The organism is Pedobacter anseongensis (assembly GCF_037482965.1).
In the GTDB taxonomy this organism is placed as follows: domain Bacteria; phylum Bacteroidota; class Bacteroidia; order Sphingobacteriales; family Sphingobacteriaceae; genus Pedobacter; species Pedobacter anseongensis.
This window is the reverse complement of sequence record NZ_JBBHKB010000004.1, coordinates 576,559-634,229: the sequence shown is the minus strand read 5'-3', so window position 1 is coordinate 634,229 and position 57,671 is coordinate 576,559. Positions and strand designations below refer to the sequence as shown.

54 protein-coding genes (2 of these 54 only partly in view) are annotated in these 57,671 nt (G+C 35.9%); 36 read left to right on the top strand and 18 right to left on the bottom strand.

Translation table 11 applies throughout. The annotated features are described in order from the left end of the window. Window positions 1-134: the 5' end (the start) of a S46 family peptidase gene (locus WG904_RS16825; RefSeq protein WP_339580503.1), read on the bottom strand. It extends 2,032 nt beyond the left edge of the window; only the first 134 of its 2,166 coding nucleotides appear in the window; its start codon is at window positions 132-134; its stop codon lies beyond the left edge, outside the window. Between the two features lie 102 nt (window positions 135-236). On the opposite strand from WG904_RS16825, the gene WG904_RS16820 reads away from it, so the two are divergent. The 10 genes from WG904_RS16820 to WG904_RS16775 all read left to right on the top strand — a co-directional run bounded on the left by WG904_RS16820 (window position 237) and on the right by WG904_RS16775 (window position 8,193). Continuing rightward, entirely contained in the window at window positions 237-713 is a 477-nt protein-coding gene (locus WG904_RS16820; RefSeq protein WP_339580502.1) for a GAF domain-containing protein, read from the top strand. Next, on the top strand, window positions 706-1,308 hold the full coding sequence (locus tag WG904_RS16815) for a DNA-3-methyladenine glycosylase (RefSeq protein ID WP_339580501.1): 603 nt from the start codon (window positions 706-708) through the stop codon (window positions 1,306-1,308). Before WG904_RS16820 ends, WG904_RS16815 begins: the two co-directional genes overlap by 8 nt. 23 nt (window positions 1,309-1,331) lie before the next feature. Then, on the top strand, window positions 1,332-2,618 hold the full coding sequence (gene kynU, locus WG904_RS16810; protein ID WP_339580500.1) for a kynureninase: 1,287 nt from the start codon (window positions 1,332-1,334) through the stop codon (window positions 2,616-2,618). Then, a complete protein-coding gene (locus WG904_RS16805) occupies window positions 2,615-3,475 on the top strand; it encodes a bestrophin family protein (protein ID WP_339580499.1) in 861 nt (286 codons plus the stop codon). The genes kynU and WG904_RS16805 overlap by 4 nt, the downstream gene beginning before the upstream one ends. Then, a complete protein-coding gene (locus WG904_RS16800; RefSeq protein WP_339580498.1) occupies window positions 3,469-4,371 on the top strand; it encodes a histone deacetylase family protein in 903 nt (300 codons plus the stop codon). The genes WG904_RS16805 and WG904_RS16800 overlap by 7 nt, the downstream gene beginning before the upstream one ends. Window positions 4,372-4,374: 3 nt before the next feature. Continuing rightward, on the top strand, window positions 4,375-5,058 hold the full coding sequence (locus WG904_RS16795) for a pseudouridine synthase (protein ID WP_339580497.1): 684 nt from the start codon (window positions 4,375-4,377) through the stop codon (window positions 5,056-5,058). Window positions 5,059-5,099: 41 nt separating this feature from the next. Continuing rightward, a complete protein-coding gene (locus tag WG904_RS16790) occupies window positions 5,100-5,831 on the top strand; it encodes an aldo-keto reductase family protein (RefSeq protein WP_339580496.1) in 732 nt (243 codons plus the stop codon). 83 nt (window positions 5,832-5,914) lie between these two features. Further along, a complete protein-coding gene (locus WG904_RS16785) occupies window positions 5,915-6,868 on the top strand; it encodes a hypothetical protein (protein WP_339580495.1) in 954 nt (317 codons plus the stop codon). A 2-nt stretch (window positions 6,869-6,870) separates the two neighbouring features. Further along, window positions 6,871-7,980 (top strand): DNA polymerase IV, encoded by a 1,110-nt coding sequence (gene dinB / locus WG904_RS16780; RefSeq protein WP_339580494.1) that lies wholly within the window; start codon window positions 6,871-6,873, stop codon window positions 7,978-7,980. 54 nt (window positions 7,981-8,034) lie between these two features. Beyond that, entirely contained in the window at window positions 8,035-8,193 is a 159-nt protein-coding gene (locus WG904_RS16775) for a hypothetical protein (RefSeq protein WP_339580493.1), read from the top strand. Here WG904_RS16775 and WG904_RS16770 read toward each other — a convergent pair. The 5 genes from WG904_RS16770 to WG904_RS16750 form a co-directional block, all read right to left on the bottom strand. Beyond that, entirely contained in the window at window positions 8,190-8,546 is a 357-nt protein-coding gene (locus tag WG904_RS16770; protein WP_339580492.1) for a response regulator, read from the bottom strand. The genes WG904_RS16775 and WG904_RS16770 overlap by 4 nt on opposite strands. Window positions 8,547-8,609: 63 nt before the next feature. Next, window positions 8,610-9,743 (bottom strand): cytochrome-c peroxidase, encoded by a 1,134-nt coding sequence (locus WG904_RS16765; protein WP_339580491.1) that lies wholly within the window; start codon window positions 9,741-9,743, stop codon window positions 8,610-8,612. A 4-nt stretch (window positions 9,744-9,747) separates the two neighbouring features. Further along, window positions 9,748-11,109, bottom strand: a complete 1,362-nt coding sequence (locus WG904_RS16760) for an MATE family efflux transporter (protein WP_339580490.1) — start codon at window positions 11,107-11,109, stop codon at window positions 9,748-9,750. Window positions 11,110-11,187: 78 nt separating this feature from the next. Next, window positions 11,188-11,814 carry an AlbA family DNA-binding domain-containing protein gene (locus WG904_RS16755; RefSeq protein ID WP_339580489.1) on the bottom strand — a complete coding sequence of 209 codons (627 nt, stop codon included), beginning with the start codon at window positions 11,812-11,814 and terminating at the stop codon, window positions 11,188-11,190. 33 nt (window positions 11,815-11,847) lie between these two features. Then, window positions 11,848-12,333: a DUF4442 domain-containing protein gene (locus WG904_RS16750; protein WP_339580488.1), complete on the bottom strand. Its 486-nt coding sequence runs from the start codon at window positions 12,331-12,333 to the stop codon at window positions 11,848-11,850. 161 nt (window positions 12,334-12,494) lie between these two features. Between WG904_RS16750 and WG904_RS16745 the strand changes: the two genes are divergently transcribed. The 7 genes from WG904_RS16745 (at window position 12,495) to WG904_RS16715 (ending at window position 20,427) form a co-directional block, all read left to right on the top strand. Next, window positions 12,495-14,834 carry a TonB-dependent receptor gene (locus WG904_RS16745; RefSeq protein ID WP_339580487.1) on the top strand — a complete coding sequence of 780 codons (2,340 nt, stop codon included), beginning with the start codon at window positions 12,495-12,497 and terminating at the stop codon, window positions 14,832-14,834. 2 nt (window positions 14,835-14,836) lie between these two features. Beyond that, entirely contained in the window at window positions 14,837-15,619 is a 783-nt protein-coding gene (locus WG904_RS16740; RefSeq protein ID WP_339580486.1) for a DUF4249 domain-containing protein, read from the top strand. A gap of 106 nt (window positions 15,620-15,725) precedes the next feature. Next, entirely contained in the window at window positions 15,726-16,316 is a 591-nt protein-coding gene (locus WG904_RS16735) for a fasciclin domain-containing protein (RefSeq protein ID WP_339580485.1), read from the top strand. Between the two features lie 160 nt (window positions 16,317-16,476). Then, window positions 16,477-17,697: an MFS transporter gene (locus WG904_RS16730; RefSeq protein WP_339580484.1), complete on the top strand. Its 1,221-nt coding sequence runs from the start codon at window positions 16,477-16,479 to the stop codon at window positions 17,695-17,697. Window positions 17,698-17,824: 127 nt separating this feature from the next. Further along, window positions 17,825-18,718 (top strand): oxygen-dependent coproporphyrinogen oxidase, encoded by an 894-nt coding sequence (gene hemF, locus WG904_RS16725; protein WP_339580483.1) that lies wholly within the window; start codon window positions 17,825-17,827, stop codon window positions 18,716-18,718. Window positions 18,719-18,755: 37 nt separating this feature from the next. After that, a complete protein-coding gene (locus WG904_RS16720) occupies window positions 18,756-19,502 on the top strand; it encodes a 5'-nucleotidase C-terminal domain-containing protein (protein ID WP_339580482.1) in 747 nt (248 codons plus the stop codon). After that, entirely contained in the window at window positions 19,480-20,427 is a 948-nt protein-coding gene (locus tag WG904_RS16715) for a metallophosphoesterase (protein WP_339580481.1), read from the top strand. The genes WG904_RS16720 and WG904_RS16715 overlap by 23 nt, the downstream gene beginning before the upstream one ends. Before the next feature lie 5 nt (window positions 20,428-20,432). Here WG904_RS16715 and mnmA read toward each other — a convergent pair whose 3' ends face one another. Together mnmA and WG904_RS16705 are read right to left on the bottom strand one after the other, a co-directional pair. Beyond that, the gene (gene mnmA, locus WG904_RS16710) at window positions 20,433-21,524 is read right to left on the bottom strand and encodes a tRNA 2-thiouridine(34) synthase MnmA (protein WP_339580480.1); all 1,092 of its coding nucleotides are present in this window, start codon (window positions 21,522-21,524) and stop codon (window positions 20,433-20,435) included. Between the two features lie 176 nt (window positions 21,525-21,700). After that, the gene (locus tag WG904_RS16705; RefSeq protein ID WP_339580479.1) at window positions 21,701-22,732 is read right to left on the bottom strand and encodes a LacI family DNA-binding transcriptional regulator; all 1,032 of its coding nucleotides are present in this window, start codon (window positions 22,730-22,732) and stop codon (window positions 21,701-21,703) included. Between the two features lie 139 nt (window positions 22,733-22,871). Here WG904_RS16705 and WG904_RS16700 point away from each other — a divergent pair, with 139 nt between their 5' ends. Together WG904_RS16700 and WG904_RS16695 are read left to right on the top strand one after the other, a co-directional pair. After that, complete coding sequence (locus tag WG904_RS16700) at window positions 22,872-25,151, top strand: GH92 family glycosyl hydrolase (protein WP_339580478.1); 2,280 nt, start codon at window positions 22,872-22,874, stop codon at window positions 25,149-25,151. 25 nt (window positions 25,152-25,176) lie between these two features. Beyond that, the gene (locus tag WG904_RS16695; RefSeq protein ID WP_339580477.1) at window positions 25,177-26,991 is read left to right on the top strand and encodes a DNA topoisomerase; all 1,815 of its coding nucleotides are present in this window, start codon (window positions 25,177-25,179) and stop codon (window positions 26,989-26,991) included. 1 nt (window position 26,992) lies between these two features. On the opposite strand, the gene WG904_RS16690 is transcribed toward WG904_RS16695, so the two are convergent. The 3 genes from WG904_RS16690 to WG904_RS16680 all read right to left on the bottom strand — a co-directional run bounded on the left by WG904_RS16690 (window position 26,993) and on the right by WG904_RS16680 (window position 29,518). After that, window positions 26,993-27,655 (bottom strand): YdeI/OmpD-associated family protein, encoded by a 663-nt coding sequence (locus tag WG904_RS16690; protein WP_339580476.1) that lies wholly within the window; start codon window positions 27,653-27,655, stop codon window positions 26,993-26,995. A gap of 141 nt (window positions 27,656-27,796) precedes the next feature. After that, window positions 27,797-28,327 (bottom strand): RNA methyltransferase, encoded by a 531-nt coding sequence (locus WG904_RS16685; protein ID WP_339580475.1) that lies wholly within the window; start codon window positions 28,325-28,327, stop codon window positions 27,797-27,799. A gap of 36 nt (window positions 28,328-28,363) precedes the next feature. Continuing rightward, entirely contained in the window at window positions 28,364-29,518 is a 1,155-nt protein-coding gene (locus tag WG904_RS16680) for a galactokinase (protein ID WP_339580474.1), read from the bottom strand. Between the two features lie 67 nt (window positions 29,519-29,585). On the opposite strand from WG904_RS16680, the gene WG904_RS16675 reads away from it, so the two are divergent. After that, a complete protein-coding gene (locus WG904_RS16675) occupies window positions 29,586-30,632 on the top strand; it encodes an aldose epimerase family protein (protein ID WP_339580473.1) in 1,047 nt (348 codons plus the stop codon). Here WG904_RS16675 and WG904_RS16670 read toward each other — a convergent pair whose 3' ends face one another. From WG904_RS16670 to ribD, 4 genes are all read right to left on the bottom strand, one after another. Beyond that, the gene (locus tag WG904_RS16670; RefSeq protein WP_339580472.1) at window positions 30,633-31,496 is read right to left on the bottom strand and encodes a nucleoside phosphorylase; all 864 of its coding nucleotides are present in this window, start codon (window positions 31,494-31,496) and stop codon (window positions 30,633-30,635) included. Between the two features lie 98 nt (window positions 31,497-31,594). Beyond that, the gene (locus tag WG904_RS16665; RefSeq protein WP_339580471.1) at window positions 31,595-32,209 is read right to left on the bottom strand and encodes an IMPACT family protein; all 615 of its coding nucleotides are present in this window, start codon (window positions 32,207-32,209) and stop codon (window positions 31,595-31,597) included. Beyond that, window positions 32,199-33,065: an EamA family transporter gene (locus tag WG904_RS16660; RefSeq protein WP_339580470.1), complete on the bottom strand. Its 867-nt coding sequence runs from the start codon at window positions 33,063-33,065 to the stop codon at window positions 32,199-32,201. Before WG904_RS16660 ends, WG904_RS16665 begins: the two co-directional genes overlap by 11 nt. Beyond that, entirely contained in the window at window positions 33,062-34,114 is a 1,053-nt protein-coding gene (ribD, locus tag WG904_RS16655) for a bifunctional diaminohydroxyphosphoribosylaminopyrimidine deaminase/5-amino-6-(5-phosphoribosylamino)uracil reductase RibD (protein ID WP_339580469.1), read from the bottom strand. The genes WG904_RS16660 and ribD overlap by 4 nt, the downstream gene beginning before the upstream one ends. 56 nt (window positions 34,115-34,170) lie before the next feature. Here ribD and prmC point away from each other — a divergent pair, with 56 nt between their 5' ends. Next, complete coding sequence (gene prmC / locus WG904_RS16650; RefSeq protein WP_339580468.1) at window positions 34,171-35,046, top strand: peptide chain release factor N(5)-glutamine methyltransferase; 876 nt, start codon at window positions 34,171-34,173, stop codon at window positions 35,044-35,046. A 33-nt stretch (window positions 35,047-35,079) separates the two neighbouring features. On the opposite strand, the gene xerD is transcribed toward prmC, so the two are convergent. Continuing rightward, window positions 35,080-35,979 (bottom strand): site-specific tyrosine recombinase XerD, encoded by a 900-nt coding sequence (gene xerD / locus WG904_RS16645; protein ID WP_339580467.1) that lies wholly within the window; start codon window positions 35,977-35,979, stop codon window positions 35,080-35,082. Window positions 35,980-36,065: 86 nt separating this feature from the next. Here xerD and aroQ point away from each other — a divergent pair, with 86 nt between their 5' ends. Further along, entirely contained in the window at window positions 36,066-36,482 is a 417-nt protein-coding gene (aroQ, locus tag WG904_RS16640) for a type II 3-dehydroquinate dehydratase (RefSeq protein ID WP_339580466.1), read from the top strand. Window positions 36,483-36,533: 51 nt separating this feature from the next. Here aroQ and WG904_RS16635 read toward each other — a convergent pair whose 3' ends face one another. Together WG904_RS16635 and WG904_RS16630 are read right to left on the bottom strand one after the other, a co-directional pair. Further along, entirely contained in the window at window positions 36,534-37,550 is a 1,017-nt protein-coding gene (locus tag WG904_RS16635) for a glycosyltransferase family 2 protein (protein WP_339580465.1), read from the bottom strand. Window position 37,551: 1 nt separating this feature from the next. Next, the gene (locus WG904_RS16630; RefSeq protein WP_339580464.1) at window positions 37,552-38,421 is read right to left on the bottom strand and encodes a lysophospholipid acyltransferase family protein; all 870 of its coding nucleotides are present in this window, start codon (window positions 38,419-38,421) and stop codon (window positions 37,552-37,554) included. Between the two features lie 37 nt (window positions 38,422-38,458). Between WG904_RS16630 and WG904_RS16625 the strand changes: the two genes are divergently transcribed. The 14 genes from WG904_RS16625 to WG904_RS16560 form a co-directional block, all read left to right on the top strand. Then, a complete protein-coding gene (locus tag WG904_RS16625) occupies window positions 38,459-39,067 on the top strand; it encodes a WbqC family protein (RefSeq protein ID WP_339580463.1) in 609 nt (202 codons plus the stop codon). Between the two features lies 1 nt (window position 39,068). Further along, window positions 39,069-40,187: a magnesium/cobalt transporter CorA gene (gene corA, locus WG904_RS16620; RefSeq protein ID WP_339580462.1), complete on the top strand. Its 1,119-nt coding sequence runs from the start codon at window positions 39,069-39,071 to the stop codon at window positions 40,185-40,187. 47 nt (window positions 40,188-40,234) lie between these two features. Next, window positions 40,235-40,669, top strand: a complete 435-nt coding sequence (locus WG904_RS16615; protein ID WP_339580461.1) for a DUF6326 family protein — start codon at window positions 40,235-40,237, stop codon at window positions 40,667-40,669. An 11-nt stretch (window positions 40,670-40,680) separates the two neighbouring features. Beyond that, on the top strand, window positions 40,681-41,364 hold the full coding sequence (locus tag WG904_RS16610; RefSeq protein WP_339580460.1) for a DUF4386 domain-containing protein: 684 nt from the start codon (window positions 40,681-40,683) through the stop codon (window positions 41,362-41,364). Window positions 41,365-41,407: 43 nt separating this feature from the next. Then, window positions 41,408-42,757 carry a magnesium transporter gene (gene mgtE / locus WG904_RS16605; protein WP_339580459.1) on the top strand — a complete coding sequence of 450 codons (1,350 nt, stop codon included), beginning with the start codon at window positions 41,408-41,410 and terminating at the stop codon, window positions 42,755-42,757. 27 nt (window positions 42,758-42,784) lie between these two features. Further along, on the top strand, window positions 42,785-43,789 hold the full coding sequence (gene bioB, locus WG904_RS16600) for a biotin synthase BioB (RefSeq protein WP_339580458.1): 1,005 nt from the start codon (window positions 42,785-42,787) through the stop codon (window positions 43,787-43,789). A gap of 53 nt (window positions 43,790-43,842) precedes the next feature. Further along, window positions 43,843-44,859, top strand: a complete 1,017-nt coding sequence (locus WG904_RS16595; protein ID WP_339580457.1) for a LacI family DNA-binding transcriptional regulator — start codon at window positions 43,843-43,845, stop codon at window positions 44,857-44,859. A 443-nt stretch (window positions 44,860-45,302) separates the two neighbouring features. Next, complete coding sequence (locus WG904_RS16590) at window positions 45,303-48,248, top strand: SusC/RagA family TonB-linked outer membrane protein (RefSeq protein ID WP_339580456.1); 2,946 nt, start codon at window positions 45,303-45,305, stop codon at window positions 48,246-48,248. 12 nt (window positions 48,249-48,260) lie between these two features. Then, window positions 48,261-49,844 carry a RagB/SusD family nutrient uptake outer membrane protein gene (locus WG904_RS16585; RefSeq protein WP_339580455.1) on the top strand — a complete coding sequence of 528 codons (1,584 nt, stop codon included), beginning with the start codon at window positions 48,261-48,263 and terminating at the stop codon, window positions 49,842-49,844. Window positions 49,845-49,966: 122 nt separating this feature from the next. Continuing rightward, window positions 49,967-50,983 (top strand): SusE domain-containing protein, encoded by a 1,017-nt coding sequence (locus tag WG904_RS16580; protein WP_339580454.1) that lies wholly within the window; start codon window positions 49,967-49,969, stop codon window positions 50,981-50,983. A gap of 284 nt (window positions 50,984-51,267) precedes the next feature. Then, on the top strand, window positions 51,268-53,100 hold the full coding sequence (locus tag WG904_RS16575; RefSeq protein WP_339580453.1) for a glycoside hydrolase family 13 protein: 1,833 nt from the start codon (window positions 51,268-51,270) through the stop codon (window positions 53,098-53,100). Between the two features lie 14 nt (window positions 53,101-53,114). Continuing rightward, window positions 53,115-53,798, top strand: a complete 684-nt coding sequence (gene pgmB / locus WG904_RS16570; protein WP_339580452.1) for a beta-phosphoglucomutase — start codon at window positions 53,115-53,117, stop codon at window positions 53,796-53,798. Next, window positions 53,799-56,117 carry a glycoside hydrolase family 65 protein gene (locus WG904_RS16565; RefSeq protein WP_339580451.1) on the top strand — a complete coding sequence of 773 codons (2,319 nt, stop codon included), beginning with the start codon at window positions 53,799-53,801 and terminating at the stop codon, window positions 56,115-56,117. It begins immediately after the preceding gene. Window positions 56,118-56,122: 5 nt separating this feature from the next. Then, a protein-coding gene (locus WG904_RS16560) for an alpha-amylase family protein (RefSeq protein ID WP_339580450.1) crosses the window boundary here: on the top strand, window positions 56,123-57,671 show its 5' portion. 227 nt of this gene lie beyond the right edge of the window; 1,549 of the gene's 1,776 nt are visible here — the first part of the coding sequence; its start codon is at window positions 56,123-56,125; its stop codon lies off the right edge, out of view.

The following is a 57,671-nucleotide window of genomic DNA, read 5'->3' as shown; positions in this document are numbered from 1 at the left end:
ATTTTTAGTCCAGCTTTTTTGAGGTCTAATTTGTGGATTTCACTTAAAGGAAACATTCCTTCTTCGGGAATGCGATAGCCGAATTGAGCTCCCGCAAAGCATAGTAAAGTAATTAATAAGATTCTTTTATTCATTGTATTGTGTGCTAGTGATTTTCAAAGCTAATAATTTTGTTGAAGGAAGGGATAGAATGTGGAATAGTTTCCTTTATCTTTGTTCTTATTTTTAAAATACAAATGGCAGAAGATTTAACTATCACCAAAACAGGGACAAAAGAAGAGCAATATTTATCCTTAATTCCTCAAATTGAGGCTTTGCTTCATGGCGAAACAGATCAAATTGCCAACTTAGCGAATGTTTGTGCTGCCTTAAAAGAGCAGTTTAATTGGTTTTGGGTAGGTTTCTATTTGGTAAAGGATGAGGAATTGGTCTTAGGTCCTTTCCAAGGCCCGGTAGCCTGTACCCGCATAAAAAAGGGAAAAGGGGTTTGTGGGGCATCTTGGGCGCAAGAAGAAACCCTAATTGTAGCTGATGTTGACGCTTTTCCAGGGCATATTGCTTGTGCATCGGCATCAAGATCTGAAATCGTATTGCCTTTGTATAAAGGAGAGAATATTATCGGGGTATTAGATGTTGATAGTGAATATCTTGCTCATTTTGATGAAATTGACTCACTTTACCTTAATAAAATTATTAAGTTATTAAATGCCTAAATTACCCTATTCATTTTATCTACAAGAGGGTGTAGTCGATCTTGCTATTGAGCTGTTAGGTAAGAAACTTTTCACTAAGATAGATGGGCACGTAACCGGCGGGATAATAGTTGAAACCGAAGCATACAATGGAATAACCGACAAAGCATCTCATGCTTATGGAGATCGTTTTACTTCCCGTACCTCTACTATGTACGAAAATGGGGGGATAACCTATGTATACCTTTGCTACGGCATTCATCACTTGCTCAATGTGGTTGTGGGTTCAAAAAACAACCCTCTTGCTATATTAATTCGTGGTATTGAGCCTATAGAAGGCATTAAAACTATGCTTGAGCGTAGAAATATGAGCCGTTTGGAGCCGAGAATTACAGCTGGACCAGGTTCTGTTGCAAAAGCATTGGGTGTTAACAAGGATTTAAATGCTAAAGATTTACTGGGCGATGAAATTTGGATTGAAGAAGGTATTAAGGTTATACCAGAACATATTATTTCCTCTCCAAGAGTTGGCGTAGCTTATGCAGAAGATCATGCACTCTTGCCGTGGCGATTTTATATTAAAGGAAATAAGTATGTAAGCAAGCCTAATTCTTAAAGTTTTTGCGCTAATTTTACGCCATGAATTTTGAGAATACATTATCCTTTGCACAACACTTAGATGGTGAAGACCCTTTACGCCAAATGCGTGATGAATATCTATTTCCTTCACTAAATAATAAAAATTTTATCTATCTGTGTGGCAATTCATTAGGATTACAACCTAAAGTAGCGAAAGAGGTATTGAATGTGCAGTTAAACAACTGGCAAAATCTAGCTGTTGAGGGTTGGTTTGAAGGAGATTCGCCGTGGATGTTCTATCATAAGGAACTTAAAAAATTAATGGCGCCGTTAGTAGGTGCAAAACCTGCGGAGGTATGCCCAATGAATACGTTAACGGTAAATCTTCACTTGTTGATGGTGAGCTTTTATCGGCCTAAATCTAATCGTTTTAAAATCATTATGGAGGCTGGCGCATTTCCTTCTGATCAATATGCAATCGAAAGTCAAGTACGTTTTCATGGCTACGACCCTAATGAAGCCATCATTGAGGTGAAACCAAGGGAAGGTGAGTACATCTTAAGTACCGACGACATTCTTAAAGCCATCGAATTAAATGGAAATGAACTTGCTTTAGTATTATTTGGCGGTGTAAATTATTTTACCGGTCAATGCTTCGATATGCCGGCAATTACGAAAGCTGGACATCATGCTGGTGCATTGGTAGGGTTCGATTTAGCTCATGCCGCAGGTAATGTACCTTTATCTTTGCATAAATGGGATGTCGATTTTGCCTGTTGGTGCTCTTATAAATATCAAAATGCTGGCCCTGGGGGAATTAGTGCGATTTTTGTTCACGAAAAGCATTTTACCGATACGAATTTAAATCGTTTCGCTGGTTGGTGGGGATACAACGAAAGTAAACGATTTAAAATGGAGAAAGGTTTCGTTCCAGAGCTTGGTGCAGATGGTTGGCAGGTAAGTTGCACTCAAGTAATGCCCATGGCTTTGTATCATGCATCGCTTCTGCTTTTCGAAAAGGCAGGGTATATTGAACCGCTAAGAACTAAAAGTAAAACTTTAACTAATTATCTATTTTATGTTATAAATGAGGTTAATATAGCTATAGGGTTTGAGCAATTTAAAATAATTACCCCATTAGAAGAAGCCGACAGAGGCGCACAAGTTTCGATCATTGCACAAAGCAAGGGCAAGGAGTTTTTTGATAAATTAGTTGAAAATTATGTGCTGGGCGATTGGCGCGAACCTAATGTAATTAGACTAAGTCCGGTACCTATGTACAACAGTTTCGAAGATGTATACAGAACAGGTGAATTATTGTTAACCCTTAGTAAGTCAATTTTATGATTAATTATAATCCTAAAGAATGGATCAGCTTTATTTTCCATGTTCATAAAGCGGATACTTTTCGAAAGTTGTGGCCCTTAATGGTAAGCGTTTCTATCTTTTCAGGCATGATTGCTTATCTAGAACTTAATCATTTAAAATTAGCCGAAACCACTTACATCAAAAACGTAGGCATGATGCATAGTTTATTAGGCTTTGTTATTTCAATGCTTTTGGTGTTTAGAACAAATACTTCGTACGATAGATGGTGGGATGGAAGAAAGCTTTTGGGTGGATTAACAAATGTGAGTAGAAATTTAGCCATAAAAATTAAGGCGCTGGATTTGGGAGAGGAGGAAATAATATTCTTCAAATACGCTATTCCTAAGTATGCTTTCGCATTAAAAGAACATTTAAGAGAAAAGCAGTATTTTGGTAAGGATAGCTTTCAGATCGAAATTGATGGAGGAAAACACATTCCAAATCAAGTTGCATCCAGTTTGGTGAGTAGGATTTATACTTTGCAAAAAAATAATCTTATCTCACAAGAACAACTTATCATTTTAAGCAACGATGTTGGTCAATTTACCGACATATGTGGAGGATGTGAGCGGATAAAAAATACACCTATACCATACTCATATAGTGCTTTTATCAAGAAATTCATTTTTATTTATGTAATTACTTTACCATTTGGATGGGTATTTAGTTTGGGATATTTTGTAATTCCTATTGTGCCATTTATTTTATATGTATTGGCCAGTTTAGAACTCATTGCCGAGGAAATTGAAAATCCTTTCGGTAAAGACGCTAACGATTTGCCTGTAGACCAGATTTGTAATAATATAGAAAAGCATGTAGGAGAGATCTTGTGCTAAAAATAGCTTATCATCCTTTATATGCGCATCCTTTACCAGAAGGGCATCGTTTTCCTATGCTCAAGTACGAGTTAATACCTGAGCAATTGTTGTACGAGGGAACAATCACTGCAGAGAATTTGTTCTCCCCAACGCTTTTAGACGAACATTACATTATCAATACGCATCGGTTTGATTATTGGGAGCAATTAAAAAATTTAACACTTCCTGCTAAAGAACAACGTAGAATTGGCTTTCCGTTAACTGCACAGTTGGTAGAACGGGAAATTAGAATTGCACAAGGAACCATAGAGGGGGCATTGTTTGCCAGGCAGTTTGGTGTAGCCTTTAATGTAGCTGGTGGGACACATCATGCGGGGAGTAATTGGGGCGAGGGTTTTTGCCTTTTAAACGATCAAGCTATTGCCGCAAACTATTTGATGGATAATAATTTAGCTTCACGCATCTTAATAATCGATTTAGATGTACATCAAGGTAATGGAACGGCTCAGATTTTTAATAATAATCCTAAAGTTTTTACTTTTTCGATGCATGGTGCAGCTAATTTTCCCTTTAGGAAAGAAAAATCTGACTTGGATATTCCCTTAGAAAATGGAACGGAGGACGAATTTTTTTTAACTGAATTGAGTAAGGCATTAAGATTTGTTTTCGAAAAACATCAGCCTGATTTTGTTTTCTATCTATCAGGGGTTGATGTTTTGGCTACAGATAAACTTGGTAAATTAGCTTTATCCAAAGAAGGATGTAAAAGGAGAGATGAAATCGTATTTGAATGTTGCTTCAATTGCCAAGTACCTGTTCAGGTGAGCATGGGCGGAGGCTATTCTTCCGACATTAAAACCATTGTAGATGCGCATTGCAATACGTTTAGAGTAGCTAATCACCTTTATTTTTAAATCATGTTAGAAATTATATACCAAGACGATCATTTAATTGCGATTAACAAACCGCATGGATTATTGGTGCATCGCTCTAAACTAGCAAATGATGCTACAGAATTCGCTTTGCAAATGCTTCGTGATCAAATTGGCAGGCAGGTAAGTCCAGTGCATCGTCTAGATCGAAAAACAAGTGGAATTTTACTTTTTGCATTCGAAAAGGATGTTGAGATAGCCATGCACAAACAATTCCAGGAAACTTTGGTAGACAAAAAGTATTTAGCCATTTTAAGGGGCTATGCACCTGATCAATTGGATATTGATTATCCGTTGGCTAAAGAAAATGGAAATATGCAAGAAGCCTTTACTGCTTTTATAACCTTGCAACGTGCAGAAATTGATGTGCCATTTGGTAAACATCCCACTTCGCGGTATTCTTTTGTTGAAGCGACTCCAAAAACAGGTCGAATGCATCAATTGCGACGACATTTCGCACATATATTTTATCCTATTATTGGCGATCGTAAGCACGGATGCAATAAGCAAAATCGATTTTTTAAGGAGCAATTTGAAATGACAACGATGTTGCTTCATGCTTCTGAACTTACTTTTAAACATCCTGTTACTGGTAGTGATGTAAAGTTAAAAGCCAAGATCCAACCTGAGTTTAATAGAATGATGAAATTATTGAATTTTAAACGTTAGCATACTATTTGCTAGGTAAAAACTGTTATTATCTATAAAATATGAAAATAGTATACCTTTTACTTTTAACAATTTTAACCAGTTGTTCATCTATTTACATTCCGAGTGTACCGAACACACCAATGCTTACTACTCAGGGCGAAATTGCAGCAGGCGCACATATTTCGTTAAAAGGTAATTTCAATTTCAATTCTGCGTACGCAGTTAGCAATCATTTTGCTTTATTGGCAAATGGAGCTTCAATGACCAATGAAAGGGAAAAAAAAGACATAAAACATAAAATGCTTGAGTTTGGAGCAGGTTATTTCGATACATTCGGGCCAAATAAAAACAGGATATTGGAAGTTTATGCTGGTTTTGGGAGTGGGAAGAGTGAGCGGGTATTTCGCGAATTCGATAAGGATGATTTTCTTTTAAGTACCGACTTGCAAAAATCGAAATACGACAAGAAGTTTATCCAAGTAAATTATAGCTCTAAAAAGGTCGATAATCTACGTCTTTTTGGGGTAGATTTTGGTTTAAATTATGGTACTGCATTGCGAATGAGTTTTATAAAGACTAATGATTTTTATAGAAATGGTGTATTACAATCAAATGAAGATAATATTTTCTTAGAACCTGTATTCTTTACCAGAATGGTATTAAGTGATGAAGTGCAGTTACAATATACCAGCGGAAGTAATTTCGGATTAAAGAACCGTAAGTTTCTAAATGCAGGGAATTCTGTATTCAGTGTGGGTGTGGTGGTGAATTTGGGCAGAGAGATGAAATAATCATTGTACGAGGTTATGTGAGTAAGCAGATGGTAAGGAAATTATTGATAAATATTATTCGGTGATTATCGTATATTTATTGAATGAGATGGTATTTATTAACTTTCTTCCTTTTCGCAGTAACCAATCTAAATGCGCAAACAACCTTTGATGCACATTTTAATACCTTAAAAAAGCAAACAATCGATAGTGGCATCACCCTAACATTCGATGAGCCTAAAGATTTAAGTCTGCTAAAACCCACTAAAATTATCATTTTTGCCTTGCCAAATGGCAATACCACTGCACAAACCTTTGGGAAAAGATTAGCACAAGGTGATGATTGGCATTACGATATTCAACATATTGGTGCACAAACTGCTTTTATCAGAAATTCAGATCCAAAAACAAATTACATTATAGTTTATTTCGAAAATGAGCTAAAGAGCTGGCCGACATGGCGACGAAAGTATGCTTCTGGTGATAACCAGATTGGAAAAATGGTTAATCAGTTGTTAAGGAGCTACCAGCATTATCAACCCAAACTCATTTTAACTTGCCATAGTGGTGGTGGCAGTTTTATTTTTGGTTATATTAACTCACAAGCACAAATTCCTGCTGTGGTAGAACGTATTGGTTTTTTAGATGCCACGTATGGCTATGAAACGGGGAAACAACTAGAGAAGCTTAAAAAGTGGCTAAAAATTAAAAATAGTTCTTTACAAGTAATAGCTTATAACGATAGCGTTGTCGTCTATAATGGAAAGCCCTTAGTATCGCCAACTGGCGGAACATGGTATCGAAGTAAATTGATGGCAAATGATTTAGAAATGGACTTCAAATTAAAAGCATATGATTTCACTGATCGCTTAATTTGGGACAATAAAAGACGTTTGGTTTCCTTTAGCTTAATCAAAAATCCCGAAGCAAAAATATTTCATACGGTTTTGGTTGAAAAGAATGGGTTTATTCATCTTGTCTTTAATGGAACAAGTTTTCAATCTAAGAACTATCAATTTTGGGGAGAAAGAGCTTATGAAAATTACATTTTGAATTAAAAATGGAAAATGAAAGCAAGACTGTGGTTCGCAAAATTATCCATATAGATATGGATGCATTTTACGCATCGGTTGAGCAACGAGATTTCCCTGAATATAGAGGCAAGCCTTTAGTAGTTGGCGGATCGCCAGAAGGTAGAGGAGGGGTGGTGGCTACGGCAAGCTACGAAGCTAGAAAATTTGGAATTCGTTCAGCTATGACTTCAAAAAAGGCACAACAACTGTGTCCATATGCAATTTTTGTGCGACCTCGATTTGCAGCATACAAGGAAGTATCTCAAAAAATAAGAGAAATTTTTCGTCGTTATACAGATTTAATAGAGCCCTTATCACTAGATGAAGCCTATCTTGATGTTACGGTAGATAAAATGAACATCGGCTCGGCAATAACCATTGCCGAAGAAATAAAAAAGGCCATTAAAGAGGAGTTACATTTAACGGCTTCGGCTGGAGTTTCAATTAATAAATTTACCGCTAAAATTGCTTCCGATATGAATAAACCAGATGGATTAACCTTTATTGGACCTTCTCGATTAGAAGCATTTATGGAAAATCTTCCTGTCGAAAAATTTTTTGGGGTGGGTAAAGTAACTGCCGAAAAAATGAGGAGGCAAGGATTATTTACAGGGGCCGATTTAAAAGTACTCAGTGAGCATCGCTTAGTTCAACTTTTTGGTAAAACGGGAAAATTTTTTTACAAAATTGTTAGGGGTATTGATGATCGTGAAGTGCAACCCAATCAAGAGATTAAATCAATAAGTGCAGAAGATACTTTTATGGACGATTTAGACCGGGGCGAAGAGCTAGACGATTGGTTAGTGCAAATTACGAAGTCGGCTTTTAAACGATTGCAACAGTATCACATATATGGAAGAACGGTAACTTTAAAAGTGAAATTTGGAGATTTTAAAATCATTACTCGAAGTCAGTCTTCTACTTTCCCGATAGTCGAATTGGAAGAAGTTTTAGTCCTTACGAAATTGCTTTTAGAAAAAGTAGATTTCGAAACAAAGAAGGTTAGACTTTTAGGCGTGTCTTTCTCAAATTTCGGAGAAATAAGGAATCGAGAAATAGATATAAACTATCAACAAAGGCTTTTTCCTGATAATTAATGTTAAATTAACATTATAAAGCTATTTTAGAGAAATAAACTTATAATTTCAATTATGGAAGTCAATAGTACTGTAATCGCCGTCGCAATAATTGCTATTTTGGCATTTGCTTATTTTATCATCAAAAGAAATAGAAAAGACCAAAAAAACTTGGAGAAGGAGTTAAATCAAAGCGAACTAAAGCCAGAGAAACACGATAGCGAAAAAATTTAGTTTAGTTGTTCATTTAAAGCAAATAGCAATCCTTCAATATCAAAGGGTTTCTCTACTATATCATCTGCACAAATTTCTTTTACCTTTTCGATTTGCGGATGGGTTGATAGTACGATTACAGGTATATGTTTTGTGCCTTCTGCATCCTTAATTTGTCGACATAATTCTGTACCTTCTACTGTTGGTTTAATGATATCCAATAAAATAGCATGAGGTTTAAATTCGGTAATATGTTCAAATATTCCTTTTTCATTAAGGTATAGGCTACTTTCATAACCTGCATCTTCGAGCACTATCGAAATCAATTCTAAAATTTCTTTGTTATTTTCTACTACTAATACACGTTTCTTCATCTCTGAGCTAAAAGTCGCTCTAAATATAAAGAAATATCAGCCACACTATAAAAATTTTTTAATTTATTTTGGCTGTTTTGGGATTTCAAAATTAGCCGATTTTGTAGATATGGCATTTAAAAAAGCTACTAGAGCATGGAGTTCCGATTTATTTAAACGTATTCCTCTCAAAAGCCGGTCGTTCTTTGGTAAAAGTGGATCATCCAATTGCGCCAAGGTAACTGCCGGAAATGGCATGCCCATATTATAAAGTAGCATTAAGCTGTCTATAGATTTTACCGACCCATCGTGAAACCATGGTCCGGTAAACATCACGTTTCGTAAACTTGGTGTTTTAAACTTGCCTACATCGTTGGGGTTTTTAGTGGTTTGATATAAGCCAAGATCCTGATTTGTTTGTCCGTAGTTAGACAAACCTAGGTTATGGAAGTCGTTATCGGTAAATAAGGCACCATAATGGCAATTCATGCACCGTGCTTTGGTTCTGAATAGGTGTAGACCTAAAAGTTGCTCGTCGGTTAAGCTATTTTTATCACCGGCTAAAAACCGATCAAAAGCTGAAGGACTGCTCACAATCGTTCGTTGGAAGTCGGCAAGGCTTTTAACGATACGTTCAGAAGTTATCCTGCTATCTCCAAATGCTGCCCTAAAAAGTGGAAGATAACCACTAATTTTTTCTAGTTTTTTAGGGAGTAAACTCATGTTTTGGTGCATTTCTATTTTCGAAGTAAGCGGTATTTGTGCTTGTTCCTCTAAATTTTTGGCCCTTCCATCCCAAAATAATTGCTTATAAAACCACACATTTTCTATCGTTGGCGAATTGCGAGTGTTTAAGGCGTTATTATGCCCAATCGAAACCGGTAATCCATCTGTCCAGTTTAAATGAGGTTGATGACAAGAAGAACATGAAATTTTATCGGATGATGATAAACGTTTATCGAAAAATAGAATTTTTCCAAGTTCAACACGCTTCGGGTCTGTTTTAAAAGCAGAAGCAGGTATGCTCCCTAATTCGTCAAAATTTACTCCTTTATCTATTGTAGGTTTAGGCCATTTTGACGAAGGTTGAGCATATAGTTTGCGAAGCGTATCGGCCGTTAGATAAAGCTGATCATTTAACTCAAAAGATCTAAAGGACAGCAATACTAAAAAACATAAAGCCATTATTAAACCAATTAATACTTTATAGAATTGCATGAACCTATATTTTATGAATTAAAAATTTGGTTCGTTGTTGAAACCTAAAGAACAATAATATAGAGGCTGTTAATAAACCAATTGTTAAGCCATACCAAATCCCATTAACCCCTAACTCGAGATAAATACCTAGAAAATAGCCCAGAGGAATGCCAACAATCCAATACGAAAGAAAAGTAATATAGGTGGGCACATTTACATCCCCAATACCCCTTAAAACCCCAAGTCCAACTACCTGGGTACCATCAAACAACTGAAAGAAACCTGCAATAATTAATAATTGTGCAGCGATTTGAACAACGTTTATATCTTTTGTATAAAAATAGGGCAATAAACTGCTGGCAAACATAAATAATAGTGCAGTACAGGTCATAAATAAAATAACGACATGGTAACTTGCAATGGCCGATCTACGTAAATCGGTAAAACTCTTTTCTCCTAAATAATTACCTGTTTTTATAGTGGCCGATGAGGCAATTCCGCTAGCTACCATATAGGTTAAAGCCGCTAAGCTAATGGCAATTTGATGTGCGGCTTGTTCTGCTGTGCCAATGGTTCCGATAAGTACTGCAGCACCACTAAATGCACTGATTTCAAAAATATACTGCATCGCTACTGGTGCACCAATTCTAATGATTTGCGTACTTCTAATTTTATCGATGAAGCTAAACTTAAACTGTATTAAATACGTTTTAAAATGAACTGAACGAAGTACATATACTCCCATTACCAAAGCCATTAATACTCGATCTATTAAGGTACTTAAACCTACGCCTTTAACTCCCATGGGCTCGATACCAAACATTCCCTTTACAAAAATAATTCCAAGTAAAATATTGATCACATTGCCAATAATAGAGATTCGCATGGCTTGCATGGTAAAACCTAAACCTTCTGCGAATTGTTTGAAGGTTTGAAAAACCATCAAGGGAACTATAGATAAAGCTAAATAGGCTAGATAAGGTTTTGCATGGGCAACTACTTCGGCCGATTGACCTAAATGGTCAATAACACTTAATGTACCAAAATGAATAAGTGCATAAAGAAAAATTCCTGTTATGAGATTTATGATTAAGCTATTTGAAAGCAATTTTCCGCACTCATCTCTATCTTTTCGTCCACTTGCCTGCGCTATTAATGGGGTTAAGCCATAGGATATACCCAAACCGATCACCAAAACCAACATGAATAAACTATTTACCAACGATACCGCAGCAAGTTGGGTTGTGCCAGCAAATTGCCCGACAATTACACTATCAGCTATATGTGTTGCCATGTGCCCAATTTGAGAAACTACAATTGGTGCGGCAAGAATTAGATTTTCCTTGTAATAGGTTTTATACTTGGTTAAGAGTGATGGTAACATACGCTTGCAAAAATGCGTTTTTTTTTTACAGGACTTACTAAGTTTTATCGGCATTGTGCATAGAAACTTCGTAAGTCATCAGCTTGCTGCGGTAAAATATTCTTCTTTTTCTGAGAGATGGGGAATAAGCACGCCCGCTAATATTAGACTCACAATTACTTTTTGCGCTTTTTTATGAGCACTTTTTGTAAGTTTAGTATATTCTTTAAGTGTGATTCGCCCATGCTCTTCTAAATAGACGAGTAGTTTTTTTTCGTAATCTGAATAGGTGATAAGCTGGCCCGTTTCTTTTGTCCCTTCCTTTAAAACGTCGACAATAATTTTGCTGGCTAAAACACTTTTATCTTTTACACGAAAATACACCCACCATTTTTTATCCTCTGTTAGTGCATAATGTGGTTTTACGTCACTTTTTGGAATATCGACCACTAATACCACTTTATCATCAATGTAAATTTCTTCAAATTTGGGTTCGATTGCTGGTTTACAAAATTGATAGGCAGATTTGGTAATCATGTATTTTTCTTCATCTTCAGATTTTACACCTTTTATAGTTCCATCATCGGCCACGCCAATTAGAAGTTTACCGCCACGATTATTGGCGAAAGCAACTAAGGTTTTTGCAATTTTTTCAGCACTACTAATGGTTTTTTTAAAGTCTAGGCTTACATTTTCACCTTCTAGTATTAATCTTTTAATGTTCATATGTAGATGCTAAAGGTTGGTTAATAAGCTTAATTAAATGGCAACTCGCTGTTTTTCGTCAGGAAATTTATAACGTAAATAAATCTCGTTCATTACTGTTGCACACAATTCGCCTTTCAAATTATAAAGTTCCATGGGGTACGACTTCACAAATTTTCCGGTTTCATTTAATGCATTTTCGGCTTCGGTAATCATCTCTTCAGTAATTTTTAGGGTAAAATGTAGACTTGTTAAACCAGGTTTTAGGTATTGGATGGATGCGCTTTTAAGCCATACTCTAACTTTAAATCCTCTACGTTGCATTAACTGATCGAACAAAAGGGCATAGAATGGGTCTGTAGCGGCGTAAATAGAGCCCCCAAAAATAGAACCGTTATAATTACGGTTTAAAAAGCTATTGGTAATTTTTACATCTACACCTAAAAAATTATCATGAAATTTTTTAACCCAAATGCGCTGAAATAAGAATGGCGGGTACAAACATAAGGCCCATTTAAGGGTTTTCTCCGAAACGATCATGATGCTTAAACTTAGATAAATTTATCGATCTCTTCTCTATCTTTGAAATCATATTTTTACAGGGGAAATATCAGAAATAGAATTGAAGTTTTAAAATATTTACCCGCATTAAATATACTTAGCTTACTTTTGTCGTTAATAGATTTAAAATTACCATCATCTTGACAAAATTTTCCTCAATTACAAAAGTACTTTTCCTACTAATTATTTCATTTTTCGTTAATAAAATGCTTTATGCTCAAAAAAATTATAGCGTAAGTGGGATAGTCAAAAATGCATCAACAGGTGAGACCTTGATTGGCGCAAGTGTTAAAATAGTGGGTGTTTCGCCACAAGGCACGTCTACCAATTCATATGGATTTTATTCGCTTAGTTTGCCAGAAGGCAACTATAAATTAGAAGTTTCTTACGTGGGTTATAGTCCTATAGCAAAAGAAATTATAGTGAAATCGAATATAAAAGAAGATTTCAATCTAGAAGAATCAAATAGGCTTAATGAAGTGGTGATTAGTAGTGTTAGAAGGAATGACAACCTCATTAAGGCACAAATGGGAGTCGAAAAATTGAATGTAAAAGACATACAAAATGTACCTGTTTTATTCGGCGAGAAAGATATTTTAAAGACTTTACAACTATTACCTGGAATTAAGTCGGCAGGTGAAGGAAATAGTGGTTTTTACGTACGAGGAGGAGCAACCGATCAGAATTTAATCTTGCTTGATGAAGCACCTGTTTACAATGCATCTCATTTACTGGGTTTTTTCTCAACGTTTAATTCTGACGCCATAAAAGACGCTACTGTGTATAAAGGAGGAATGCCAGCCCAATATGGCGGAAGATTATCTTCGGTACTGGATATTAGAATGAACGATGGAAATAAGAAAGAAATGACCTATGAGGGCGGCATTGGATTAATTTCGTCAAGGTTAAAAATCGAGGGTCCATTTAAAAAAGACAAAAGTTCCTTTATGATTAGTGGTAGGCGAACGTATGCCGATTCGTTTTTGGCATTTGCTCCTGATACTTCCATTCGTGGCAGCGTTTTATATTTTTACGATTTAAATGCAAAGGCCAATTATCAGATTAATGATAAAAACACACTGTATTTATCGGGTTATTTTGGTAGAGATAAATTGGGCTTAAACAACACTTTTGGCTTTAATTGGGGCAATGCTACCGGAACACTTAGGTGGAATCACCTCTTTAGCAATCGTTTATTCTCTAACACCTCATTAATTATGAGTAAATATGATTATACGATTGAGAATTTATTAAGTGGAAGTGAATTTTCAGTAAACTCGAGCATAAAAGATTTGAACCTAAAACAAGATTTCTCATTTGCTTTAAACAATAAGCATGAGCTTAAATTTGGTTTCGATGTTATTCATCATACGATCGCACCTGGTCAAATTACTTCGCCAAGTACATCCAGTGTTAATCCGATAAAAATAGAAACCAGAAAGGGGATAGAATTGGCAGCGTATGTTTCAGACCAATATAATGTAAGCGATAATTTTAAACTGGTATATGGTTTAAGGTTATCGTCTTTTTCTGTATTGGGGGGAGGGGAATTCAAAATTTACAACACGGATGGGATTGCAACGAGTTCTATCTTTTATAAGGCGGGAGCATTTGTTAAGACCTTTGTTAATTTAGAACCACGTATTTCTGCAAGTTTTCAGCTTAGTGCTTCGAAGGCAATTAAAGCAGCATATGCCAGAAATGTTCAAAACCTGCATCTAATGTCTAATTCTACCGCTACATCGCCAACCGATTTGTATATTATGAACAGTTTAAATACGAAACCTGAATTATCAGATCAATATTCTTTAGGATACTTTAATAACTTCAGAAACAATAGTTACGAGTTTTCGGCCGAAGCTTATTATAAGCCCATGCAAAATCAGATCGAGTACAGGAATGGTACAGATTTACGAGGAAATCAGAATGTAGAAGCTGATTTAATTTATGGTAAAGGCCGAGCGTATGGTTTAGAATTGTTCTTTAAAAAGAAATATGGCAAATTTAATGGGTGGATTGGGTATACACTTTCTAAAACCGAAAGGCAATTTGCATTAATCAATAATGGAAGTTGGTTTACGGCTAGACAAGACCGCCCTCATGATGTCTCGGTGGTTGGTATTTATAAGGCTTCAAAAAGGTGGACATTTGCATCTACTTTTGTTTACAGTACGGGTAATGCGGTAACTTTTCCTCTTGCTAAATATACTTTAGATGGTAGAACAATATTTTACTATGGCGAAAGAAATGCAAATAGAACTCCCGATTTTCATCGTTTAGATTTATCAGCAACCCTAGAAGCGAAACCAAATAAAAAATTTAAATCGAGCTGGAATTTTGGGATTTATAATGTTTATAACCGTATGAATCCATTTTCAATCGAATTTAAGAATAACCCAGATAATAGCTCACAAACTCAGGCTGTACAAACTTCATTGTTTGGCATTATACCTTCAGCCACATGGAATTTCAAATTTTAACTATGCGTAAACTCATTATTATTCTCATTGCCGTACTTTGTTCATCTTGTGAAAAGGTAATTGATTTGAAGTTAAATACTACCGAACCTAAAATAGTTATTGAAGCTATTTTTACGGATTTAAATGTTAGACATTCTTTTACGATATCTAGCACTTCAAATTTCGACCAAAGCAACACTAAGATACCTGTTACGGGTGCGAAACTTACATTAACTGAAGAGAATGGACCAACGCTTAGCTTTATCGAACTAACTCCGGGAACTTACACAACAGCTGTACGCTATAAGGGGATTCCAGGTAAAAAATATACACTCAGTGTTATCGCAGATGGAAAAACATACACAGCTACTTCCATAATGCCTGTAGCTGTACCAATTAAAACATTAAACCAAGCTGAGCTAACCTTCTTTAAAAACACCAGAAAAATTGTGCAGATAAACTATACAGATCCTTTAGGTATACCTAATTATTATTACAACCGTGTGTTTGTAAATGGGGTAAAGCGTGAAGATTTTTCTGTAGACTCTGATCGTTTTAACGACGGAAAGGAGGTTAAGAATACCATTTTTATCGGTGAACCTGATTTAGTTAAAGGTGATGTGGTACGGGTTCAATTCCTTACCATTGATGTAAATGTATATCGGTATCTATTTTCCATAACACAAATCACAGGCAATGGTGGTCCACCAACAACTCCTGCAAATCCAAATTCTAACTTTAACAATGGTGCATTAGGTTTTTTTAGTGCATCTTCCTCTACCGAACAAACGATAGTAATCGAATGATTAACCTGCCCATTAGTAGTGGGGTTCAAGTAATTTGTATTCGGGTAAAACCATAAGTTCATTTTAATCGTATATACCAAAAAATTAAAACGACTTAACTTAAATTATGAAAAAGCAATTTTTAAGCCTAGCAATGGGTGTAGCTTTTATGGCTACAATTACCGCATGTGGTTCATCTAAAACAGAATCGACAGATGCCGATACTTCGATGACCGATAGTCCGATGGTAGATACTTCCATGACCACAGAAGCAGGAGTAGAAGTAGGTGGGGCAATGATGGTTCCATCAAAAAATATTGTGGAAAATGCAATAGGCTCTGCTGATCACACTACCCTAGTGGCTGCGGTAAAACAAGCAGGATTAGTAGAAACATTAAGTGGAGCAGGTCCATTTACCGTATTTGCGCCAACTAACGAAGCATTTGCAAAAATTCCTGCAGCAACATTAGATGGTTTGATGAAACCAGAAATGAAGGCAGATTTAACTAAAATTTTAACTTATCATGTAGTTCCAGGAGCATTAAAGGCTGCTGATTTAACTGATGGTCAAGAATTAACTACCGTTCAAGGTCAGAAATTAAAAGTTTCGGTTAAAGACGGTAAAGTGATGATTAATGGTGCAAATGTAACCATTGCTGATGTGATTTCGAGCAATGGCGTTACCCATGTAATCGATGGAGTATTGATGCCAAAATAACTTTCTGTATATAATTAATTAATTTTTAAACCATCATATTCGCTAATTTTAACGGTTAGCAGATGTGATGGTTTTTTTGTAGATTTCTAGCTATAATTGCCAGGAGTATTATTTAAAATTCTCAATATTTTTTGTAGTTTACAGGCTTCAAATTGATGATATGAACGCCTCGACCAAAAAGAATGTTACCCTTATTATTATTGTAGCCGCCTTAGGTTATTTTGTAGATATTTACGATTTAATCTTATTCTCAGTAGTTAGAGTTAAAAGCCTGAGAGATTTGGGTGTTGCAGACGACGACATGTTAAGTGTAGGTGCAAATATCATCAATAGCCAAATGTTTGGAATGTTAGTGGGTGGCATACTATGGGGCATGTTGGGCGATAAAAAAGGGCGATTGAGCGTATTATTTGGCTCGATCATCGTGTATTCATTAGCCAATATTGCCAATGGTTTTGTAAGTTCTGTTGGGGCGTATACCTTAATTCGCTTTATTGCAGGCATAGGTTTAGCAGGAGAATTAGGTGCGGGAATTACCCTTGTAACCGAAACCATGAGTAAAGAAAATAGGGGCTATGGTACGATGATTGTTGCAGGTGTTGGTTTATTTGGTGCGGTAGCAGCGGCGTTGATTAGTGATCATTACACTTGGCAAACCAGCTATTTTATTGGAGGTGGAATGGGTTTATTACTGCTGTTCTTACGTGTTGGGTTGGCCGAGTCGGGTTTGTTTAACGATGTAAAAGAAAGTACAGTTAAGCGAGGTAATATATTAATGTTATTCACTAACGCTAGTCGTTTTAAAAAATATTTATGTTGCATTTTAATTGGCCTACCCCTGTGGTTTGTAGTGGGTGTACTCATTACCTTTTCACCAGAATTTGGTAAGGCATTACATGCAACTGGTATCATTAATGCTGGAAAAGGGGTAATGTACTGCTACATTGGAATTGCAGTGGGCGACGTTGTAGCAGGTTTCTTGTGCCAGCTCCTAAAATCGCGCAAAAAAGTGATGCTTATGTTTTTGATATTAACAGCAATCGCAATTGCGGTTTATCTATCAGCAGAAGGCCTAAGTCCAGAAACCTTTATTTGGTTAAGTTTATTCCTAGGTTTTGCATCGGGATACTGGGCAACCTTCGTAACGATTGCTTCTGAGCAATTTGGGACCAATTTAAGGGCTACTGTAACCACTACCGTACCAAATTTTGTACGGGGTTCGGTGGTTGCGGTTACGATTTCTTTCCAATTTTTGAAAGGTGAAGTGGGTATTTTGCAAAGTGCGATGATAGTGGGTTCCGTGTGTTTAATAATTGCTTTGGTGGCTTTAAGTCAACTGAAAGAAACATTTAGTAAGGATTTAGATTACGTTGAGGTGTAATCGATTTACACATTAGCGAAATGCTAGTTAACGAATTGCAATCTATGTCAAAAAAATGTACTTTCTGTTTATTTTTAAGAATAAGCCTTCTATTACCTTTACCTTTAACCTTTCAAACTACAAAAAAATGTTTAGAGACGAGGTAGCGGCAGCATATCAGCATATTCAAGATCAAATTTGTGAAGGTTTAGCGCAGGCTGATGGGAAATCAAAGTTTGAAGAAGAACTTTGGCAACGGGATGGAGGAGGTGGTGGCCGAACTCGAGTTATCCAGCATGGCCATGTAATTGAAAAGGGTGGAGTTAATTTTTCTGCTGTTCATGGGAAGCTCCCTGAAGCGGTTAAAAAAGCATTTAAAGTAGAAAGCGATAAATTTTTTGCTACCGGTGTTTCTATTGTAATGCATCCAGAGAATCCATTTGTGCCGATTATACACATGAACATTCGGTATTTTGAAATGGATGAACAAACAAGGTGGTTCGGAGGTGGGATAGATCTAACTCCACATTATGTTATTCCAACAGATGCTCGATTTTTTCACTATCGTTTAAAGCAAACGTGTGATGAATTCGATCCTTCTTTTTATCCTAAATTTAAGGCAACAGCCGATGATTATTTTTTTATTAAACACCGAGAAGAAACTCGGGGGGTTGGTGGAATATTTTATGACCGTTTAAAACCTGAAAATACATCGCTCGATTTTAACCAAATCTTAAATTTTTCTTTAGCCGTTGGAAATACGTTTCTTCCTGTTTATACAGAATTAATTGATAGAAATCGTGATCAATCCTTTACAGAACAACAAAAAGAATGGCAATATTTGCGAAGAAGCCGTTATGCAGAGTTCAATTTAGTGTACGATGCCGGAACTAAATTTGGTTTAGAAACCAATGGCAGGATCGAGAGTATTTTAATGAGTTTACCGCCTACTGCGAAATGGAATTATAATCCTCAAATTTTAGTCGATAGCGAAGAAGAACAAACGCAAAACTTCCTAAAAAAAGGGATAGATTGGGTATAATTTATTTATATTCGTGCTAACACAAAACTTTATCCTAATGAAGTATACGCTGTATTCATTCCTCATTGCGGTTACTCTTTTTAGTTCATGTAGCACTACCTATGTGCTTACCAAATCCAATCGTGATGAATATTCGATTAATGATAAGGTTGGAGTTGATAGTAGTATTATTAAAACGTATTTGCCTTATAAAACGGCCCTCGATAGCGAAATGAATCAAGTTATTGGCTATACAGATGTGGCTTTAGTAAAGAGATCAAGCCTCCCAGAGTCGATACTTGGTAATTTTTTTTCAGATGCCGTATTTAATCAGGCAAAAAAGCTTCAACAAAATATTGATTTTGCTTTTCCCTCTACAAATGGTGGATTAAGAAATGATGTGGCAAAAGGACCGATAACTGTTTCTAATATCTTTGAGTTAATGCCTTTCGAAAATGAAACGGTTTTATTTAACTTAAAAGGAAAGGACGTTTTAGAAATTTTAAAATTTATTGCGGCTTCTGGTGGGCAACCTGTTTCGGGCTTAAAAATGAATATCAAGAATAGTTTACCGGAAAATATTTTCATTAACGGCAAAGAATTTAATGAAAATAAGGACTATATGGTGCTCACTTCAGATTATATAGCGAGTGGAGGCGACGATTCAAAAGGTTTTGCTAATCCAATTTCTAAAAAGGTTTTAGGTTTAAAAATTAGGGATGCGCTGTTGAATGAAGTAAAGGATATACAATCTGCCGGAAAAAAAATTAATGTAAAATTGGATGGAAGAATTACAAAAAATTAATCGCCGCAATTTTATTAAGGCGGGTGGGATCGTAAGTGCTGCATTTGCCCTTAACCTTAATTCGTTAGATGCTTTTGCAAGTGGAAGACTACATAAGCTGACTATTTTACATACCAACGACGTACACAGTAGGATAGAGCCATTTCCGATGGATGGGTCAAGAAATCAAGGTTTAGGGGGAACAGCTCGCAGGTCGGCGTTAATTAAAAAAATAAGGGCTGAACAGGAAAATGTATTATTGCTAGATGCAGGTGATATATTTCAAGGCACTCCATATTTTAATAAATATGGGGGTGAACTCGAGATGAAGTTAATGACAGCTATGGGCTATGACGGAACTACCTTAGGAAATCATGATTTCGACAACGGAGTAGAAGGATTTTATAAACAATTGCCTCATGCAAATTTCGATGTGTTAATTGCCAATTACGATCTTAAAAATACGGCGCTGCAAAATGCAACTAAGCCTTTCAATGTCTTCAAGAAAGCTGGGTTAAAAATAGGAGTTTTTGGTCTGGGTATTCAACTTAAAGGCTTAGTAGATCCTAAGAATTATGGAGAAACCCAATATCTCGACCCAATTGTAAAAGCGAATGAGATGGCATCCCTTCTTAAAAACGATTACCATTGTGATTTAGTAATCTGCTTATCGCATTTGGGATATAAGTATAAAGATGCTACCGTTTCTGATCAAGTTTTAGCGGCAAATACCAAAAATATCGATTTAATTATTGGCGGACATACCCATTCGTTTATGGCTGTTCCAGAAGATGTGAAAAATTTAGCCGGGAAAATTACTACGATTAATCAAGTAGGCTTTGCTGGAATTAACCTCGGAAGGATTGATTACTATTTTGAACCGTACAAGGACAAGAAAATTAAAATCGGAACGCCATATCAGATTAATAATAAGTTGGACGCTTAGTTATCTTAAACCAAAAATCCACCCCCTAATAAATCATTCCCCTCATAAAACACAGCCGACTGCCCTGGTGCAATTGCCGAAACATTGTGGTCGAAAACCACACGCATTTTATCCTTTTCTTGAACAATGGTGCTTAACATACCTGCATCTTTGTAGCGGATTTTGGTAATTACATTGTCTAAAGGTTCGTTAATGTTTTCGTATTTAATAAGATTGATGTTTCTTACCATCGCTTCTTTACGCTCCAATTCATCAGCTTTGCCCAAAACAACGGTATTGCTTTCGGGTAAGATTTGCGTAACGAACATGGGTTCGCCAAAGGCAACACCTAAGCCTTTACGCTGACCAATGGTGTAGAAGGGATATCCTTTATGTTGGCCAATTACCATTCCATTGCTATTCACAAAGTTCCCACCGGCTACGCGATCTTCTAAATCTTCAACTTTGTGTTTTAAAAAGGCTCGATAGTCGTTATCAGGTACAAAACAAATCTCGTAGCTCTCACTTTTTTTGGCTAATTCTTCTTGCCCCATATCCATTGCCATTTGGCGGATCTCAGCTTTTGCAAAGCTGCCTAACGGAAACTTGGTTCGTGATAGATTTTCTTGCGAAACCCCCCACAGTACGTAAGATTGATCTTTGTTTTCATCTAAGCCCTTAGAAATTACATGTCGGCCAGAATCGAGTTTACGTATATTGGCGTAGTGTCCGGTGGCGATAAATTCGCAGTCTAACTTATTGGCGCGTTTTAATAAAGCTTCCCATTTGATATGGGTATTGCATAAAACACATGGGTTTGGCGTGCGACCAGCGAGGTATTCATCCACAAAATTGTCGATTACAAAATCGCCAAATTCATCTCTGATATCTAAAATATAATGAGGAAAACCGTAATTTACGGCTAAGGTACGGGCGTCGTTTATGCTATCTAAGCTACAACAGCCTGTTTCTTTACTACTTCCACCCGAGGTGGCGTAATCCCAAGTCTTCATGGTTAGGCCAATTACCTCGTACCCCTGCTCGTGCAACATCACTGCCGCAACCGAACTATCTACCCCGCCACTCATGGCCACCAAAATTCTACCGAGTTTACTCATTATTAAAAATCAGATTGCAAAAATACGGGTTTTTGATTAATTAATTGTAGAGAGTAGTCGGGAGAATGTAAAATATGTTATGGGTTGCGAGTTTCGAGTGGTGAGGTTGGATGTAAAAATGAGTTGCAGGAAGCGGGTTGCGAAGCTAGGTAATGCCCAAGTTTCCAAAGCCACAACTACCCTTTAAACGTAGAATCTCTCTCCTGCAATTCTGTAGCCAACAAAACGGTCTCAAAGGGTTCAGGTTCTTTGCTGTTAATTAAGGATAGCAATTTTTCGGCTGCCAACTTTCCGATTTCAAAAGCAGGTTGGTTTATTGTGCTCATTGGAATATAAAGTGCCTCTGCCAGATCTGTATTGCTAAAGCCTATTAATCCAACATCATTTGGGATGCTGTAATTCAGTTTCTTTAACAGCACCATACATTTGGTGCTAATGGAGTCGGTAGCTGTAAATAGAGCATCTGGTTTTTGGGCCAATGACATTAATTGTTCAATGGCTATTTTTAAATTTTTAGTTAACCCCATCACACTTGTGGTATCGAAAAACTTTATCAACTCGTCGCGAATAGGCAATTGAGCATCGATTAAAGCCTTTTTATAGCCTTCGAACCGCGCAGTTGCCATATTCAATTGCGTATCACTATTTATGTGTGCAATAGATTTGAAACCTCGTTTAATTAGATGTGTTGTAGCCTGATAGGCGCCCATGAAATGATCTGCAGCAACTTTGTGCGTTTCTATTCCATCACTTAAGCGATCGAATAATACAATGGGTAATCCTGCACGTTGTAGCTCATTTAAATGTCCAAAATCTGTGGTTTGATACGATGGTGAGATTAATAAACCATCGATTCCTCCAGCATACAGTAAATCGATACAGGCAAGTTCTTGCTCGTACGATTCCTTACTTTGCATGATGATAATCTGATACCCTTGTGCGGTATAAAAATCGTCAATACCATTTAACATTTGTGCCACAAAACTATTATCAATAGCACAAACCACTACACCAATAGAGCGACTTTTACCCTCTTTAAGTCCACGTGCCATTCGGTTCGGTACATAATGATGCTGTTTGGCATAGTCCAGCACCCTTTTCTTTGTGGCTGCTCCAATTTGATAACTATCTGTTAGTGCCCTCGATACTGTTGAAGCAGAAATGTTAAGTGCTTTTGCAATATCACGAAGAGTAACACTATTATTCATTTGTTGTTGTTGATTGAGGGAATGTAAATATAAGAATATGTAAACAAATTTCGTTTTCAATAATTTAATAAATCGTTTTAGTAAGAGATTTCGACTAAAATTAATACCTTCGATTTTGAAAATACCAATCCTTATTACGATGAAGCAATTACTTTTTTATAGTTTAGTTTTTCTTTCCCTTGTGGCCAATGCCCAGCAAAATCTGGTTAACTATGTAAAACCGCTAATCGGTACCGAAAAGATGGGGCACACATACCCTGGTGCAACTGTTCCTTTTGGAGCTGTACAGTTAAGCCCTGAAACGGATACGATTCCTTATGCAGTAAATGGTAGATATAATGGGGAGGTATATAAATATTGTGCAGGGTATAAATATGAAGATCAAACGATAGTAGGTTTTAGTCACACTCACTTTAGCGGTACAGGGCATTCAGATTTAGGCGATTTTTTGATTATGCCTACACAAGGTAAATTACAATTAAATCCAGGTACAGCTAGTGATCCAAAAAGTGGTTTTAGATCGTCATTTTCTCATGCTAATGAAACTGCTGAAGCTGGTTATTATAAAGTAAAACTAGATGACGACAATATCACGGCAGAGATGACGGCAACTACAAGAGTGGGGATGCACCAATATACATTTCCAAAATCAGATCAAAGCCATATTATCTTAGACTTAATGGCTGGCATTTATAATTACGACGAAAAAACGGTGTGGACGTATGTGCGAGTGGTGAACGATACCTTAATTACGGGTTACCGTCAGACTTACGGTTGGGCAAGAACTCGAACAGTTTACTTTGCTATGAGTTTTTCTAAGAAATTTAAAAGCTATGGCCAGAAAAATTTCGACGCACGACAGGCTTATAGAGGTTTTTGGGGTAAATTCGATCAGTCTAAGAACTTCCCAGAAATTGCCGGTAGAAAAGTTAGAATGTACTTCGATTTCGATACAGAAGAGGGGGAGAAAGTAAAGATTAAATTTGCTTTATCGCCCGTAAGTCAAGAAAATGCTCTCCAAAATATGCGAGCTGAAATTCAGGGATGGGATTTCGAAAAAGTTAAAAATCAGGCACAAGCCACTTGGAATAAAGAATTAAATAAGGTATCTATCCGTGCTACAGAAGATGATAAAATTAATTTTTACACCGCTATGTACCATGCATTTATCAATCCAACCACCTATACCGATGTAAATGGAGAATACAAAGGACTAGACCAGGGCGTGCATAAGGCAGAAGGATTTAACAATTACACTACATTTTCGTTGTGGGATACGTACAGAGCACTTCATCCATTTTTTAACCTTATACAGCCCACTAGAAATAGCGATATGGTAAAGTCGATGATGGCACATTACGAGCAAAATTCGCTACACATGCTGCCCATTTGGTCGCATTATGCAAACGATAATTGGTGTATGAGCGGGTATCATAGTGTTTCTGTTATCGCCGATGCCATTATCAAAGGAGTTTATACGGGTGATGCGAATACCGCATTGGATGCTTGTATAGCTACGGCGAATAAACGTAATTATGAAGGCATTGGCTATTATGCAGATCTTGGATATATCCCAGCCGAAAGGAGTGGAGTTTCGGTTTCGAATACCTTAGAGTATGCGTACGACGATTGGGCCATAGCTCAAATTGCAAAGAAACTAGGTCGTGAAAATGTGTATCAAGAATTCATTAAGCGTTCTGGCAATTGGAAGAATAATTTTGATCCCGTTTCGGGTTTTATGCGTCCTAAAATGGCCGATGGCAGTTTTAAAAAAGAATTCGATCCGCTAAGTACCAATGGACAAGGTTTTATTGAAGGAAATAGCTGGAATTATAGCTTCTTTGTGCCGCATGACCCTGCTTCTCTAATGGCTAAAATGGGTGGTAAAAAGAAATTTGCTGCGCGATTGGATACGTTATTTACCATGCACTTGCCTGATAAATTTTTTGCTGAAACAGAAGATATTACACGTGATGGGATAATTGGAGGCTATGTACATGGAAATGAACCCGCACATCATGTTGCTTATTTTTATAATTGGACTGATCAAGCGTATAAAACACAAGCACAGGTTCGCCATATTCTAAAAATGCAATACAAACCTACACCAGATGGCTTGGGGGGAAACGACGATTGTGGGCAGATGAGCGCATGGTATATGTTCTCTTCATTAGGCTTTTATCCTGTTTCGCCAGGTGGGGATGAATATGCACTTGGCTCCCCATCAATAATCAATGCGAGCTTGAATTTAGAGAATGGAAAAATATTTACCATCGAAGCAATTAACCAAAGCGATAAAAATGTGTATGTGCAGAAAGTGCTTTTAAATGGAAAACAATTACTTACCCCGTTTATTAAACATGGAGACATTATTAGTGGTGGAAAATTAGTTTTTTACATGGGAGGAAAGCCTAGATAAGTAGCTAATTTTGTATCTTGGCGCAATGAAGATTGTTATTGCAGAAAAACCATCGGTAGGTCGTGAATTAGCAAAAGTGTTTGGTGCAACAACGAAAAAGGATGGGTATATAGAAGGCAAGGGCTATTCTTTTACATGGGCATTTGGTCATCTATTACAATTAGCTCCCCCACAAGATTATGGATTTATAGGCTGGCGGAAACAGCATTTACCCATGTTGCCTTCAAAGTTTAAACTTGCCATCCGAAAAATTAAAACAAAAGATGGTTTTGTAGAAGATCCTGGAGTTAGAAAACAATTAGATATTATTAAAAAATTGTTTGATGAGGCGACTGAGATTATCGTAGCAACAGATGCTGGGCGCGAGGGTGAGCTTATTTTTCGATACATTTATTACTTCTTAAAGTGTAAAAAGCCATTTAGGCGACTTTGGATTTCATCGCAAACGGATGAAGCCATAAAAGATGGTTTCAGAAATCTAAAACCTGGAACAGATTACGATAGCTTATTTAATTCTGCACATTGCCGATCAGAATCAGATTGGTTAGTAGGGATGAATGCTACACAAGCGTTGAGCATCTCTGCGGGTTCCAGAAGCGTTTTGTCATTGGGCAGGGTACAAACGCCAACCTTGGCTATGATTTGCGCAAGGTATATCGAAATCAAGAATTTTGTTCCTCAAATCTATTTTCAGATTGCCATCCAACTTGATAAAGAGGGACAGCAGTTTAAAGCGATATCGATTGCTAATTTTAAAACCAAAGAAGAAGCGCAAGCGGCTTTCGAGAAGATCGAACCACTTGGGAAAATGGTTTCTGTTGAAGTTAAACCTCGCAAAGAACCGCCACCTTTATTGCACGATTTAAGTAGTTTGCAGCAAGAAGCCAATAAACGAAATGGATTTACGGCCGATCAAACCTTAAACCTACTTCAAAATTTATATGAAAGTAAATTGGTTTCGTATCCCAGAACAGGGAGTAGATATATTGGTGATGATGTATTTGCAACTGTCCCTAAGTTAATTTCTACATTTGTTGATCATCCAAATTTTGGAAAGCAAGCCACATTTCTTCAAAGTATAAAGCTTAGCAAGCGAAGTGTAAATGCGAAAAAAGTTACGGATCACCATGCGGTTCTACCAACTGGCGAAAAGCCCTATAACTTGGGCAAAGATCATCAAGCCGTTTACGATATGGTAGCTGGCAGAATGTTAGAAGCTTTCCATCAAGAATGCATCAAGGAAATTACTAAAATTACGGTGCTATCAGGCTCCACCTTTATTGCAAATGGCACGGTAATTCAAGCCGCTGGATGGCGAGCAGTGTTTAACGAAACCGAGGATGAAGAAAATCCAGTTTTACCAAAAGTTAAAGAGGACGAAGAATTGCCAATTATAAACAAGACCTTGCTCGAAAAGCAGACCAAGCCAAAGGCAATGTATAATGAGGCTTCTTTACTGAAAGCACTCGAAACTTCGGGTAAAGAAATTGAAGACGAAGAATTGAGGTATGCCATGAAAGATAGTGGTTTAGGAACTCCCGCAACTCGTGCGGCCATCATCGAGACCCTACTAACTCGGGAATATATTATGCGTGAAAAACGAAATCTGGTCCCTACATTAAAAGGTTTAGCTGTTTATGATGTAGTTAAGGATAAGAAAATTGCACAAGCTGAATTAACCGGACAGTGGGAAAAACGGTTAGAAGAAATCCGCTCCGGAGCATCAATTATCGACTTTAAAACCGAAATAGCAGCATATACTAAAACCATTACCCAAGAACTCTTAGCAGCAGGAGCAGGGCTCTCCGCAAAATTGGCTAATGTTAAAGAAACGGCCTAACTTATTTTTCGGATGGGTTTTTCTTTTTACTTAATAATTTTTCGACCATTTTTTGAATACGATCTGTTCTCGTTTTTTCTTGCTTGGCCGTCAAAATCCACAGCACATATTCTTTGCGGTGTGAATAGGCAAGGCTTTTGTAATAGTTAAACGCAGTTTCATTTAAGGTTAGCGCTGCTTTTAAATCTTCAGGAAGCGTTACTATTTTATTAACTGTATCGATATAACTACCGTATTCATTTTGCTTGATTTCGGTATTGCCAACGCCAGATTTCTTTTGTGCCTCTAAAGGTTTAATTCGGATGGAAGTCCAAATGGTATCTATAGCCGCAGATGCACAAGGCGCTAAGTTAAATTGCTTTAGGTCTTCCCAAGATTGCATCAAGTTTAAGTCACTCGCTAGTTTAGTTTTCGCTTTCGGATAAATAATCCATACGATGGTTTGATTATTTATTTTTTGATATTCTTGCTGGAGTGCATCAACTAAATCGCCTTTGGTGATGGCAAAAAGGAGCAAGGCTTGGTAATTAGCCGATGCATCAAATAAAAAGGTGAGATCACTTGGCAAATCTCCAAGTATTGCATTGAAATTTTCTGGAGCATTAACTACCGCAACCTTAAACCCGGGTTTTATTTGTAGTTTCTTTAAAAGTAAGTTTTCCATTTTTAGCTATTTTTTATGTCAGTGCGTCGTTGCGAGGTACGAAGCAATCTACTCACTAAGCTCTGACAGGAGATTATTCATTTACTTATATTGCTTCATAGGTGATGAACTCACAGCGTTCGGTTACGTTCGGAAAATCTTCTAAAGCCTCATTTTCGCAAAAAAATCCCACAGCACAATACCCGCCGAAATTACAATGTTAAACGAGTGCTTGGTTCCAAATTGAGGAATTTCTATACAATTATCAATATTTACCATCACTTCATCGCTTACGCCATTTACTTCATTTCCAAAAATTAGGGCATATTTTTTAGTTAAATCAGGCTTGAACTTGTGAAGCATGATGCTAGATTCGGCCTGTTCAATTGCAATAATTTCATAACCTTGCTCTCTTAAGGTTGCCAACGCAATTAAGGTGTCTTCAAAATGTACCCAATCTACTGCTAACGTAGCTCCTAAAGCTGTTTTTTCGATTTCTCGATGTGGGGGTTGAGCCGTAATCCCACAAAGCACAACTTTTTCAATAGAAAAACCATCTGCAGTTCGAAAAACAGAACCCACATTATGCATACTCCGTACATTATCTAATACCACTACAACAGGGAGTTTTTCTTGTAGTTTAAATTCTTCTACTGCTACGCGGTTAAGTTCATCTAGTTTAAGTTTCTTCATGCTTATAGCTTGGCTAATTTTAACACATAGTCGGTTTTAACTTAATTTCGTAACCCCATTTCCTATCCCATGTATATAAATAGCTGCCGGATAGCCAATTTTTGCAACATAGTAATCTGTTAGGTGTTTTGCAAAATCCTCTTCGTGTCCCCTTTTCAATAAAGCAATTGCACAGCCACCAAAGCCAGCCCCAGTCATACGGGCCCCGATAACATGCTCGTATGTAGAGCAAAAATCGACTACTGCATCCAATTCTTTACCAGAAACTTCATACAACTCTTTTAAGGATTGATGTGAAGCATACATTAAACGTCCGAACTCGTCTAGTTGCCCAGCATTTAGGGCTTTAGCGGCTAAATGAACACGATCGTTTTCTTTTACTACGTGGCTTGCTCTCTTTAGTACGGTTTCGTCTTGGATGAGGTGACTATGTAATGCAAATTTCTCTGCTGTTAGATCACATAAGTTACTAATATTAATTTCTTGCTTTAGGGCGGTTAAGGCGGTTTTACATTCGCCTACGCGCTCGTTGTATTTAGAATCTTCGAGCTTACGCGCCTTATTGGTATTAATGATTGCTAAAACGTAATCTCCCAAATTGCAATCCACAATTTTATATTTAAGACTATCACAATTTAATACAATAGCTTTATCTTTTTCGCCAAAAGCGACAGAAAACTGATCCATAATACCAGAACTCAAGCCAATGAAATCATTTTCAACTCGCTTTGTAAGTTTAACTAGCGCTAATTTATCGTGACCTAAATTAAAATAATCATTTAAAGCATAAGCTGTTAAAATCTCGATTGAAGCCGATGAAGACAGACCGGATGCGATTGGAATATTACCAAAATAAAGAAAATCTAACCCACTGCTTAACCAATCAAACTTTTGTAGCTCATGGAAAACACCCAATGGATAATTAAACCATTCGTTACCTGTTTTTTGATACTCTTTTTGAATTTCGAATACTTTATCCCCTTCGAAATTTATACTGCTGAACCGAATAACCCCATCATTATTTGGAGCTAATACTAGCCATGTTCCTGCAGTAATGGCGCAAGGCATCACTAAGCCACCATTATAATCGATGTGTTCTCCTATTAAATTTACTCTTCCCGGTGCAAAATAGCTTGCGGTTGGTTTTTTATTGTACTTCTCTATAAATCGCTCAATCAGTTGTTGCTCCATAAATCATATTAATTGCCAAAAGATAACGTTTATTCGTAATTTAGCAAACGGACTAAGATACAATTTTATGGAAGTAAAGCAGATACCAACAGGCATTTTTATAGATAAAAAAGAAGTAATTGCAGTAGAGTTACGTAACGATAGAGGCAGCTATGTTAAAATATTTAATTATGGAACAATAATTAATCAGTTTGTAGTTAAAAACGCTAAGGGAGAATCACAGGATATTGTTTTAGGTTTCGATCAGTTTGAAGATTACATTAGCACATCCTATTTAGAAAACTATCCCTATTTAGGTGCTGTTATAGGTAGATATGCCAATCGCATTAAAAACGGAAAATTTAATCTCGATGGTGTAGATGTTCAGCTCGCTTTAAATAATACCGATAATTGCTTACATGGAGGCAATAGTGGTTTCGATAGCAAGCTTTGGGATATTATTGAAATTGGAGATAAGGGGCAGGCAAGAGTTACTTTTCACTATTTTAGCCTCGATGGTGAAGAGAATTTTCCGGGCGATTTAGCTATCCAGCTTACGTTCGAACTCACCAATAATGATGAACTTATTTTAACTTATCAAGCCGATACCGACGAAGCAACGCCAATAAATTTAACGCATCATAGTTATTTTAATTTATCAGCCACAGGCGATAAAATAATGAATCATCTTCACCAAATGAATGCAAGTCATTATTTAGAGCAAGGTCTCGATTCGTCGGTAACGGGAAATACCTTGCCAGTAGAGGGAACCATTCACGATTTTAGGACGCCCAGACTTATTGGTAGCCATTGGAACGAAGAGATGGGATATGATCAAACTTATGTATTGGATAAAGAATATGGCTCGTTAACCCTTGCGAGTAAAACGACCGAAACAAAAAGTGGATTATCACTTCTAGTGTACACTACAGAGCCCGTGGCCCATTTTTATACGGCAAAATACCTAAATGTAAAAAATGCGAAAGGAGGAAGAGATTATCAAGAATTTGATGCTTTTTGTGTTGAAACGCAACATCATCCAAATGCGGTGAATATTCCACATTTTCCCAATACGATTTTAAGGCCTGAAGAAATATATACACAAACGACTATATATAAAATCGTGAAAAATTGATTACAGCCGCTCTAATACCATTTTTATTGCTTTTTCTACTATTTTATTGGGTTCGCTACTAAATTCGAACTTCACACGGCTAGCTAATATGGCATTTATTGATAAAGCTTTATGTCCGAGTGTCTTTGCTAAGGCATAAATTCCTGCAGTTTCCATTTCTAAATTGGTAATTCGGTATTTAGCATGGCTAAAGCTACTTAGTTGACTGATAAAATCTGGAATTGCATTTTTTGCTCGCATCTGTCGGCCTTGTGGTGCATAAAAGCCTGGTGCCGTTACTGTAATTCCCTGTGCCATATCTTTTCCAATGGTTTGCAATAAGGTATTATCAGCGGCGGTTACATACGGATGAATACCTTTTATATGTGAGAAATGAGATTTAATTTCATCTAACAAGCTATGTTCATCGCCAGAAACCTGATGAATGTAATAGTGCATTAAGGCGTCGAAACCTAAACCATAGGTAGAGGCTAAAATGGTTCCCATCTCAATATCTTTTTGGATAGCTCCCGAAGTACCAAGTCGAATAATGTTCAGGGATGTAAGGTCCTTTTTAATTTCTCTAGTCTTAAAATCAATGTTAACTAAAGCATCCAACTCGTTAAACACGATATCTATATTATCGGTTCCAATACCGGTAGAGAGTACCGTAATTCTCTTTTTTCCTAAATAGCCAGTATGGGTGATAAACTCGCGTTTGCCCTTTTTCAGCTCAATAGAATCGAAGTGTTTACTGATTTCTCCAACCCGGTCGAGATCGCCAACCGTTATTACCGTTTCTGCAATATCTTCAGGCAATAAATTAAGGTGGTAAATGCTACCATCTGGATTGATAATTAAATCTGCTTCTGATAATTTTTGCATTTTAGCTAACTTGGTTTAAAGCGAAGTTATAAAAAGTATAACGAAATTCGTCATTGCAAGTTACGAAGCAATCTTTTAACGCAATATGGGGATGGGAATTATACGGTAAATAGGTATTTTGCATTTAACCCTTTAATGTTATCAAATTTAACAAGTACAGCGTTAAGTTGTTTTTTTCTAATTTCAATTTCCATTAAACAAATGGTATCAAATTTTTGCTTCAAAAGAGTTAATTGTTCTTCTTTAATTATACGCATTACATCGTTCATCACTAGGTAATCGAATGTAATTTCATAGCTATCATTAACCTTTTTAATGAGTACTTCATTGGCATTAATGGCTGCTATACTTGCGTTTTTATAGGCATTGATTAAGCCTGGAACGCCTAATAATGTACCTCCAAAGTAACGCACAACAACCATTAAAACGTTAGTAATATCGGCAGATAATAAGGTGTTTAGAATAGGGCGGCCCGCAGTTCCAGAAGGCTCGCCATCATCATTTACTCGAAAAACAGCTCGATCAGGAGTTAAGCGTAATGCCCAACAAAAATGACGGGCTTTAGCGTGTTCACTTCTTAAATGTGCTAAAATAGATTTAACATCTGTTTCATTTTTTATCGGATACGCATAGGCAATAAACTTACTTCCTTTATCACGAAATATGCCCTCAGATATTGTTTTTAAGGTTTTATAGGTATCATCAAACAACATCTAATTGGGATAAGGTGATTAATATAATGGCCAATAACGCAAGTATTAGACCTGCGTAATTAAGTTTGGTTAATTTTTCTTTAAATATCAAAATACCAATCAGACTGCCACAAATAATTACTCCCATGTTCATCGCTGCAAACACAGTTGATGGATTATTTGCAAGCGCACGATGTGCTTTCATATAAAAAAGGATATTTCCGAAATTAAAGAGCCCTAACACACAACCACATATAAAATTAATAAGTTGGAGTTTGGTTCTTTTAATTGCAACTAAATAAAGGATATAACCCAGCGATAGTATAAAAGAAATGCAAAAGATAAGAAATAATGAGGTGGTATAAGGCAAAGCAGTAAATTGGCTAATTAACTTAAAACATACATCAATTACTCCAAAGCCAATACATACCAACAAGGGATAAAACCAATTTTGATAACGTAGTTCGATGGTAGGCTTACGATATAAGGTGAAAATAATCGCCAAAAATCCTACTGCAATACCATAATATTTAAGTGTGGAGTAGTTATCTCTAAATAGAAAATAGGAAGCAATTAGTGATATAAATAGTGATAAACGTTGGGCAATATCAGTTCTAGCTAAACCAGTTTTTTGAACAGATAAGGCTAAGAAAATAAAAATGCTAGGCAATAATATACCTAAAATGAGATGAAGAAGTTTAATGGACTTGAAACTTAGCGTGCCAATACCCGGTCGAAAGATGAAAGCACTTAACCCGATTGCAAATAGATAATTCCAAGTAATCGCTTGCGAAATGCTGATATGATACCGTTTAGCTAGCTTTAAAAGTACGCCAACAGTTACACTACAAATAATACTTAAGACCAGATAAATCATATTTTTGGATTAAATGAAATTGTTAATTGATCTTCACCAACTTTAATTGATTTTTGTATATATCCTTTAATAATAGGCGATAATATACCTTCAGTCCAAGTAATACTTGAGGTAAAAATTCTAGCCTCATCCCACAAGTTAGCCACAATAAATTGACTTAAAATTTGCACACCACCTTCAATTATTACCGATTGAATATCCATTAAATACAATTGAAAAGCTATTTTCTGCGCCAAATAGTATTGCATATCTTCCATTTGCACAAAATGGATATTGCCTTTTACTTCTGTCTTTATTTCATTAAATATAATGGTTTTCGCTTCTTGATCATAAATATGATAGTGTAAAGGAACTTCCAAATTTTTATCGATTACTATTCTGATGGGGTTGTTTCCAATCGTTAAGCGTGTAGTAAGGCTGGGATTATCAATTAGCGCAGTATTTTTTCCAATTAAGATAGCATCTTCCTCGCTACGCCAAGTATGACTGAGTTGTTGAGCTGCAGGTCCACTGATCCACTTTTGGGAAGGGTTTGCTGGTGCAAAAAATCCATTAGCCGTTTGGGCCCATTTTAAAATAATAAATGGCCGTTGTTGCTGAATTCTGGTAAAAAACCGTCGATTGAGATGAGAACATTCTGCTGCTAAAATGCCAACATGTGTGGGTATCCCAGCATCTTTCAGTTTTATAATTCCTTTTCCGCCTACCGCTTCAAAAGGGTCGGTATTGCCTATAACCACTCTCTTTAACTGATGCTTAATGAGTAAATCGGCGCAAGGAGGTGTTTTGCCAAAATGTGCACAAGGTTCTAAGTTAACATATGCAGTTGATTCCTTTAAAAAACCTGGTGCCTTATCGCCAAATTTATGGAACACATTATGAATGGCATTAACTTCGGCATGTGCCTCGCCGTATTTCTGATGATAGCCTTCTCCAATAATTTCATTGTTGTGAACAATTACACAACCAACCATAGGGTTTGGACTAACTTTCCCCATTCCTAAATAGGCGAGGTCGATACATTTTTGCATGTAAAATTCATCGTTCATTGTTACAAAAGTACAAAACCTAAGAGTTTTATAAGTATTTGTTTAGTTTTGCTTCGATGAAACTTAGCGCTATCGTAGCAAAATTTATTGATGAATTAGCTAGCCATTATGATGTTGATGAGGCTAAAGCTATTTTTCTTTTAGTAATCGAACATTATTTAAAGATTGATAAAGCTAACTACATCTTGAAAAAGGAACATGAACTAGCTGATGAGAATGTAAAAATAATCGAATCCATACTTTTTCAACTTAAAGCAGGGAGGCCAATTCAGTATATCTTAGGTGAGACAATGTTCTATGGCTTGCCGTTTAAAGTAAATGAATCTGTACTCATTCCTCGTCCTGAAACGGAAGAATTGGTAGCGTGGGTGATAGAGAAATTAAAAAAAGCTGAACCTGCAACCCTGCTCGACATCGGTACCGGAAGTGGTTGCATCGCCATTTCGCTGAAGAAAAATCTGCCTCAGCTCGCCGTTACTGCCTTAGATATATCAAGTGAAGCTTTAGGTATAGCGAAAGAAAATGCTTTATTAAATGATATAGAGCTATCTTTTGTTGAACACAACATCCTCACCTCTCAAATCTCACAATTCCCAACTACCAACTCCATACTCAATACTGCATTTTCCGTCATCGTTAGCAATCCACCTTATATTACGCAAAACGAAAAGATGGACATGCACGAAAATGTATTGGCTAATGAGCCGCACCTGGCTTTATTTGTAAGCAATGAAAGACCGCTGCTTTTTTATGAGGTAATTGCCGACTTTGCATTGAAAAATTTAACAGAAAACGGCTTACTTTTCTTCGAAATTAACGAATACCTAGGAAAAGAAACAGTTGAAATGCTAGCTAAAAAAGGATTTAACACCATTGAATTAAGGAAGGATATGCAAAGCAAGGATAGGATGATTTGTTGTAAAAAACCCTAAAAAACCAAACAACGAACCAACTAAACAACCTATTTATGACCTTGGATGATACTGCGTGATAACGCTCCTTAAATAATCTCGATCTAGATGCGTATAAATTTCAGTCGTTGTAATGCTAGCGTGACCGAGCATTTCTTGCACAGCACGTAAATCGGCACCACCTTCAATTAAATGGGTGGCAAAAGAATGCCTAAAGGTATGTGGGCTAATGGTTTTATGTATTCCAGCTTTGGCTGATAAACTTTTAATTAAAGTAAAAATCGAAATCCGCGATAAACGACTTCCAAACCGGTTAAGAAATACAAAATCTTCATGGCCTTTTTTAATACTGAGGTGTACTCTTACATGATTGAGATAGAGATCTAAAAATTTTAATGCCGTACCGCCAATGGGAACAATACGTTCCTTATTTCCTTTTCCAATAATCTTAACAAATTCTGTTTCTTTAAAAATATTTGATATTCTTAATTCTGATAACTCACTTACTCTTAATCCACAGCCATATAATACCTCAATAATTGCTTTGCTTCGCATTCCGTCTGGTTTCGAAGCATCTATGACATCTAATAATGAATTTATTTCGGTAATGTTTAGTGTATCTGGTAATTTTCTACTCAGTTTTGGCGCCCCAATTAAGCTTGTCGGATCATCTGTGATGATTTCTTCAATCATTAAATAAGTAAAGAAAGCTTTAATTCCAGATAAAATTCTAGCTTGTGACGAGGCCTGCATTCCCAGAGCATTTAGCCACGAGATAAACGCTCTTAAGTCTCTTAACTTTAAAGCCTTAATATTTAAATCTCTACCCAATGATTCGAAATACTGCTCGAGCTTAGCGACATCATTTAAGTAAGCTTCGATAGAATGTTCAGAGAGCGAACGTTCTAACTTTAAATAAGCTTTAAAACCATTCAGATAAGCTGCTTTATTCATTATTGTTCATTTTTTTTTATAACATTGTAATAGCGAAACGAGTACATTTCACATTAAAATAGTTCAACTTTACAATGGTTAAAGATATGAAGATACAAATAATAAACGGCCCCAATTTAAACCTATTAGGGGTTCGAGAGCCATCAATTTATGGTGCAGAAGGTTTTGATAGCTATATTGCCAAACTTCGTGAATTGTATAGCATACTCGAAATCGATTATTATCAGAGCAATGTAGAAGGGGAGTTGATTAATAAATTGCACGAAGTTGGTTTTTCTTACGATGGCATTATCATAAATGGAGGTGGATATACCCATACTTCAGTGGCGATTGCCGATGCCATAGCAGCCATTAATACCCCAGTTATTGAAGTGCATATCTCGAATATATATGCCAGAGAAGAATATAGACATGTTTCATTAACCGGAAAAAATTGTAAGGGCGTACTTACTGGTTTTGGTTTAGACGGGTATCGTTTAGCGATAGAAAGTTTTTTAAAATAATAGTAGCAGTTTGAACAGATAAAGAACTATAAAGAGCAATTTTAACCCGATTTACCAGCGAAGTTGACTAAAAATCTTTATTTTATCAATAAAATAGGAATATACAATACTGTATTTATACACACCGGTGTGTTTTAGATAGGGAATTTGAACAAGAGTTCGTTTTTTGGCATTTTGATTGAGGCTGCGTATAAAATGGAAGTGGGCCTTTGAGATAGCCATAGAAAATTCAAATTTTCCTTTAAACAAAAATTGTATCCATGCAGCCAAATCGAACCATATTCTTATAAATATTCGAAAATAAGCATCTGATAATGGCAAATTTTTCTGCATAATTATCAAATTGTTTCTAAAATTAAGATAAGTTTTGTAAGGATTATTCGCATTTAACGTGCCTCCTCCCAAATGATATACTTCTGAGTCCATACAGCTTACAATTCGATAGCCGAGATTTTTTAAGCGCCAACAAAGATCTATTTCTTCCATATGAGCAAATAAATCCTCATCTAAGCCTTTAACTTCTTTCCAATTTTTACCTTTTATGAAAAATGCTGCACCACTTGCCCAAAATATATCAATGTTGGTAGTGTATTGGCCCTGATCGGCTTCTACGGTATCGAAAATTCTCCCCCTACAAAAAGGAAAAGCATGAAGGTCCATAAATCCTCCAGCAGCGCCAGCATATTCGAACTGGTCTTTTTGCACTTGCCATTTTATTTTTGGTTGGGCAGCCGCAATCTTATCATCACTTTCCATCTTATCAATTACGGGTTGAATCCAGTTTTTTGGAACTTCAACGTCTGAATTAAGTAAAACGAAATAATCTGCCTCAACACTCTCCATGATGCGATTATAGCCCCCTGCATAGCCATAGTTCTGATCATTTTGGAGAATTTTAACTGTAGGAAAATTGCTTTTTATGCAATTTATCGATTCATCTGTTGATGCATTATCGCCTACAATGACTTGTAAGTTAGGGTATTCAGATGTAATTACACTAGGTAAAAAGCGCTCTAACAGCGCTTTACCATTCCAATTTAAAATTACTACAGCTACACTGGGTTGCATATTATTTATTTAATTTCCACCTTCTATGGCTCCAAAGCCAAAAAGGAGGAGATTCGGTAATTCTATTCTCTAAAAATTTATACAGAAGATCGGTTATTTCATGATCTTTTGTTTCTTTTGGCGCTAAACATAATGGAAAACAATTTACTTCGTAATAACCTCTTTTTACGCTCACAACATCGAAGAAAAATACAGGTCGATTGGTTTGTAAGGCTATTTTTTCTAAACCTAATAATACTGCAGTTGGCTGATTTAAAAAGTTTAATGTATACTGTACCTCTGTACGTGTTGGGGTTTGATCACTGGCAAAGCAAAACATGGTAGGTTGGTCTTTTGTTGCAATAATAACACGTAACGTTTGTCGCATAGCGATAAAAATATTTCCAAAGCGCGTTCTAATTTTTAGCAACCACTCTTCGAAAACTTTATTGGTTAAAGGTTTGTAGATAACATATTCTGGTGCCGATAAACGTGCGCCTAAAGCAAGCATACATAATTCCCAATTTCCGTAATGACCTGTACAAGCTAAAACGCTTTCGTTTCTACTAAAATACGCTTCCACTTGGGCTAAATTATTAAACTTAACCCGAGTTAAGAGTTCTTTTTTAGAGATGGTCGACATTTTAATAACCTCAAATATCAAATCAACAAAGTACTTGTAAAAAGTTTTTTCGATTTGGATAATTTCTTTTCTGCTTTTCTTTGGGAAAGAATTCTCCAAATTTTCTCTAACAACATTTTTACGATAACCCACGATGTAATACAACGGAAAATATAATAATCGTGCAAAAACTAGCAGCACAGGTAAGGGAAACAGCGACAAAACGTATAAAAAGAAGATGCCGATATGTGAAAAGCCTTTTTTAATCATTAATTTGGACGCCTAGAATACAAACATAAAATATCAGATGCAAAGTTCAGCTATTTTTCCCCTTTTTTATCTTCCCCCCGTAAGTTATTTTACCAGCTTAAAAGAGCAAAATTTTGAATTTTTGATCGAAAATCACGAACATTTACCTAAACAGACTTATCGAAATCGAGCTACTATTGCATCTCCTGATGGCACGTTAGACTTAATTTTGCCGCTAGTAAAAGGCTCAAAGAACCATACTTCAATTAAAGATGTTAAATTAAGTTATGATTCGAAATGGCAGCGCTTGCATTGGTTAAGCCTACAAACTTGTTATCGAAGTTCGGCCTATTTCGAATTTTATGAAGATGGATTGGCGCCTTTTTATGAAAAAAGGTTTGAATTTTTGTTTGATTTTAACATGGAGTTACTAAACTGGATTTTTAAGCAAATAAAAATCAACCCGATTTTCGATTTGACTGTAGAATATGAAAAGCAGATTTCTTCAGCGTTAGATTTCAGAAATAAGTTTAACAAAAATGATATCCATAATTATAAAATGAAAGAGTACTTTCAGGTGTTTAGTGATCGTAATACTTTTATCCCAAACTTAAGTTGTGTCGATTTGTTGTTTAATCAAGGTCCACAAACTAAATTTTATCTTTAACATGCCCAAACTTACTCGTCGTAAACAAAAGAAAGCACGTTATGCCTTGCCCCGTCCTGGCTCTAGTCCTGGAATGGTTTACCTCGATGAAAATTCACTAGCGCCTAAAATTCTACTATATACCTATAATTCAACTAGCCATAAAGTTCAAAGCTTAGCTCATTTAGGTGAGTTAAAAAAATTAACTTCTGATACCGATCTAACTTATTGGGTAGAAATTAAAGGTTTCAACTCGGTTCGCTTATTTGAAACGTTAAACTTCGAATACAACATCAATAAACTTGTCATCGAAGATATTACGACTACCTATCAACGGCCAAAATTTGAAGAATATGAGAAATACGATTTTGCAATCAGCAGAATGCTTTTTCTCGACCCAGATAACAATTTAGAGAATGAGCAACTCTCCTTTATATTGATGAAAAATATCCTATTTACTTTTCAAGATAAATACGAGGATTGTTTGCAGCCCATACGTGCACGATTAGAAATTGGCAAAGGAAATATACGCTTAGGTGGGAGCAGTTATTTAATGTATGCCCTTATGGATATGGTAATTGACCAATATTTTACTGTTTTAGGCACCTGGAGCGAACAATTGGATACAATTGAAGATCGTTTATTCGAAAAACCGGATAAAAGTATCATGTACGATACACAAATAATTAAGCGTAATCTAATTACGTTGCGTCGTGTGGCTTGGCCAGAGCGGGATAAAGTAAATGATATTTTGAGAAGCGATAGTAAATTAATTGATGAGAAAACCAAGGTGTATATTCGAGATGCATATGATCATTGTATTCAAATTATCGATATGATTGAATCATTGAAAGAAATTTCGGCAGGTAATATCGATATGTACCTCTCGATTATCAGCAACCGTATGAACGAGATTATGAAGGTATTAACCATAATTTCGTCGATCTTTATTCCATTAACTTTTATTGCTGGCATTTATGGGATGAATTTCAGTAGGGAAGACCCTGTGACTGGCAGAATATTGTCTCAAAATATGCCAGAACTATACCAAGAGCATGGCTATCTGTACACCATGATTGTGATGGGCATAATTGCCGTTCTTCAAGTGATTTATTTTTGGCGCAAAGGGTGGTTTAAGTAGCTGTAACAATACTTTTGTTTTGGAATCAAATGCTAAAACCAGCACTCATGAATCCAACTTCTACTCGTAAACATCAATTTGAAGATTTTAATATAAATGTAAAGGTTAAATTAGCCGCTTTGTGGGCATCTTTAATGTCTTGCTATATTTATGGAGACTATTTTTCACTATATGTGCCACATAAAATTGAAAAATTCATTGCTGGAAATACTTTGCTCGATTCACCTTTAAAATTATTTAGTGCAGCAGTATTGTTAGCTATCCCTGCAGTGATGATTTGCCTTTCCGTACTATTAAAACCCTTACTAAATCGTTGGCTAAATATCATTTTTGGCATTTTTTATTCAATTTTAATGTTGCTTATTGCGATAACCACATTATCGGTCTGGTGGAGTTTCTACGTGTTTTTAGCTGTTTTGGAAGTGATAATTAGCTCGTTAATTGTTTGGCATGCTTATAATTGGCCAAAAATTAACCATTAACATTGGAAATTATGCGCATAAAAAAAACCGCACATTTGGCAGGCTTAGTTTACTTAGTTGTAGTGATTACTGGCATAATAAGTTTAGCCTATGTTCCCTCAAAACTTATCGTTTGGGATAATGCTAAACTAACCTTGGTGAATATTAAGACAAATGAATTAATGTTTAGGTTAAGTATTTTATCTGGGGTAATCTGTTATTTGGCTTTCCTTATCTTACCATTATTACTTTATAGACTGCTTAAATCGGTGGATAGAACGCAGGCCAAGTTAATGGTACTATTAGCTATAATAAGTGTACCTATCTCACTTATAAATCTCATTCATAAGCTTAATGTACTCTCTCTAATTAATGGTGCAAATTACCTTAATGTTTTTACCGACGCTCATCTCGCTACCGAAGTGATGTTATCTTTAAATCAGTACGATAACGGCATTCTTATGGTTCAAATCTTTTGGGGTCTTTGGTTATTTCCTTTTGGTTATTTGGTATATCGATCTGAGATTTTACCAAAAGTTTTAGGCGTATTTTTATTAATTGGCTGCTTTAGCTATTTGATTAATTTTATTGGATTTTTCCTGTTTCCGAATTATGCTGAACTTGGAATATCAAGCTATGTAAGATTACCTGCAAGTATTGGCGAGATTGGAACCTGTTTATGGTTATTGGTTATGGGTGCAAAGAATGAGCCCTGATATTTACCCTAAAAAAATTTAATTATTCCTATCTTTGCAAGGTATGCAATCTTTCGATTTAGACAAAACAGACGTTTCTAAATTAAAGCAAGCGATAGGGGGTGATAATACCCAACTAAAAGCTATGCTATCAGATTATCATGCGTCTGAAATTGCTATTTTATTTGAAAGCATCTCAAAAGAAGATCGGCAACGCATTATTAATTTACTCGATGTAGAAATTGCTTCTGAAGTAATTTCTGAAATGCATGAAGAGGCACATCCCGAAGAATTATTACTTCAATTACATCCCGATAAACGTACTGAAATTGTTGAGGAGCTCGATTATGACGATGCAACCGATATTATTTCACAATTAGAAGAACACGAACAAAAGGAAATTCTAGAAGATTTGAGCGAAAACGATGCTTCAAACATCCGGAATTTAATGAGCTACGATGAGGAGACTGCAGGTGGTTTGATGAATACAGAATTCATTAAAATTAACCTTAACCTCACTAAAAAAGATGCAATCGACGAAATTATTCGACAAAGCGAAGAAATAGAAGAGTTTTATACTGTTTTCGTTGTAGATGATGAAAATATCTTTAAAGGCATTGTTTCGTTAAAGGATATTATTAAAGCTAAAGGAAACGTTAAAATCACCGAAATGGTGAATTCGGATGTGGTTTATGTAAGGCCCGAAACTGATCAGGAAGAAGTAGCTAAGCTAATTTCGCAATACAATTTAACAAGTATTCCCGTAATTGATGCCGATATGAAACTCTTAGGTCGTGTTACCTTTGATGATGTAATCGATGTTTTGGAAGACGAAAATACAGAAGATTTCTTGAAAATATCTGGGGTTTCGGAAGACGAGGAATTAAGTGGTAACTGGATCGAAGCCGTGAAATCTCGTTTGCCTTGGCTAATCATCAATTTAGGTACAGCTTTTTTAGCATCAGCCGTGGTTCGGCACTATGAATATGTAACCTCCAATTTAACTATATTGTCTGCCTACATGGTTATCATTGCGGGTATGGGCGGAAATGCCGCTACTCAAGCCTTAGCGGTAACGGTTAGACGTATTTCGTTATACGATTTAACAGATAATCAAGCCTATAGAACCGTATTAAAAGAATTTACAGTAGGGTTAATTAATGGCTCAATTACTGGATTAATTGTTTTTGCATTTGCTTATTTTTTTGATGCCAATCCCATGTTGGGATTTGTTATTTTTCTCGCTATGACGGGTAATCTGGTTATAGCTGGCTTTGCGGGAGCTGGGATTCCCTTAGTTTTAAAGCGAGTAGGGATAGATCCCGCCATTGCATCATCAATTATCATTACTACATTTACCGATGTTTTCGGATTTTTATTATTATTGGGGTTAGCAAGTAAATTGCTTTTATAAATCTAATTTAGAACGTACAACTTAACTATGCAAGTATTAAAACACGATTGGACCAAGGAAGAAATATCGGCCATTTATCATAAACCTTTTTTAGATTTGGTATATGAAGCTGCAAGTATTCATCGTGCACAAAAAGATTATAATGAAGTTCAAATTAGTTCTTTAATTTCTATTAAAACAGGTGGATGTGCCGAAGATTGCTCATATTGCCCTCAAGCTGCCCGTTACCATACCGACGTAGAAGTGCAGCCTTTAATGCAAATTGGCCAAGTAATAAGTGCAGCAGTGAAAGCAAAGGAGGGTGGGGCATCTCGTTTATGTATGGGTGCAGCTTGGCGTGAAGTTAGAGATAATCGCGATTTTGACCGTGTAATTGAAATGGTAAAAGCAGTTAATGACATGGATATGGAGGTTTGCTGCACCTTGGGAATGTTAAGCGAAAATCAGGCGCAACGTTTAGCCGATGCGGGGTTGTACGCCTATAATCATAATATCGATACTTCGGAAGATGATTATAAACGAATTATTTCGACTCGCACCTATGATGACCGCTTAAATACCATAAAAAATGTGCGTAAAGCAAAATTAACAGTATGCAGTGGCGGAATTATAGGTTTGGGCGAAACATCCGAAGATCGCATCGCTATGTTGCAAACTTTGGCAAACATGGAAAAACACCCAGAATCTGTTCCTGTTAATGCATTAGTTCCTGTAAAAGGCACTCCTTTAGAAAATCAACCTCGTGTACCAATTTGGGATATGGTGCGCATGATTGCGACCGCGAGGATTGTAATGCCGAATTCAGTTGTTCGCTTGAGTGCTGGACGAAATGAAATGAGTACGTTAGAGCAGGCTTTTTGCTTTATGGCAGGGGCTAGCTCGATTTTTGCTGGTGATAAATTATTAACTACGCCAAATCCCGCCTTTGTAGATGATATGGCAATGTTTGAATTGCTCGGTTTAAAAACGAGAGAAGCGTTTAAAAATGGTAGACCTCAAAATACGATAAATAAACAAGAGGTTTTAACGTAACTTATTGCTTAAATAGCAATCATATAGATAACTGAGAAGCTTAGATCATCCAGATGGATACCATAAACATTAAGAAATTAGCCGAGGCTTTAAATTTATCTACCTCAACTATCTCTAGAGCGTTTAGAGATAATAGCGATATTAAGGAAGCAACGAAAGCCATGATTTTGGCTAAAGCAAAGGAATTAAATTATCAACCTAATCACTACGCAAGCAACCTTAGAGAACAAAAGAGCAAAACAATTGCCGTAATTGTTCCAGAATTAGCAAATAACTACTTTTCTCAGGTTATCCATGGCATAGAACGTATTGCAAGAGAAAATGGATATCATATTTTAATTTATGTAACCGATGATGACTTTAGTAAGGAAGTAAGCTTTATCAGCCATCTTCATAATGGAAGGGCAGATGGTATTATTATGTCGGTTTCTGGTGAGGCAAATGATCATGGCTATCTTAATAAATTTGGCGCTAAAAGATTGCCATTAGTATTTTTTGATAGAGTATATGAGGATATTAACACACCTAAAGTAATTACGAATGACTATGAGAGTAGTTTTTTGGCCACTACCCACCTTATTGATCAAGGATGCAAAAGAATTGGTTATTTTGTAATTAACAAAGCACTATCCATTGGAAAAACGCGTATGCAAGGCTATATTGACGCATTAGCAAATCACCATATTGAGTTTGATGAAAGCCTGGTGATAGATTGTAGCAATAGTTATGAAGAAAATAGAGAGATTATAAGCAACGCATTAACCCAAAAGCAATTTGATGGGGTTTTTACTTCGGTAGAACGTTTGGCATTTGCTACTTATTACGTGTGCTATGATCTAGGTATTAAAATCCCAGATCAATTAAAAATTATTAGTTTCTCGAGCTTAGAAATTGCCAGATTGCTTAATCCATCTTTAACTACAATTACTCAACCCGCTACCGAAATAGGTGAGGAGTCGGCGCGATTACTGTTTAGCATTTTATCAAATAATCCAGCTAAGAATATAGCAAAAGAAGTAGTGTTAAAATCGAAAATTGTCATCCGGAATTCTACCGCAAATTTGTTATAAAATGAGTGCAAAAACAGGCTCGTCTTTAACCTCGATTTCAGCTTAATTTTTTCAAAAAAAATCACGACTTAGTGTAATTTAAGAAGAATTTTTTGAAAATTTCGGGAACGTTCCCGAAAAATAACAAATTTTTATGTCATAAATATCGGGAACGTTCCCGAAAAAAGTATAAAAAATAGCTTAGTGTAAAAAAAACACTTTAAATAGGAAAATGTAAATAATAAGTATTTGTTTATCAAATATTTAAATTTTTAAATGTTAATTTTTTAGGTTGTATTATTTTGAAATTTTCAGGAAGCTAAAGCTTTTTAAAGCACTCAAAAAGAGGCAGAAATTATATTTTTAAAAAATATTTTGAATTGTAATTAACAAGTGTAAATTAGTCCAGTGTGTATAACACTACAATAGCTAACCAAATTTATATACTTAAAAAAGCTTTGAACATGAAAGTATTTTACCTCTTAAAACAGGGGCTTTTATTGCTGTTTATTTTATCGGCAATGATTGTAAAAGCACAAACTGGATCCATCTCTGGAAAAGTGTTTGATGAAAAGGGATTACCTTTACCCGGCGCCTCTGTAGCAATTAAAGGAACAACACGAGTTACCTTAACAGATCCCAATGGTAATTACTCACTTACCGGTCTAACTGGAACAGTTACCTTATCCAGTACGTATGTTGGTTACCTTGCCCTCGAAAAAACGATAACCGTAGCTGAAAACACTACTGTTAACTTCAATTTAGTAGTAGATGAACAAAAATTAGGTGAAGTTGTAATTATCGGTTATGGTTTTGCTCAGCGAAAGGAAGTAACAGGTTCTATTGCCACTGTAAATTCGAAAGATTTTCAAAAAGGTACGATTATTACTCCAGAACAATTAATCCAAGGTAAGGTTGCTGGAGTTAACATAACCCAAAACAGTGGGCAACCCGGTGGTGGGAGCCAGATTAGAATTAGAGGCGGTGCTTCATTAAACGCGAGTAACGATCCTTTAATCGTAATCGACGGAGTACCTTTTAGTGGCAATACCATAGGTAACGCACCGAGCCCACTATCGTTAGTTAATCCGAATGATATTGAAACGTATACTATTTTAAAGGATGCTAATGCAACCGCTATTTATGGTTCTAGGGCATCAAATGGTGTAATCTTAATTACAACGAAAAAAGGAACTGCTGGCAAGCCTGTATTTAATTTCAGTTCTAACAACTCCGTGGCATCAGTAGCTAAAAAAGTTGATATTTTAACTGCTGATGAAGTTAGAGCCTATGTAAATACAAATGGAACTGCTGCACAAAAATCATTTTTAGGTACGGAAAACACCGATTGGCAAGATGTAATCTATCAGCAAGCTTTTACATCAGATAATACTATTGGTGTCTCTGGAACCGCTAAAAAAATGCCTTATCGTTTTTCGGCTGGCTATCTTAATCAACAAGGTTTGTTGCTTACCGATAAATTATCAAGAGGAACAGCTGCTTTGAGTTTAGCTCCTAAATTTTTCGACGATCATTTAAAAGTAGAATTGAATTTGAAAGCTGCATTAACTAAATCGAATTTTGCCAACAATGGTGCTATCGCAAGCGCTATACAGTTCGACCCTACACAGCCTGTATATGCCAATAATGCCTTTGGTAATTATTTCGAATGGATACAGGCGAGTGTGCCAAATCCAAATGCTCCAAGAAATCCTTTGGCTTTAATTGAGCAAAAAAAGGATATAGGTAATGCAAGAAGAAGTTTTGGAAATTTAAAATTTGATTATTCTTTTCATTTTTTACCAGAATTGCACGCTAACTTGAATTTAGGTTATGATGTTTCAAGAGGCTCTGGTTCGACAACTGTTCCGGAAATTGCAGCTCAAAGTAATTCTACTAAAGGCTTTTTTCAAGATAGGTTAAATAGAGAATTTAGTAAAACATCAGAATTCTATTTAAACTACGCACATACGGCTAAAAGCATAAATAGTCGAATAGATGTTACAGCGGGTTATGGATTTTACGACATTAAGAATACCGATTATTTTTATAATTCCTATAATGCATTGGGAGCAGTACTTGTTCCGATAACTTTTCCTTTTGCCGATCAGCGAAATAAATTATTATCATACTATGGTAGGTTTATTTATACTCAATCTGATAAATATATATTATCGGGTACAATGCGTGCTGATGCTTCATCAAAGTTTTCTGAGGAGAACCGTTGGGGGTATTTCCCATCTGTTGGTTTTACATGGAGAGCAAGTAATGAAGACTTTCTAAAAGGTAGCAATATCTTCTCAGACTTAAAATTAAGATTAAGTTATGGTGAAACTGGAAATAAGGATGGTATTGGTAATTATGAATACCTATCTAAATACTATGCAAATAGTACCACCGGCCAATACCAAATTGGAAATAATTTTTATAATTATTATAGTCCAGCAGCTTACGATCCTAATTTGAAGTGGGAAACTACAACTACCTACAATGCTGGTTTAGATTATGGGTTTATGAAAGGTAGAATTACCGGTGCAATAGATGTATATTATAAAAAAACGAGAGACCTGTTAAGTTCAGTTGATATTCCGGTAGGTACAAATTTTAGCAATAAGATTACAACCAACGTAGGAAATATGGAAGTTAGAGGTATTGAAGGTAGCATAAACTTTAATGCTATTAATAAAAGCGACGTTACATGGGACATTAACTTCAATGCTGCATATAACAAAAGAAAAGTAACCAACTTAACTTTAAATCCAAATCCAGGTGCATCTCTAGACGCTGGCGACTTAACTGGGGGTACTGGAATTCACTTAAAATATAACTCTGTTGGCTATACGCCAGGCTCATTCTTGGTTTATAAACAAGTGTATAATGCTAAAAATGAACTTTTGGAAGGCGTTTATGAAGATTTAAATGGAGATGGTGTAATTAATAGTAGTGATCAATATTTCTATCACTCACCAGACCCTAAAGTAACGATTGGCTTCAGTACTTCATTTACCTATAAAAAATGGTCTATCAATACTGTACTAAGAGCTAACATTGGTAATTATGTGTATGATAACGTTTCGTCTAACTTTGGTGTTCGTTCAAACATCTTAAGTACACAAAGTATCATTAATAATGCAGCTAGAGATATATTTAGCACCAATTTATCCAATAACCAATTTTTAAGCGATTATTATATGAAGAATGCCTCATTCTTAAAAATGGATAACATTGGTTTGGGTTATAATTTTGGAAAATTAGCAGGTAAAACCACATTGAGATTAGCGGCAAATGTTCAAAATGTATTTGTAGTATCGGAATATAAAGGACTAGATCCAGAATTAACATCTGGTATCGATTATAATCTATATCCTAGACCAAGAACATATACTTTAGGTTTAAATGTTGGATTTTAAATAAAAATGAAAATGAAGTTATCTAAACAAATCATATTGACATCTGCAGTTTTCATGATGTCATTAAATGCATGTAAAAAAGATGCATTAAACTTAACACCAACAAATGATGTAACCGCAGAGAAAGTGTATTCTAATGCTGAAGGTTACAAAAATAGTTTGGTAAAATTATATGCTAGTTACGCACTAACTAGTTCTACTGGATCGGATAATAGTGATCTTGGCGGAATTAACTCCGGTTTTTCAGATTTTTTGAGACTTTTTTGGACATCTCAAGAATTAACTACGGATGAAGCTATTTGCGCATGGAGTGATACTGGTATTCCAGAATTGGATTATTCTACTTGGAATGCAGATAATCAATTTCTTCGAGGTTTATACACGAGAAGCTTATATCAAATTACGGTATGCAACGAGTTTATCCGTGAAAGTACGCCAGAAAAATTAGCAAGCCGAAATATTACCGGCGCAGATGTTACCGCTATTCAACGTTACCGTGCTGAAGCTCGCTTTTTAAGAGCTTATCAGTATTGGGTGTTATTAGATGGTTTTGGAAATCCGCCCTTTATCACCGAAAATGATAACATTGGTAAAGATGCTCCAAAGCAATCAAATAGAGCAACCTTATTTAACTTTGTAGAATCAGAGTTAAAAGCAATAGAAGCCGATTTAGCAGACGCTAGAACGAACGAATATGGTCGCGCAGATAAAGGTGCAGATTGGGCATTATTGGCTCGTTTATATCTAAATGCCCAGGTTTATACGGGTACGGCGAAATATACAGAAGCCATTACCTATTCTTCTAAAGTAATTAATGCAGGGTATGCGCTAAAAACTAATTATAAAGATTTATTCTTAGCAGATAATAATGTAAATAACTTAGAAACTATTTTAAGCATTAATTACGATGGAGTGAAAGGTACAAACTATGGTGGCACAACTTTCCTAATTAATGCAGGTATAAATGGCGATATGAATCCAACCTCTTATGGTGTTCCTAATGGGGGATGGGGAGGAAATAGAACCAGACAAAATCTACCGAATTTATTTCCAGACGCAAATGGATCATTCGATAAAAGAGGTGTTTTCTTTGGAGCAAAAAGCAATGTGGATGATATTGCCGTATTTACAGATGGTTTAAGAGTTACAAAATTTAAAAATGTGACTTCAACAGGTACCACTCCGGCCTCTTTGAATGGAACTTTTAGCTCATTAGATTTCCCATTATTTCGTTTAGCGGAGCAATATCTAATTTATGGAGAGGCGGTTATGAGAGGCGGATCTGGAGGTTCAACAGCTCAAGCACTAACATATGTAAACAATTTACGTACACGTGCCTATGGCAATGCTAGTGGCGCCGTTAGTAACTTATCTGTAGATTTTTTCTTAGACGAAAGAGGTCGTGAATTATATTGGGAAGGACATCGTCGTACAGATTTAGTTCGTTATGGCAAATTTACTGGTTCCACGTATCTATGGCCATTTAAAGGTGGTGTGAAAGCGGGTACATCTGTGCCAAGTTTCCGTAATCTATATCCAATTCCTTCAGCAGATTTAACTGCAAATTCGAACTTGGTGCAAAACCCTGGTTATTAAATTAATTATAAAAAGTAAAAAGATGAACCCGACATGATTAAAATGAGTATTACTTTAAGAATTTAATACCCATTTTAATCATCAAAGGCTCCATCTAACATTTAAAAATTAAAAATATAAAGATGAAATCAATTATTTTAAAATCATTAGCATTAAGCCTTATTGCGCTATCGCTATGGTCTTGTAAAAAAGATGGAACTATTTCTACGGCAACTGATGGTACAGGCGGAACGTTGAAGTCTTCTGCAACTGCAGTGGCTTTAGATAAATCTATGCTTACTACTAATGTAGTTACCCTCACGTTTACAAACGCAGATTTTGGTTACCAAGCTGCAATAACAAATACGTTGCAAATTTCTAAAAAGGGCTCAAATTTTGCAGCGGATAAAACTAAAGAAGTAACGCTGGAAGCAAAATCGTTGTCGATCAGTTACAATGGTTTAGATTTTAACAACCTATTATTATCTCTAAATTTACCTACAACTGTTAATTCTGATGTAGAATTAAGAATAAAATCGAGCATATCTGCAAACGTTGCGCCAACATATAGCAATGTAATATCGATAAGTGCTAAACCTTTTCCATTAACATCATGGGTTTATGTTCCAGGCAATTATCAAGGTTGGAACCCCGCTACTGCAGATAGCTTGGTATCGATAACTGGAAATGGAGTGTATGTTGGTATCATTAATTTTGATGGTAACAATTTCAAGATTACCCCTGCAAAAAAATGGGATATAGCATATGGAACTACTGGTGGTGGAAAATTAAGCACCTCTGGAGGTGATATTAGCTCTGTTTCTGCAGGGTTAAAATTGTTAACTGTTGATTTAAATGCAAATGTATATACGATAGAACCGGCTAAAGTTTGGGCAATTATAGGGAATGCAACTCCTGGTGATTGGTCTGCTGATACAGACATGAAGTTTATAAATGACGGGAACGGAGTTTGGAAATTAACCACAAATTTAACTGTAGGTGAGATGAAATTTAGACAAGATCATGATTGGGGAGTAAATCTAGGTGGTTCTGGAGGCAATTTATCTTCAGGAGGTGCGAATATTGTAATTTCAACTGCGGGGAATTATACCATTACTTTAAATACAACCACAAACAAATACACACTAGTTAAAAACTAGAATTTTTACTATCCTGAAAATACTATCATTTTCAGGATAGTAATTATTAGTGAATACAATATGTATTTTCTTATCTCCGAATTGTCGAAACATTAAAATGAAACCATCATGATTTTTCAAAACTCACGGGGAAATGAATAAACGGCTTTAGCCCTTCAATGCCATTGAAAATATAGTGTCGTTGAAAAATCAGGATAGCTTCATCACCATTGAAAACAAACCGAGTTTACGAGTTCATTAATACAAATGAAAATCAGTAAGCCAAGTATTAATAATTTATACAGATGAAAAAAATTATTTTATTATTACTATGCTTAAGTAATATAAATCTTTTTGCACAGAAATTAGAACGTATCGAACCGATGTTTTGGTTTACCGGCATGAAACAACCTAAGCTTCAATTACTTGTTCATGGAGAAAAAATTGCTTCTACTGTAGTTCGTTTAGTTTATCCGGGGGTAAAATTAGTTAAAGTAAATAAGGTTGAAAATCCAAACTATCTCTTTTTAGATTTAGAAATTTCTGCAGGCACCAAGGCAGGCAAATTTCCAATTGAATTTATTAAGGATGGAAAAAAATTAACCTATACCTACGAATTAAAACAAAAAGATAAAAATCCCAATCTGCATCAAGGTGTTACCAATAAGGATCTTATTTACCTTATTATGCCCGATCGATTTTCGAATGGGGATAATAGCAATGATGTAATCGAAGGCATGCAAGAAACGGCTTTGAATAGAGATAGTATGTACTATCGTCACGGTGGCGATATTAAAGGAATTATCAATCATCTCGATTACCTAAAAGAGCTTGGAATTACTACACTTTGGCTCAATCCAGTTCTCGAAAACGATCAACCCAAAACATCTTACCATGGTTACGCTAATACCGAAAACTATAAAATTGATCGGAGGTTTGGTACCAATGAAGACTATAAAAGATTAGTAAACGAATCGCACAAACGTGGGATGAAAGTAATTAAAGATTTAGTGCATAATCACGTAGGTACTGAACATTTTACCATCAAAGATATGCCTATGAAAAATTGGGTTCATCAGTGGCCAGCTTATACCAAAACCACGTATAGAGAACAAGTGCACATGGATCCGTACGTGGCTAAGGCAGATAAAGAATTAATGGTTAATGGCTGGTTTGATAAACATATGCCCGATATGAATGAAGAGAATCCGTATGTTAAAAACTACATCACTCAAAGCCATATCTGGTGGGTTGAATATGCTAATTTAGACGGTTTTCGTATAGACACCTATAGTTATAACGATCAGAAATATATGGCTGAATGGGCAAATGCAATTACGGCAGAGTACCCAAAGCTTACATTTTTTGGTGAAACATGGGTATATGGAGTTGCAAATCAAGCCTACTTTACAGAAGGAAATAAAATTAATCAGGGTTTCGATACCAAATTGCAAGGTGTAACAGATTTCCAAGCCCTATGGGGCATAAATGAAGCCTTAAATGGTAAATTTGGATGGATGGATGGAGTTGTAAAACTTTATAATACGTTTGCAAATGACTTCATGTATAAAGATCCGACACGAAATGTTGTTTTTTTAGATAATCATGATTTAAGCAGATTTTATTCTGTAGTAGGCGAAGATTTTAATAAATACAAATCAGGCCTGGCATGGCTTTTAACCACTAGAGGCATTCCTCAATTATATTATGGCACCGAAATCTTAATGAAAAATTTTGCTAGTCCAGATGGCTTAGTACGAGAGGATTTTCCTGGTGGATGGGAAAAAGATAAAAAAAACAAATTTACTGCTGATGGGCGAACAGCTAAAGAAAATGAAGCGTTTAATTATTTAAAAACCCTTGCCAATTACAGAAAAAATAATCCAGTATTGCAAACCGGAAAAATGATGCAATTTGTGCCTGAAGATGGTATTTACGTCTATTTTAGATACAACAGCACTAAAACTATAATGATAATAATGAACAGCAATACAACCGAAAAAGTAATCTCGACCAATCGCTATCATGAACGGATTTTATTGGCGAAATCGGGGTTAGATATAGTTTCAAATCAACTTTTAGATCTTAACACTGTTAAACTACCAGCATTAACTACGTTAATATTAGAACTAAAATAGTGTACGAATAAAAAATGCAACCAGAAACCAATACCATACCAAAAATAACATCGAGTATTAAAGCATGTCTATTTGATTTAGATGGGGTTTTAGTAGATACTGCTGTTTATCATTATAAAGCTTGGAAACGTTTGGCAAACGCGATGGGTTTTGATTTTACAGAAGAACAAAACGAGCAACTTAAAGGCATTAGCAGAATAGAAAGTCTAGCTAAAATCCTAGCTTGGGGTAACGTCACTAAAACAGATGGCGAAAAACAAGAATTAGCTACGCAAAAAAATGCGTGGTACGTAGAAATGATTACAAACATTACCCCCAGCGAAGTGTTACCAGGAACGGTAGAATTTTTAACTACCATCACAAATGCCGGATATAAGCTCGCGTTAGGTTCTGCAAGTAAAAATGCTGCGCTGATACTGGAAAAAACTAATTTGGCACATTTCTTTCACGAAATAGTGGATGGGAATAGTGTTACAAAATCAAAACCTGATCCTGATGTATTTATAAAAGGAGCTCAACTTTTGGGGGTACAAACAAGTGAATGTGTTGTTTTTGAGGATGCCGTTGCTGGTATCGAAGCCGCCAAAGCAGGAGGTATGAAAGCAATTGGAATAGGTACAAAAAATATTCTTGTTAAAGCTGATCTTGTTGTAAGTGGCTTAGACAAATTAACAATAGAAGATTTAGAGAGGTTATAGATGAAGAGCTATATTAAAGCAGACGAGTGGAATATTATAGAAGAAGGCTTTGATCCACATTTAAATAAAATTTCGGAAAGCATATTTAGCATCGGAAATGGCCGAATGGGGCAACGTGCAAATTTTGAAGAAACGTATTCTGGAGAAACTTTACTTGGTAATTATATTGCTGGTGTTTACTATCCTGATAAAACACGAGTGGGCTGGTGGAAGAATGGGTATCCCGAATACTTTGCAAAAGTATTAAATGCAGCAAATTGGATCGGGATAGAGGTTAAATTTGATGATGAGGTTTTAGATCTCGCTACCGCCGAAATAAGCAAATTTAGTCGAGTATTAAATATGAATCAAGGGTATTTAGCACGGAACTTCATTGCTAAATTGCCAAGCGGAAAAAAGGTAGAAATTAAATCAACCCGTTTTTGTAGTATTGCGGATGATGAAATAGGCGCCATTGAATATCAAATTACACCTTTAAATTTTAACGCTGAATTAAAAATTATGCCATTTATTGATGGCGACATAAAAAATCAGGACAGTAACTATGATGAAAAATTTTGGGAACTTGTAGATGACGAAATCACAAACTATGAAGCTTACTTAACTTTAAGGACTAAAAAAACACATTTCGAAGTTTGTACTGGTAGTATGGTATCGATTTACAGAAATGAAGAAATACTTAACGTTAGGGGAAAAGATATCCGTAAAGAGAAATTTATTGCTCAACAATATACCATCAACATTAATGCAAATGAAAAAATTTCATTAATAAAAATTGTTGCTAATCTTTGTTCACAAAATTATCCAAAAACCGAATTGTTAGCGCAAACTAAAAATGCTGTTGCTAAAGCAGCTAAAAAAGGTTTCGCTACTTTATTAGACGAACAAAGGGAGGCTTGGGCAAAAAAATGGGAACATAGCGATATCATTATCGAAGGGGATATTGCTGCTCAGCAAGCTATACGCTTCAATATTTATCAATTATTTCAAACCTATACAGGAAAAGATGATCGATTAAATATTGGCCCAAAAGGTTTTACAGGCGAAAAATACGGAGGTTCGACCTACTGGGATACTGAGGCATATTGTGTTCCTTTTTATTTAGCAACTGCACCGCAAGAGGTAAGCAAGAATTTATTAATCTATCGTTATAAGCAACTTGATAAAGCCATCGAAAATGCTGAGAAATTAGGTTTTAAAGAGGGTGCGGCATTATTTCCAATGGTAACCATTAATGGTGAAGAATGCCATAATGAATGGGAAATTACATTCGAAGAAATTCATAGAAATGGAGCTATCGCCTTTGCCATTTATAATTATGTGCGTTATACAGGCGATGTTACTTACATAATTGATTTTGGCCTCGAAGTATTAATTGCTATAGCTCGTTTTTGGAAACAACGGGTAAATTGGAGCGTCGAAAAGCAAAAATATGTGATGCTCGGCGTTACAGGCCCAAATGAATACGAAAATAATGTAAACAACAATTGGTATACTAATATTCTAGCAACTTGGTGTTTAAAATATACTGCTCAAGCACTTGAAATTGTTCGTGGGATAAATCCAGAAAAACTAAACTCCCTTTTAACTAAGCTAAATTTTAAGGAATCTGAAGTAGAGGATTGGGCAAAAATTGTTGATAAAATGTATTATCCTTTTGATGAAGAAAAAGGTATCTTTCTTCAACAGGATGGCTATTTAGATAAAGAACAAATTTTAGTAAAAAATTTATCGCCTAGCGAAAGACCAATTAATCAAAAATGGAGTTGGGACCGTATTCTTCGTTCTTGTTTTATTAAACAAGCAGATGTATTGCAGGGATTATATTTCTTTGAAGAAGACTATGATTTTCATACTTTAAAAAGAAATTTTGATTTCTATGAACCACGTACGGTACATGAAAGTTCTTTATCACCCTGTGTACACAGTATTTTAGCCGCAAAACTAAAAGATGAAGCAAAAGCATACGAGTTTTATCTACGTACAGCACGTTTAGATTTAGACGATTATAATAACGATACCGAAGACGGTTTACACATTACCTCTATGGCAGGTACATGGATGAGTATGGTAGAAGGATTTGCTGGCATGAGAGTTAAAAATGATAGGCTAGAATTTAATCCCTTTTTACCAGCCAAATGGAAGTCGTTTTCATTCACAATAGGGTTTAGAGGAGTGATTTTAAAGGTAAAAATTATGGAGGGTGGAATGACAATCAGTAATCTAACTACAGTTGATTTAGAAATTTGTGTTGCAAACCAAAATTATAAAATTACTGGAAATAGGCAAATCGAAATTAAAAATACCGAACTGGTGTAATCTACATGAAAAGGTTAAATAAAATCCATAAACAGTTGATAATGATTATTTTTATGACGGCTTGCATTGTAACTTCTACGTTCGGGCAACACGCCAAAAAAATAGTTATCTACCAGCTATTACCACGTTACTTTGGTAATAAGAAAACGGCAAATATCCCTTATGGTACCATTGCCCAAAATGGGAGCGGTAAATTTAATGATATTACTAATCGTGCGCTCGACGGTTTAAAAGCGCTCCATGTAAATTACATTTGGTATACAGGGGTTTTAGCTCATGCCAGTTTAACTGATTACTCAAACTATGGAATCAAGCCTGATGATGCGGATGTGGTTAAAGGCAGAGCGGGTTCTCCTTATGCAATAAGAGATTATTACGATGTTGACCCTGATTTAGCGATAAATGTTGACAATAGAATGATCGAATTTGAAGCTTTAATTAAACGTACACATACTAAAGGCATTAAGGTTTTAATAGATTTTGTTCCAAATCATGTAGCCAGAAGCTATTATTCAAAAGCAAAACCAAAAAATGTGGTTGATTTTGGTTCAAATGATGATAAAACGATTGCATTTAGCACTCAAAACGATTTCTATTATATCCCAAATGAACCCTTCCAGGTTCCCGAAAACATAAACGAATTAAATAGTCCATTAAAGAAGTTGATGGATGGGAAATTTACTGAATTTCCTGCCAAAGCTACCGGAAATACTGTTTTTTCGGCTTCTCCATCTGCTAACGATTGGTATGAAACGGTAAAGTTAAATTATGGCATCGAATATCGTAATGGTAAAGAAATAGCCCATTTTAATCCAGTACCTCCGGTGTGGATTAAAATGCGTGATATATTAACATTTTGGGCAAAAAAAGGAGTGGATGGCTTTCGATGCGATGTTGCAGAAATGGTTCCTGTTGAATTTTGGGAATGGGTTATTCCGCAGGTAAAAATAATTAAACCTGAGTTAATATTTATGGCCGAAGCTTATAACCCAAAAGCTTATCGGCAGTACTTAACGCAAGGTAAATTCGATTATCTATATGATAAAGTGGGCTTGTACGACGGTTTAAAAAGATTGATAAAAAACGAACCGAATGCTGATGTAAACGATATATCAAAAGTATGGAAAGTAGAAAGTGCAGGCTTTGGCGATAAGATGGTTAGATTCATCGAAAATCACGATGAAGAAAGAGTAGCTTCAAAAGCATTTGCTGGGAAAGCTGAATTTAGTTTTCCAGCAATGGTAGTTGCTGCAACTTTAGGAACTGGGCCTGTAATGCTCTATTTTGGTCAAGAACACGGAGAACCAGCAGGTATTTCAGAAGGTTTTATAGGCGATGATCTGCAAAATGGAAGGACAACCATATTCGACTATTGGGGTGTTCCCAATCATCAAAAATGGATGAATAATGGAGCGTTTGATGGTAAACAATTATCCGAAAATCAAAAAAGCATAAGAAATTTTTATCAAAAATTACTTCAAATTACTGCACAAAGTGAGGCAATTGTAAAAGGTGAAATCGTAGAAGTGAGTAGTGTAAAAATGAACACAAAAA

Excerpts from the sequence above, each read along its gene's own strand:
- WG904_RS16820 (WP_339580502.1), top strand. The coding sequence starts at position 237 with ATGGCAGAAGATTTAACTATCACCAAAACAGGGACAAAAGAAGAGCAA.
- WG904_RS16815 (WP_339580501.1), top strand. The coding sequence starts at position 706 with ATGCCTAAATTACCCTATTCATTTTATCTACAAGAGGGTGTAGTCGAT.
- kynU (WP_339580500.1), top strand. The coding sequence starts at position 1,332 with ATGAATTTTGAGAATACATTATCCTTTGCACAACACTTAGATGGTGAA.
- WG904_RS16805 (WP_339580499.1), top strand. The coding sequence starts at position 2,615 with ATGATTAATTATAATCCTAAAGAATGGATCAGCTTTATTTTCCATGTT.
- WG904_RS16795 (WP_339580497.1), top strand. The coding sequence starts at position 4,375 with ATGTTAGAAATTATATACCAAGACGATCATTTAATTGCGATTAACAAA.
- WG904_RS16790 (WP_339580496.1), top strand. The coding sequence starts at position 5,100 with ATGAAAATAGTATACCTTTTACTTTTAACAATTTTAACCAGTTGTTCA.
- WG904_RS16785 (WP_339580495.1), top strand. The coding sequence starts at position 5,915 with ATGAGATGGTATTTATTAACTTTCTTCCTTTTCGCAGTAACCAATCTA.
- dinB (WP_339580494.1), top strand. The coding sequence starts at position 6,871 with ATGGAAAATGAAAGCAAGACTGTGGTTCGCAAAATTATCCATATAGAT.
- WG904_RS16775 (WP_339580493.1), top strand. The coding sequence starts at position 8,035 with ATGGAAGTCAATAGTACTGTAATCGCCGTCGCAATAATTGCTATTTTG.
- WG904_RS16770 (WP_339580492.1), bottom strand. The coding sequence starts at position 8,546 with ATGAAGAAACGTGTATTAGTAGTAGAAAATAACAAAGAAATTTTAGAA.
- WG904_RS16765 (WP_339580491.1), bottom strand. The coding sequence starts at position 9,743 with ATGCAATTCTATAAAGTATTAATTGGTTTAATAATGGCTTTATGTTTT.
- WG904_RS16760 (WP_339580490.1), bottom strand. The coding sequence starts at position 11,109 with ATGTTACCATCACTCTTAACCAAGTATAAAACCTATTACAAGGAAAAT.
- WG904_RS16755 (WP_339580489.1), bottom strand. The coding sequence starts at position 11,814 with ATGAACATTAAAAGATTAATACTAGAAGGTGAAAATGTAAGCCTAGAC.
- WG904_RS16750 (WP_339580488.1), bottom strand. The coding sequence starts at position 12,333 with ATGATCGTTTCGGAGAAAACCCTTAAATGGGCCTTATGTTTGTACCCG.
- WG904_RS16740 (WP_339580486.1), top strand. The coding sequence starts at position 14,837 with ATGCGTAAACTCATTATTATTCTCATTGCCGTACTTTGTTCATCTTGT.
- WG904_RS16735 (WP_339580485.1), top strand. The coding sequence starts at position 15,726 with ATGAAAAAGCAATTTTTAAGCCTAGCAATGGGTGTAGCTTTTATGGCT.
- WG904_RS16730 (WP_339580484.1), top strand. The coding sequence starts at position 16,477 with ATGAACGCCTCGACCAAAAAGAATGTTACCCTTATTATTATTGTAGCC.
- hemF (WP_339580483.1), top strand. The coding sequence starts at position 17,825 with ATGTTTAGAGACGAGGTAGCGGCAGCATATCAGCATATTCAAGATCAA.
- WG904_RS16720 (WP_339580482.1), top strand. The coding sequence starts at position 18,756 with ATGAAGTATACGCTGTATTCATTCCTCATTGCGGTTACTCTTTTTAGT.
- WG904_RS16715 (WP_339580481.1), top strand. The coding sequence starts at position 19,480 with ATGGAAGAATTACAAAAAATTAATCGCCGCAATTTTATTAAGGCGGGT.
- mnmA (WP_339580480.1), bottom strand. The coding sequence starts at position 21,524 with ATGAGTAAACTCGGTAGAATTTTGGTGGCCATGAGTGGCGGGGTAGAT.
- WG904_RS16705 (WP_339580479.1), bottom strand. The coding sequence starts at position 22,732 with ATGAATAATAGTGTTACTCTTCGTGATATTGCAAAAGCACTTAACATT.
- WG904_RS16700 (WP_339580478.1), top strand. The coding sequence starts at position 22,872 with ATGAAGCAATTACTTTTTTATAGTTTAGTTTTTCTTTCCCTTGTGGCC.
- WG904_RS16695 (WP_339580477.1), top strand. The coding sequence starts at position 25,177 with ATGAAGATTGTTATTGCAGAAAAACCATCGGTAGGTCGTGAATTAGCA.
- WG904_RS16690 (WP_339580476.1), bottom strand. The coding sequence starts at position 27,655 with ATGGAAAACTTACTTTTAAAGAAACTACAAATAAAACCCGGGTTTAAG.
- WG904_RS16685 (WP_339580475.1), bottom strand. The coding sequence starts at position 28,327 with ATGAAGAAACTTAAACTAGATGAACTTAACCGCGTAGCAGTAGAAGAA.
- WG904_RS16680 (WP_339580474.1), bottom strand. The coding sequence starts at position 29,518 with ATGGAGCAACAACTGATTGAGCGATTTATAGAGAAGTACAATAAAAAA.
- WG904_RS16675 (WP_339580473.1), top strand. The coding sequence starts at position 29,586 with ATGGAAGTAAAGCAGATACCAACAGGCATTTTTATAGATAAAAAAGAA.
- WG904_RS16670 (WP_339580472.1), bottom strand. The coding sequence starts at position 31,496 with ATGCAAAAATTATCAGAAGCAGATTTAATTATCAATCCAGATGGTAGC.
- WG904_RS16665 (WP_339580471.1), bottom strand. The coding sequence starts at position 32,209 with ATGTTGTTTGATGATACCTATAAAACCTTAAAAACAATATCTGAGGGC.
- WG904_RS16660 (WP_339580470.1), bottom strand. The coding sequence starts at position 33,065 with ATGATTTATCTGGTCTTAAGTATTATTTGTAGTGTAACTGTTGGCGTA.
- ribD (WP_339580469.1), bottom strand. The coding sequence starts at position 34,114 with ATGAACGATGAATTTTACATGCAAAAATGTATCGACCTCGCCTATTTA.
- prmC (WP_339580468.1), top strand. The coding sequence starts at position 34,171 with ATGAAACTTAGCGCTATCGTAGCAAAATTTATTGATGAATTAGCTAGC.
- xerD (WP_339580467.1), bottom strand. The coding sequence starts at position 35,979 with ATGAATAAAGCAGCTTATCTGAATGGTTTTAAAGCTTATTTAAAGTTA.
- aroQ (WP_339580466.1), top strand. The coding sequence starts at position 36,066 with ATGAAGATACAAATAATAAACGGCCCCAATTTAAACCTATTAGGGGTT.
- WG904_RS16635 (WP_339580465.1), bottom strand. The coding sequence starts at position 37,550 with ATGCAACCCAGTGTAGCTGTAGTAATTTTAAATTGGAATGGTAAAGCG.
- WG904_RS16630 (WP_339580464.1), bottom strand. The coding sequence starts at position 38,421 with ATGATTAAAAAAGGCTTTTCACATATCGGCATCTTCTTTTTATACGTT.
- WG904_RS16625 (WP_339580463.1), top strand. The coding sequence starts at position 38,459 with ATGCAAAGTTCAGCTATTTTTCCCCTTTTTTATCTTCCCCCCGTAAGT.
- corA (WP_339580462.1), top strand. The coding sequence starts at position 39,069 with ATGCCCAAACTTACTCGTCGTAAACAAAAGAAAGCACGTTATGCCTTG.
- WG904_RS16615 (WP_339580461.1), top strand. The coding sequence starts at position 40,235 with ATGAATCCAACTTCTACTCGTAAACATCAATTTGAAGATTTTAATATA.
- WG904_RS16610 (WP_339580460.1), top strand. The coding sequence starts at position 40,681 with ATGCGCATAAAAAAAACCGCACATTTGGCAGGCTTAGTTTACTTAGTT.
- mgtE (WP_339580459.1), top strand. The coding sequence starts at position 41,408 with ATGCAATCTTTCGATTTAGACAAAACAGACGTTTCTAAATTAAAGCAA.
- bioB (WP_339580458.1), top strand. The coding sequence starts at position 42,785 with ATGCAAGTATTAAAACACGATTGGACCAAGGAAGAAATATCGGCCATT.
- WG904_RS16595 (WP_339580457.1), top strand. The coding sequence starts at position 43,843 with ATGGATACCATAAACATTAAGAAATTAGCCGAGGCTTTAAATTTATCT.
- WG904_RS16590 (WP_339580456.1), top strand. The coding sequence starts at position 45,303 with ATGAAAGTATTTTACCTCTTAAAACAGGGGCTTTTATTGCTGTTTATT.
- WG904_RS16585 (WP_339580455.1), top strand. The coding sequence starts at position 48,261 with ATGAAGTTATCTAAACAAATCATATTGACATCTGCAGTTTTCATGATG.
- WG904_RS16580 (WP_339580454.1), top strand. The coding sequence starts at position 49,967 with ATGAAATCAATTATTTTAAAATCATTAGCATTAAGCCTTATTGCGCTA.
- WG904_RS16575 (WP_339580453.1), top strand. The coding sequence starts at position 51,268 with ATGAAAAAAATTATTTTATTATTACTATGCTTAAGTAATATAAATCTT.
- pgmB (WP_339580452.1), top strand. The coding sequence starts at position 53,115 with ATGCAACCAGAAACCAATACCATACCAAAAATAACATCGAGTATTAAA.
- WG904_RS16565 (WP_339580451.1), top strand. The coding sequence starts at position 53,799 with ATGAAGAGCTATATTAAAGCAGACGAGTGGAATATTATAGAAGAAGGC.